General features: G+C 40.8%; 61 protein-coding genes, 1 pseudogene and 2 other annotated features (1 of these 64 running past the window's edge). Of the genes and pseudogenes, 16 read left to right on the top strand and 46 right to left on the bottom strand.

The genetic code is table 11. The features are described from left to right. The 4 genes from tatC to ACH8E3_RS06405 form a co-directional block, all read right to left on the bottom strand. Window positions 1–600: the 5' portion of a twin-arginine translocase subunit TatC gene (gene tatC / locus ACH8E3_RS06420; RefSeq protein WP_458631792.1), read on the bottom strand. Its footprint begins 174 nt before the window's first position; the window shows 600 of its 774 coding nt (coding positions 1–600); its start codon is at window positions 598–600; the stop codon falls past the left edge of the window. A 166-nt stretch (window positions 601–766) separates the two neighbouring features. After that, the gene (locus tag ACH8E3_RS06415; RefSeq protein ID WP_458631791.1) at window positions 767–994 is read right to left on the bottom strand and encodes a twin-arginine translocase TatA/TatE family subunit; all 228 of its coding nucleotides are present in this window, start codon (window positions 992–994) and stop codon (window positions 767–769) included. A gap of 162 nt (window positions 995–1,156) precedes the next feature. Then, window positions 1,157–1,642 carry a MogA/MoaB family molybdenum cofactor biosynthesis protein gene (locus ACH8E3_RS06410; RefSeq protein WP_458631790.1) on the bottom strand — a complete coding sequence of 162 codons (486 nt, stop codon included), beginning with the start codon at window positions 1,640–1,642 and terminating at the stop codon, window positions 1,157–1,159. Window positions 1,643–1,672: 30 nt separating this feature from the next. Then, entirely contained in the window at window positions 1,673–2,311 is a 639-nt protein-coding gene (locus ACH8E3_RS06405) for a 5-formyltetrahydrofolate cyclo-ligase (protein ID WP_458631789.1), read from the bottom strand. Between the two features lie 221 nt (window positions 2,312–2,532). Between ACH8E3_RS06405 and ACH8E3_RS06400 the strand changes: the two genes are divergently transcribed. Beyond that, the gene (locus ACH8E3_RS06400; RefSeq protein WP_458631788.1) at window positions 2,533–4,482 is read left to right on the top strand and encodes an ABC-F family ATP-binding cassette domain-containing protein; all 1,950 of its coding nucleotides are present in this window, start codon (window positions 2,533–2,535) and stop codon (window positions 4,480–4,482) included. Between the two features lie 494 nt (window positions 4,483–4,976). Here the strand turns inward: ACH8E3_RS06400 and ACH8E3_RS06395 are convergent, their stop codons facing one another. The 9 genes from ACH8E3_RS06395 to cls all read right to left on the bottom strand — a co-directional run bounded on the left by ACH8E3_RS06395 (window position 4,977) and on the right by cls (window position 13,928). Then, a complete protein-coding gene (locus ACH8E3_RS06395) occupies window positions 4,977–6,491 on the bottom strand; it encodes a 2-isopropylmalate synthase (RefSeq protein ID WP_458631787.1) in 1,515 nt (504 codons plus the stop codon). Between the two features lie 680 nt (window positions 6,492–7,171). Then, window positions 7,172–7,451: a binding site (T-box leader), on the bottom strand. Window positions 7,452–7,904: 453 nt separating this feature from the next. Beyond that, window positions 7,905–8,957 carry a tRNA (adenosine(37)-N6)-threonylcarbamoyltransferase complex transferase subunit TsaD gene (tsaD, locus tag ACH8E3_RS06390; protein WP_458631786.1) on the bottom strand — a complete coding sequence of 351 codons (1,053 nt, stop codon included), beginning with the start codon at window positions 8,955–8,957 and terminating at the stop codon, window positions 7,905–7,907. Between the two features lie 34 nt (window positions 8,958–8,991). After that, window positions 8,992–9,486 (bottom strand): ribosomal protein S18-alanine N-acetyltransferase, encoded by a 495-nt coding sequence (gene rimI, locus ACH8E3_RS06385; protein WP_458631785.1) that lies wholly within the window; start codon window positions 9,484–9,486, stop codon window positions 8,992–8,994. 16 nt (window positions 9,487–9,502) lie between these two features. Then, on the bottom strand, window positions 9,503–10,297 hold the full coding sequence (tsaB, locus tag ACH8E3_RS06380) for a tRNA (adenosine(37)-N6)-threonylcarbamoyltransferase complex dimerization subunit type 1 TsaB (protein ID WP_458631784.1): 795 nt from the start codon (window positions 10,295–10,297) through the stop codon (window positions 9,503–9,505). Window positions 10,298–10,299: 2 nt separating this feature from the next. Continuing rightward, on the bottom strand, window positions 10,300–10,758 hold the full coding sequence (gene tsaE, locus ACH8E3_RS06375) for a tRNA (adenosine(37)-N6)-threonylcarbamoyltransferase complex ATPase subunit type 1 TsaE (protein ID WP_458631865.1): 459 nt from the start codon (window positions 10,756–10,758) through the stop codon (window positions 10,300–10,302). Window positions 10,759–10,939: 181 nt separating this feature from the next. Continuing rightward, complete coding sequence (locus tag ACH8E3_RS06370) at window positions 10,940–11,131, bottom strand: H-type small acid-soluble spore protein (RefSeq protein WP_458631783.1); 192 nt, start codon at window positions 11,129–11,131, stop codon at window positions 10,940–10,942. After that, window positions 11,131–11,319 (bottom strand): hypothetical protein, encoded by a 189-nt coding sequence (locus ACH8E3_RS06365; protein ID WP_458631782.1) that lies wholly within the window; start codon window positions 11,317–11,319, stop codon window positions 11,131–11,133. Before ACH8E3_RS06365 ends, ACH8E3_RS06370 begins: the two co-directional genes overlap by 1 nt. Before the next feature lie 194 nt (window positions 11,320–11,513). Next, the gene (locus tag ACH8E3_RS06360; RefSeq protein ID WP_458631864.1) at window positions 11,514–12,344 is read right to left on the bottom strand and encodes a YitT family protein; all 831 of its coding nucleotides are present in this window, start codon (window positions 12,342–12,344) and stop codon (window positions 11,514–11,516) included. Between the two features lie 153 nt (window positions 12,345–12,497). Continuing rightward, window positions 12,498–13,928, bottom strand: coding sequence for a cardiolipin synthase (cls, locus tag ACH8E3_RS06355; RefSeq protein WP_458631781.1), 1,431 nt, complete (start codon window positions 13,926–13,928; stop codon window positions 12,498–12,500). 177 nt (window positions 13,929–14,105) lie between these two features. On the opposite strand from cls, the gene ACH8E3_RS06350 reads away from it, so the two are divergent. Both ACH8E3_RS06350 and ACH8E3_RS06345 read left to right on the top strand, forming a co-directional pair. Next, window positions 14,106–15,104: a M23 family metallopeptidase gene (locus ACH8E3_RS06350; RefSeq protein WP_458631780.1), complete on the top strand. Its 999-nt coding sequence runs from the start codon at window positions 14,106–14,108 to the stop codon at window positions 15,102–15,104. A gap of 102 nt (window positions 15,105–15,206) precedes the next feature. Continuing rightward, window positions 15,207–15,626: a bactofilin family protein gene (locus ACH8E3_RS06345; protein ID WP_458631779.1), complete on the top strand. Its 420-nt coding sequence runs from the start codon at window positions 15,207–15,209 to the stop codon at window positions 15,624–15,626. A gap of 71 nt (window positions 15,627–15,697) precedes the next feature. Here the strand turns inward: ACH8E3_RS06345 and ACH8E3_RS06340 are convergent, their stop codons facing one another. The 9 genes from ACH8E3_RS06340 to ACH8E3_RS06300 form a co-directional block, all read right to left on the bottom strand. Continuing rightward, the gene (locus ACH8E3_RS06340; protein ID WP_458631778.1) at window positions 15,698–16,489 is read right to left on the bottom strand and encodes an ABC transporter permease; all 792 of its coding nucleotides are present in this window, start codon (window positions 16,487–16,489) and stop codon (window positions 15,698–15,700) included. Next, complete coding sequence (locus tag ACH8E3_RS06335) at window positions 16,473–17,384, bottom strand: ABC transporter ATP-binding protein (RefSeq protein WP_458631777.1); 912 nt, start codon at window positions 17,382–17,384, stop codon at window positions 16,473–16,475. The genes ACH8E3_RS06340 and ACH8E3_RS06335 overlap by 17 nt, the downstream gene beginning before the upstream one ends. A gap of 100 nt (window positions 17,385–17,484) precedes the next feature. After that, window positions 17,485–18,435: an LCP family glycopolymer transferase gene (locus tag ACH8E3_RS06330; RefSeq protein ID WP_458631776.1), complete on the bottom strand. Its 951-nt coding sequence runs from the start codon at window positions 18,433–18,435 to the stop codon at window positions 17,485–17,487. Continuing rightward, a complete protein-coding gene (locus ACH8E3_RS06325) occupies window positions 18,432–19,805 on the bottom strand; it encodes a sugar phosphate nucleotidyltransferase (protein WP_458631775.1) in 1,374 nt (457 codons plus the stop codon). The genes ACH8E3_RS06330 and ACH8E3_RS06325 overlap by 4 nt, the downstream gene beginning before the upstream one ends. Before the next feature lie 73 nt (window positions 19,806–19,878). After that, window positions 19,879–21,036: a DUF1972 domain-containing protein gene (locus ACH8E3_RS06320; protein ID WP_458631774.1), complete on the bottom strand. Its 1,158-nt coding sequence runs from the start codon at window positions 21,034–21,036 to the stop codon at window positions 19,879–19,881. A gap of 40 nt (window positions 21,037–21,076) precedes the next feature. Further along, a complete protein-coding gene (locus tag ACH8E3_RS06315; protein ID WP_458631773.1) occupies window positions 21,077–22,180 on the bottom strand; it encodes a glycosyltransferase family 4 protein in 1,104 nt (367 codons plus the stop codon). A gap of 24 nt (window positions 22,181–22,204) precedes the next feature. Beyond that, window positions 22,205–22,864: a sugar transferase gene (locus ACH8E3_RS06310; protein ID WP_458631863.1), complete on the bottom strand. Its 660-nt coding sequence runs from the start codon at window positions 22,862–22,864 to the stop codon at window positions 22,205–22,207. A gap of 88 nt (window positions 22,865–22,952) precedes the next feature. Next, window positions 22,953–23,717 carry a tyrosine-protein phosphatase gene (locus ACH8E3_RS06305; RefSeq protein ID WP_458631772.1) on the bottom strand — a complete coding sequence of 255 codons (765 nt, stop codon included), beginning with the start codon at window positions 23,715–23,717 and terminating at the stop codon, window positions 22,953–22,955. A 109-nt stretch (window positions 23,718–23,826) separates the two neighbouring features. Further along, the gene (locus ACH8E3_RS06300) at window positions 23,827–24,243 is read right to left on the bottom strand and encodes a hypothetical protein (protein WP_458631771.1); all 417 of its coding nucleotides are present in this window, start codon (window positions 24,241–24,243) and stop codon (window positions 23,827–23,829) included. Between the two features lie 217 nt (window positions 24,244–24,460). Here ACH8E3_RS06300 and ACH8E3_RS06295 point away from each other — a divergent pair, with 217 nt between their 5' ends. Beyond that, window positions 24,461–24,829, top strand: coding sequence for a helix-turn-helix domain-containing protein (locus tag ACH8E3_RS06295; RefSeq protein WP_458631770.1), 369 nt, complete (start codon window positions 24,461–24,463; stop codon window positions 24,827–24,829). A gap of 28 nt (window positions 24,830–24,857) precedes the next feature. Here the strand turns inward: ACH8E3_RS06295 and ACH8E3_RS06290 are convergent, their stop codons facing one another. From ACH8E3_RS06290 to ACH8E3_RS06280, 3 genes are all read right to left on the bottom strand, one after another. After that, window positions 24,858–24,998, bottom strand: coding sequence for a hypothetical protein (locus tag ACH8E3_RS06290; RefSeq protein WP_458631769.1), 141 nt, complete (start codon window positions 24,996–24,998; stop codon window positions 24,858–24,860). A 188-nt stretch (window positions 24,999–25,186) separates the two neighbouring features. Further along, a complete protein-coding gene (locus ACH8E3_RS06285) occupies window positions 25,187–27,535 on the bottom strand; it encodes a YhgE/Pip family protein (RefSeq protein ID WP_458631768.1) in 2,349 nt (782 codons plus the stop codon). A 163-nt stretch (window positions 27,536–27,698) separates the two neighbouring features. After that, window positions 27,699–28,280 (bottom strand): TetR/AcrR family transcriptional regulator, encoded by a 582-nt coding sequence (locus tag ACH8E3_RS06280; RefSeq protein ID WP_458631767.1) that lies wholly within the window; start codon window positions 28,278–28,280, stop codon window positions 27,699–27,701. 207 nt (window positions 28,281–28,487) lie between these two features. Here ACH8E3_RS06280 and ACH8E3_RS06275 point away from each other — a divergent pair, with 207 nt between their 5' ends. Continuing rightward, entirely contained in the window at window positions 28,488–29,663 is a 1,176-nt protein-coding gene (locus ACH8E3_RS06275; RefSeq protein WP_458631766.1) for an MGDG synthase family glycosyltransferase, read from the top strand. Here the strand turns inward: ACH8E3_RS06275 and ACH8E3_RS06270 are convergent. The 5 genes from ACH8E3_RS06270 to ACH8E3_RS06250 all read right to left on the bottom strand — a co-directional run bounded on the left by ACH8E3_RS06270 (window position 29,654) and on the right by ACH8E3_RS06250 (window position 34,651). Beyond that, complete coding sequence (locus tag ACH8E3_RS06270; protein ID WP_458631765.1) at window positions 29,654–30,466, bottom strand: cell wall hydrolase; 813 nt, start codon at window positions 30,464–30,466, stop codon at window positions 29,654–29,656. The genes ACH8E3_RS06275 and ACH8E3_RS06270 overlap by 10 nt on opposite strands. A 352-nt stretch (window positions 30,467–30,818) precedes the next feature. Further along, window positions 30,819–32,228 carry a deoxyguanosinetriphosphate triphosphohydrolase family protein gene (locus tag ACH8E3_RS06265; RefSeq protein ID WP_458631764.1) on the bottom strand — a complete coding sequence of 470 codons (1,410 nt, stop codon included), beginning with the start codon at window positions 32,226–32,228 and terminating at the stop codon, window positions 30,819–30,821. 46 nt (window positions 32,229–32,274) lie between these two features. Next, on the bottom strand, window positions 32,275–32,562 hold the full coding sequence (locus tag ACH8E3_RS06260; RefSeq protein ID WP_458631763.1) for a hypothetical protein: 288 nt from the start codon (window positions 32,560–32,562) through the stop codon (window positions 32,275–32,277). Window positions 32,563–33,000: 438 nt separating this feature from the next. Further along, complete coding sequence (locus ACH8E3_RS06255) at window positions 33,001–34,152, bottom strand: transglutaminase domain-containing protein (protein ID WP_458631762.1); 1,152 nt, start codon at window positions 34,150–34,152, stop codon at window positions 33,001–33,003. Between the two features lie 46 nt (window positions 34,153–34,198). Continuing rightward, window positions 34,199–34,651, bottom strand: coding sequence for a hypothetical protein (locus ACH8E3_RS06250; RefSeq protein WP_458631761.1), 453 nt, complete (start codon window positions 34,649–34,651; stop codon window positions 34,199–34,201). A gap of 206 nt (window positions 34,652–34,857) precedes the next feature. Here ACH8E3_RS06250 and ACH8E3_RS06245 point away from each other — a divergent pair, with 206 nt between their 5' ends. Further along, entirely contained in the window at window positions 34,858–36,042 is a 1,185-nt protein-coding gene (locus tag ACH8E3_RS06245; RefSeq protein ID WP_458631760.1) for an MFS transporter, read from the top strand. A 397-nt stretch (window positions 36,043–36,439) separates the two neighbouring features. Then, window positions 36,440–36,799, top strand: coding sequence for a DNA primase (locus tag ACH8E3_RS06240; RefSeq protein WP_458631759.1), 360 nt, complete (start codon window positions 36,440–36,442; stop codon window positions 36,797–36,799). 46 nt (window positions 36,800–36,845) lie between these two features. Here ACH8E3_RS06240 and ACH8E3_RS06235 read toward each other — a convergent pair whose 3' ends face one another. Together ACH8E3_RS06235 and cyoE are read right to left on the bottom strand one after the other, a co-directional pair. Next, entirely contained in the window at window positions 36,846–37,463 is a 618-nt protein-coding gene (locus ACH8E3_RS06235; RefSeq protein WP_458631758.1) for an SCO family protein, read from the bottom strand. Window positions 37,464–37,532: 69 nt separating this feature from the next. Further along, on the bottom strand, window positions 37,533–38,468 hold the full coding sequence (gene cyoE, locus ACH8E3_RS06230; RefSeq protein ID WP_458631757.1) for a heme o synthase: 936 nt from the start codon (window positions 38,466–38,468) through the stop codon (window positions 37,533–37,535). A gap of 212 nt (window positions 38,469–38,680) precedes the next feature. Between cyoE and ACH8E3_RS06225 the strand changes: the two genes are divergently transcribed. Beyond that, window positions 38,681–39,670, top strand: a complete 990-nt coding sequence (locus tag ACH8E3_RS06225; RefSeq protein ID WP_458631756.1) for a metal-dependent hydrolase — start codon at window positions 38,681–38,683, stop codon at window positions 39,668–39,670. Between the two features lie 161 nt (window positions 39,671–39,831). Here ACH8E3_RS06225 and ACH8E3_RS06220 read toward each other — a convergent pair whose 3' ends face one another. Continuing rightward, window positions 39,832–40,059, bottom strand: a complete 228-nt coding sequence (locus ACH8E3_RS06220) for a small, acid-soluble spore protein, alpha/beta type (RefSeq protein WP_458631755.1) — start codon at window positions 40,057–40,059, stop codon at window positions 39,832–39,834. A 117-nt stretch (window positions 40,060–40,176) separates the two neighbouring features. Between ACH8E3_RS06220 and ACH8E3_RS06215 the strand changes: the two genes are divergently transcribed. Beyond that, window positions 40,177–40,356 (top strand): hypothetical protein, encoded by a 180-nt coding sequence (locus tag ACH8E3_RS06215; RefSeq protein ID WP_458631754.1) that lies wholly within the window; start codon window positions 40,177–40,179, stop codon window positions 40,354–40,356. 2 nt (window positions 40,357–40,358) lie between these two features. Here the strand turns inward: ACH8E3_RS06215 and trpS are convergent, their stop codons facing one another. Then, complete coding sequence (gene trpS, locus ACH8E3_RS06210) at window positions 40,359–41,348, bottom strand: tryptophan--tRNA ligase (protein WP_458631753.1); 990 nt, start codon at window positions 41,346–41,348, stop codon at window positions 40,359–40,361. 57 nt (window positions 41,349–41,405) lie between these two features. Then, window positions 41,406–41,656 (bottom strand) — a binding site (T-box leader). 134 nt (window positions 41,657–41,790) lie between these two features. Here trpS and ACH8E3_RS06205 point away from each other — a divergent pair. The 4 genes from ACH8E3_RS06205 to ACH8E3_RS06190 all read left to right on the top strand — a co-directional run bounded on the left by ACH8E3_RS06205 (window position 41,791) and on the right by ACH8E3_RS06190 (window position 44,789). Then, complete coding sequence (locus ACH8E3_RS06205) at window positions 41,791–42,780, top strand: aldose epimerase family protein (protein WP_458631752.1); 990 nt, start codon at window positions 41,791–41,793, stop codon at window positions 42,778–42,780. 88 nt (window positions 42,781–42,868) lie between these two features. Continuing rightward, a complete protein-coding gene (locus tag ACH8E3_RS06200; RefSeq protein ID WP_458631751.1) occupies window positions 42,869–43,111 on the top strand; it encodes a small, acid-soluble spore protein, alpha/beta type in 243 nt (80 codons plus the stop codon). A gap of 179 nt (window positions 43,112–43,290) precedes the next feature. Continuing rightward, a complete protein-coding gene (locus tag ACH8E3_RS06195) occupies window positions 43,291–43,689 on the top strand; it encodes a GntR family transcriptional regulator (protein ID WP_458631750.1) in 399 nt (132 codons plus the stop codon). Beyond that, window positions 43,689–44,789 (top strand): DUF1648 domain-containing protein, encoded by a 1,101-nt coding sequence (locus tag ACH8E3_RS06190; RefSeq protein ID WP_458631749.1) that lies wholly within the window; start codon window positions 43,689–43,691, stop codon window positions 44,787–44,789. Before ACH8E3_RS06195 ends, ACH8E3_RS06190 begins: the two co-directional genes overlap by 1 nt. A gap of 76 nt (window positions 44,790–44,865) precedes the next feature. On the opposite strand, the gene ACH8E3_RS06185 is transcribed toward ACH8E3_RS06190, so the two are convergent. Beyond that, a complete protein-coding gene (locus tag ACH8E3_RS06185; RefSeq protein ID WP_458631748.1) occupies window positions 44,866–45,609 on the bottom strand; it encodes an IclR family transcriptional regulator in 744 nt (247 codons plus the stop codon). A 168-nt stretch (window positions 45,610–45,777) separates the two neighbouring features. Between ACH8E3_RS06185 and ACH8E3_RS06180 the strand changes: the two genes are divergently transcribed. Continuing rightward, window positions 45,778–46,788: an alpha/beta hydrolase gene (locus ACH8E3_RS06180; protein ID WP_458631747.1), complete on the top strand. Its 1,011-nt coding sequence runs from the start codon at window positions 45,778–45,780 to the stop codon at window positions 46,786–46,788. A gap of 111 nt (window positions 46,789–46,899) precedes the next feature. On the opposite strand, the gene folE is transcribed toward ACH8E3_RS06180, so the two are convergent. The 6 genes and pseudogenes from folE to ACH8E3_RS06150 form a co-directional block, all read right to left on the bottom strand. Continuing rightward, a complete protein-coding gene (folE, locus tag ACH8E3_RS06175; protein WP_458631746.1) occupies window positions 46,900–47,493 on the bottom strand; it encodes a GTP cyclohydrolase I FolE in 594 nt (197 codons plus the stop codon). Between the two features lie 42 nt (window positions 47,494–47,535). Beyond that, a complete protein-coding gene (locus tag ACH8E3_RS06170; RefSeq protein ID WP_458631745.1) occupies window positions 47,536–47,772 on the bottom strand; it encodes a YneF family protein in 237 nt (78 codons plus the stop codon). Window positions 47,773–47,864: 92 nt separating this feature from the next. Further along, window positions 47,865–48,896 (bottom strand): HD-GYP domain-containing protein, encoded by a 1,032-nt coding sequence (locus ACH8E3_RS06165; protein ID WP_458631744.1) that lies wholly within the window; start codon window positions 48,894–48,896, stop codon window positions 47,865–47,867. A gap of 211 nt (window positions 48,897–49,107) precedes the next feature. Next, window positions 49,108–50,283 (bottom strand): annotated as a pseudogene (gene queG / locus ACH8E3_RS06160) (tRNA epoxyqueuosine(34) reductase QueG); the annotation flags it as partial. Window positions 50,284–50,312: 29 nt separating this feature from the next. Then, window positions 50,313–50,903: a signal peptidase I gene (lepB, locus tag ACH8E3_RS06155; RefSeq protein ID WP_458631743.1), complete on the bottom strand. Its 591-nt coding sequence runs from the start codon at window positions 50,901–50,903 to the stop codon at window positions 50,313–50,315. 188 nt (window positions 50,904–51,091) lie between these two features. Beyond that, window positions 51,092–51,517 carry a GNAT family N-acetyltransferase gene (locus ACH8E3_RS06150; RefSeq protein ID WP_458631742.1) on the bottom strand — a complete coding sequence of 142 codons (426 nt, stop codon included), beginning with the start codon at window positions 51,515–51,517 and terminating at the stop codon, window positions 51,092–51,094. Window positions 51,518–52,005: 488 nt separating this feature from the next. Between ACH8E3_RS06150 and ACH8E3_RS06145 the strand changes: the two genes are divergently transcribed. Further along, the gene (locus ACH8E3_RS06145) at window positions 52,006–52,617 is read left to right on the top strand and encodes a superoxide dismutase (protein WP_458631741.1); all 612 of its coding nucleotides are present in this window, start codon (window positions 52,006–52,008) and stop codon (window positions 52,615–52,617) included. 83 nt (window positions 52,618–52,700) lie between these two features. On the opposite strand, the gene mutY is transcribed toward ACH8E3_RS06145, so the two are convergent. The 4 genes from mutY to ACH8E3_RS06125 form a co-directional block, all read right to left on the bottom strand. Beyond that, window positions 52,701–53,858, bottom strand: a complete 1,158-nt coding sequence (mutY, locus tag ACH8E3_RS06140) for an A/G-specific adenine glycosylase (RefSeq protein WP_458631740.1) — start codon at window positions 53,856–53,858, stop codon at window positions 52,701–52,703. A gap of 61 nt (window positions 53,859–53,919) precedes the next feature. Continuing rightward, a complete protein-coding gene (gene acpS, locus ACH8E3_RS06135) occupies window positions 53,920–54,318 on the bottom strand; it encodes a holo-ACP synthase (RefSeq protein WP_458631739.1) in 399 nt (132 codons plus the stop codon). 118 nt (window positions 54,319–54,436) lie between these two features. Next, window positions 54,437–55,246 (bottom strand): ammonia-dependent NAD(+) synthetase, encoded by an 810-nt coding sequence (gene nadE, locus ACH8E3_RS06130; protein ID WP_458631738.1) that lies wholly within the window; start codon window positions 55,244–55,246, stop codon window positions 54,437–54,439. A gap of 110 nt (window positions 55,247–55,356) precedes the next feature. Continuing rightward, entirely contained in the window at window positions 55,357–55,791 is a 435-nt protein-coding gene (locus ACH8E3_RS06125) for a BrxA/BrxB family bacilliredoxin (RefSeq protein ID WP_458631737.1), read from the bottom strand. Window positions 55,792–55,999: 208 nt separating this feature from the next. Between ACH8E3_RS06125 and ACH8E3_RS06120 the strand changes: the two genes are divergently transcribed. Beyond that, the gene (locus tag ACH8E3_RS06120; RefSeq protein ID WP_458631736.1) at window positions 56,000–57,262 is read left to right on the top strand and encodes a BaiN/RdsA family NAD(P)/FAD-dependent oxidoreductase; all 1,263 of its coding nucleotides are present in this window, start codon (window positions 56,000–56,002) and stop codon (window positions 57,260–57,262) included. A gap of 99 nt (window positions 57,263–57,361) precedes the next feature. Here the strand turns inward: ACH8E3_RS06120 and ACH8E3_RS06115 are convergent. Continuing rightward, window positions 57,362–57,671, bottom strand: a 310-nt coding sequence (locus tag ACH8E3_RS06115; RefSeq protein ID WP_458631735.1) for a hypothetical protein, incomplete at its 5' end; no start/stop codon positions are given.

Genomic DNA, 57,671 nt, shown 5'->3' with positions numbered 1-57,671 from the left:
TACAAGGACAAAGTAAGCGACTTTGCGCATTTTTCGTAACCGTAGCGGATTGAGAATTCTGATCTTGGTAAGGAACATGATGATAATAGGTAACTCAAATAACAACGCAAGAGGAATAACTAGTGAGAATAAGAAACTGAAATATTGGGTGATTCCGTACGTTTCTTGAAGTCCCATGCTTGCAGTCACAGCTCTACTAAATGATAAGGCCATCGGAAATACAATATAGTACGCGAAGCTAAGTCCGATTAAGAATAGAATACATACAAAAGGTACATATCGAAGTGAAGCCTTTCGCTCTTCTTCCCTAAGTCCTGGACTTACAAAAGCCCATAATTGATACACGATAGCTGGTATAGAAAGAACTAAGGAAATCCCCATCGCTATCTTCATATAGATACCAATACCATCCCAGAAGGAGAATGCGTTGAGCACATAATTCTTCGCATGATCTGCGTTCACTAAATAATGATAGATTGGATTGGCAAGAAACAGACCTATGACTAGACCTGCTAGGAAAATAATTAGTACGTAAATGATTCTCTTACGCAATTCACCCAAATGATCGAATATGGACATCTCATTACTTACTTCGGACATACTTGCCACCTCTAATCTTCATACGTTTTTGGACACAACAAGAAACGGCTAATCCGCACCTAAGTGAAGGGCGGTATCCGTCTATACAAGGAGTATAAGGATAAAGTATGCTACTCACGCTATACTTTATCCTTAATAAGTAAGTGCCAGATTAGCCTTTACTGCGTTATTCTGGTAAACGTCTGTTATCCTTCTCCTTAGCTACTACATCTACTTGTTGCACATCAGGTGCAGCATTAGGCTTGTTCTGTTCTTCCATCAACCCATTCGCTCCCGCCTTGAACTCACGGAATGTCCGTCCAACCGCACGGCCTAATTCTGGTAACTTATTCGGTCCAAAGAGCAATAGCGCTAATATCACTAGAAGAACAATGCCTGGTGTTCCAATTCCCATATCATTTGCCTCCTCCATATTGATCTATATCACTTAAGAGCTGGATGAACACGCCTGTCTCTATCCAACAAGATAAGGTCATTTCTAATAAACTAATTATACCATAACATAAATCACATCACACGATGATTTTAGAAGGATTTGATGAGATAAGGCTAGATTCTACTGGCGATATTGTCCTGTCACCATTAAGAGCGCTTCAGGTAGCTGATCCATAAGCGAGGCTAAGCATTCATGCACACCTCTTGGTGTACCTGGAAGATTAACGATAAGTGTACGACCTCTTATACCACAAATCCCGCGAAATAACATGGCTGAGCGATCCCGCCCCATCCAAGCACTCCGCATCGCTTCTGACATACCAGGCACTTCACGCTCAATGACTAGACTCGTGGCCTCCGGCGTAACGTCTCGAATCGCAAGCTCCGTTCCCCCAATGGTTAATATGAGATCTGACTTGAAATAATCCGTAAGTTCAATAAGTGAGGCCATGATTTCATCTTGTTCATCGGGGACGATTCTGTATTCTACAATCTCGCCACCCAATTCCTCTTCAACCAACTCCCGAATGACTTGTGCACTCGTATCTTCACGCTCACCCCTAGCCCCTTTATCGCTGGCTGTTAAGATTGCTGTCTTCCACAACATATGATCTCCCCACCTATCTATTGATATGAGTCACATACCCTCGCTATCTTCCTTAGAACAATCCATAACACCCTTCTCTGAGACTAGCAGATTCAGTCGTGTGTCATGCTCGCCCATAGGCACCTTGTCCACAATCTGCATATGAAATCCAAGTCCGATCATCACTGGCGGATTATTGGATTCGAACCATGGTTGTAATCGCTCATAGAGCCTGTCATAGTAACCACTTCCGTAACCCAATCTTCCCCCATTTCTATCAAATGCTAGTCCGGGGAGTACAATAACCTCTGGAACGAATGGATCGCTTAAGGCTGACGTATGTATAAGATTTGGTTCCTGTATCCCATAAGCACCGAAAGATAACTCATTCCAATCTTTGAGAGGACACAACTGCATAGAATAATCATTTGGATTACATTTCGGTACGAGCACTTGAATGCCGTTATTCCAACCCCACTCAACCAATGACCTCGTATTCAATTCTGAACGAAAAGGAATATATACTGCGAAGTTCTTGATCTGCATCGTACGGAATATATCTGTCAAGAATCCAATAGCCCTTCCAGACCACTGTTGACGCTGGTCCTCGGGTATGGTATTGCGAGCTCGTATTAATTGTGTGCGCATCTCTTTTTTGTGATTAAATATTGAATCATTCGTACCACTCATTCCTATACAACTGCCTTCTATATACATTCTTTAAATATCATTATATGGCCATGATTATCGCATGTTTCTTGACAATTTGTTACTTGTATTTGTCATATAGTGTATCACTATTGCCATCAATTCGCCAAGAATATACCGATCTCCTTCTCATAAGTCGCGTATTGCCTTGAATTCATGTAAAATAGCCGTTATATAAGGATATAGATGGAGGTTTCTAGCACATGTTACTTCAAGCTTCTGGTATAAAAAAATTGTACGGCGTCCATCCCGTTCTTGATGGCATTAATCTACAGGTTCTGGAGAAAGAACGCATCGGACTTGTCGGTGTCAATGGTGCGGGTAAATCCACACTTCTGCAGATTTTAGCTGGGGAGATCTCCCATGATGGAGGGCAAATCTTCAAAGCTAAGGAAACAACGATTGGATACCTTGCTCAGAATAGCGGTCTTCAATCAGATGGAACGCTTTGGGACGAAATGCTGAGTGTATTTACACCCTTAATTGAAGCAGAGCAAGAATTGCGTTCGATGGAGATCATGATTGCCGATCCGGATGCTATGGACAACCCTAAGAAATATCAGGACCTATTAGAACGGTATGCCTTTCGTTCCGATTGGTTCAAAGACCAAGGTGGATATGAAATGGAGACGAAGATCCGTAGCGTACTCCATGGTATGGGATTTGGGGATTTCGCACCAAATACACCTATTCATACACTTAGTGGCGGACAGAAGACCCGTCTTGCATTAGCACGCATTCTATTGCTAGCCCCAGATCTACTTATGCTCGATGAACCTACGAACCATTTGGATATTGCGACATTAACCTGGTTAGAAGATTACTTGCGCGCCTATTCCGGATCAATCTTAGTCGTCTCTCATGACCGTTATTTCTTAGATCGTCTGGTCAACACCATTGTAGAAATTGAGCGTCATCAATCTAAGCGTTACACCGGGAATTATAGTCGTTATATAGAGATCAAGGCGGCAGAGTACGAAGCCGAATTGAAACAATACGATAAACAACAAGGCGAAATTGCACGTATGGAAGAGTTCGTTCAACGTAACTTAGTACGTGCTTCTACAACCAAGCGAGCTCAAAGCCGTCGTAAGTCGCTTGATAAGATGGATCGTCTTGATCGACCGCAAGGTGATCTGAAGAAAGCTTCCTTTTCATTCGGAATAGAATACCCATCTGGCAAAGAGGTGTTGCAGGTGCGGGAGATATCTGTCGCCTTCGACCCGTTGAATCCTTTATTTCAGCATGCATCCTTTGATATGCGTCGAGGCGAGACCGTTGCGCTTATCGGACCTAACGGAATTGGTAAATCCACGTTGTTCAAATGTATGCTCGATACACTTACGCCTAATGCCGGTCAGATTCATTGGGGCACCAAAGTGAAGATTGGTTATTATGATCAGGAGCAGACGAACCTGAACTTTAAGAACACTGTCTTAGAAGAGTTGTGGAGCGAATACCCACATATGGAAGAGTCACGAATTCGAACGGTGCTTGGCAACTTTCTTTTCAGTGGAGAAGATGTTCTTAAGAAAGTCTCCGCACTTAGTGGTGGCGAGAAAGCTCGTGTAGCCCTGGCTAAACTTATGCTTCTAGAAGCCAATATGCTTATCCTCGATGAGCCTACGAACCATTTGGATCTAGTCAGTAGAGAAGTGCTTGAATCTGCCTTAATGGACTTCGAGGGTACCCTTCTATTTATTTCACATGACCGTTATTTCTTGAATAAAATGGCTGAACGGATTGTTGAGCTGTCATCTCATGGAACGGAGCAGTACCTTGGTAATTATGATGACTATATAGACAAGAAACAAGAACTCGCAGAAATACAACAAGAAGCAATGGAGTTAGCCGCCAAAACGTCATCACGTATGGACACAGCGTTGGATTCTACCGACAAGCCAGGAGCCTCTTCATTTGAAGCAGATAAATTAGCCAAACGTGAAGAGCGTAACCGTCAGCGCAGATTAGTTACACTAGAAGAGGAGATTCACACGTTAGAAGAAGACATCGAATCCCTTGAGGCCAAGATGGCTCTTCCTGAAATATTCCAAGACTATATAGCTTTACAAGAACATCAAGAGATGGTCAATACAAAGAAGAATTCTCTTGAGATTATTTATAGCGAATGGGAGCAACTTGCGGTAGATTAAGATTCCATACGATCATGACCAAATTGACCCGTTATGCAATGATAAATATAATAAAAAAAATAATTTAAAATCATAAAATTAGTTATGCACAATGTTATCCACTGAAATCCTGCATAACTCTCACTTTAAAATAGCCATTAGGGCTATTTTTTTAGGTTTTATGGGGATTTTAATAGAATTGGTCTTCTTATCCACTGAGTTATACACACTATCCACAATTTCAATGAAAAAAGTATCCACTGTTTCAAGATTCACTCAAAGCTATATATATTCCTAAATGGCTCCGTTTACACACAATTCTACTTGGATATGTGGATAACTTTGTCCACATCTTGACAAGAACATCTATCCTCCTACGAAAGCCCTTGATCGCTGAGAGTATCCTATACTAAACATTTATTAAACAAGAATGACGAACAGTCAAGCTTAGAATTTCCCCGCTTCACTATTCGTCATTCATACCTATTTGGTCTAACGATTATTCAGTTGGGTACTCACTTAAGTGCACTATTACAAGCAGCCACATAAGCAAGTCCAGCAGCCATCACGATATCTTGATGAATAGATGTGCCACGATACGTCTGTCCTTCCCACTTCACCGTTATAGCAGCTTCAGCATGTGCCTCTTCTCCTGTACTTAGAGAATGTAGTTCCAACTCTCCAAAAGTTATATCTGCTTCTATTCCTTGACCGATTGCAGAGATTAATGCTTCTAGCGGTCCCTTACCAACAGCCGTGTGCGTGGATTCTCGATCCTCATGTAGATGGCGTAGTGTGACCGTTGCGATACGTTCCTCTGCGCTACCCGCCTGTACCTGAACTTCTCCCAATTCAAGGTTCTGTATCCTTTGTCCTGTTGTTTGGCTGACCATCTTCAATAACATATCATCCGTAACGACCTTCAAGCGGTCTGCTGTTTCTTTAAAAACATCGTAAAGCACTTCCATCTCATCTTCATTCAACGTCATCCCGTACCGTGCTATACGATCCTTCAGTGCATGACGACCCGAGTGTTTGCCTAGAATGATCATATCTCGTGAAATACCTAGTGATTCAGGATTCATAATCTCATAGGTGCTTAGATCCTTCAGTAGTCCATCTTGATGAATACCCGACTCATGCTGAAAGGCATTACGACCCACAATAGGCTTGTTATATGAGATTGGAAAATGCATAGCATTACTAACCGCCCTTGATGCACCATATATCTTTTCCATCGAGATCCCGGTTGAGTAGTTCAACGAGTCCTTTCTAACTTCCAAAGCCATAACCAGTTCCTCGAGTGCACAATTACCAGTTCGCTCACCCACCCCATTGATAGTTACTTCAATCTGTGATGCACCATTCTGAATGGCAGCCAGACTATTGGCTACCGCAAGTCCAAGGTCATTATGGCAGTGAGCGCTATATAAGACGTCCGATCCACCTCTTGCACCTTCACGAACTCTACGAAACATATCCCCATACTCCTGCGGAAGTGCGTATCCTACGGTGTCGGGAAGGTTAATCATTGTCGCCCCTTCTTCGATTACAGCTTCTACCATCTCAATAAGGTCTGCTATGCCAGTACGAGCAGCATCCATCGCAGTGAATTCAACGTGGTCACTGAATTGTCTCGCATAGGCAGTCATCTCCCGAGCCTTCGCTACCGCTTCCTTACGACTTATACGTAATTGATGCTTCAAGTGGATATCCGACGATGATAGAAAGAGATGAATTCGACGTCGTGCAGCATCCCGTGTTGCCCTTACGGCAGCATCAATATCTCCTTTCACAGCTCTGGCGAACCCACAAATCTCAACTTGCTGGAACGCTCGGGATATCGCTTCTACCGCAGCAAATTCTCCTGGACTAGAGATGGGAAATCCCGGCTCTAACACATCTACTCCAAGCTCTACAATTTTGGCTGCAAGCTGTATTTTCTGGTCAGGATGTAGACTCGCCCCTGGTGCCTGTTCCCCATCACGTAACGTTGTATCGAATATCATAATCTTTGGTGCTGTTGTCATTGAAAAAACCTCCTAAGATTTATTGAAAAGCTATACTACTGAGCTATTACTTCGTTTCAAAAACTAGCTTCGAAAGCATACGCTTAATTTTTTTTGAAGTCATGCTCCTTGGCCAGTGCGTTTATGGGTCACATCTGACATCTTGTTCTGCCAACGACTTTAACTGCAGAACGTACAGCTAATTACTGTCAAACCCTCACTTTACGCCGTTTCCCCATTTTTAAGTGGAGGTTTTGCATCTATTTCTCTCGATCTCATCTTTACGCGTGAAACAACTGCATTTTTTGCATCTACTGACAAACGGGGACTTATATTTCCATTGATATGGGATATCTCGGAACTTAGTGGGGTAGGGATGGGATCACCCATGTTAGTTGCAAATTTGTCCTCTAAAATCACCACTGTTTCTCTTTCCCCACTTTAGCTGCTCAAACGACATCTAATTTCTCAAAAAAACTAACTTTCCGTGATTTTTGCAGTTTTAACTGTCATCCATGCACTTATTTCTCGCAAGCCAGCCTATTCTACTAATTTAAGTGTCATTTAGGTTCTTATCCCGTTACCGCGATCTTCCTCCTTCCGCAATTCACTTGGATACATCTAGAGGTCTCCCCAAAAAACTTAACCGTCCTATCTTCTATCATGCTGATATAACACAAAAAGCCTGCCATCTCTAATAAATAAGAGACGACAGGCTTTCACCTTCCGCGGTACCACTCTTGTTGGCGCATCGACATCATCTATGTCTTAGCACCCCACTTTGTTCTTTATGTTCGGTTGCTTCACCTTACATAAAGAGATCCATATAACGTTGGATAACCGAATCCATGTACACTTCTTATCGAAGTTCCAAGGATTAGACTCCCGGGCGAGATTCAAAGGGGCCTGTCACTGTGTCGCACCACTTCCACAGCTCTCTGAAGACATTATCCTTTTACTACTCCCGTTCATTGTCTGTTTCTATGCAATTCGTCCATAAATGTATACAAAAAAGCCCGTCATCTCTATATCAAGAGACGACAGGCTGTTCACCCTTCGCGGTACCACTCTTGTTGTCCTTCCTACCCACATGTAACATAGGATAATCGGAAGAACCACTCAAACGCCTGACAGCCATGACTTATCTTACTTAGAAATGGACTGTTAAGCTTGCCCTCTCACGGAGGCTAACGTAACGATGTACTTCCCCGGCGTGCACTACCGAGACTATGACGAATCGATACCCGTCATGTTCCATCGTTCCGCTCCCAAGCGAGTTCAGGCTCCTTCGACTGCGTCGCACCAACCCGCAGCTCTCTTCGTATTTCCCGGATTACCTTACTACTCTTGTTCATCGCGTTTACCATAATCTAAAATTTTTATAAGTATATCCATTTCATATTATTAAGTCAATGGGCTCTTTACCTATTCCCTTTAATCTACGTTATTGTTACCCCACTCTTCTAGCGATAGTTGGGGATCTGCTTTCATTTCAAGTGGTGTGAAATATTGCTGGCGCCATTTGATATACGCTGCTGCACCAATCATGGCTGCGTTATCTGTACAATATCCAAATGGTGGAATGCATAGATCGATTCCTTCCTCCACACATCTTCCACTTAGTTCCGTGCGTAACCCCTGGTTGGCAGCCACTCCACCGCATAATAACAATTGCTTCACATCGTAAGCTTTCACAGCAAGAATGGCCTTGGTAACTAACACATCTATAACCGACTCTTGAAATCCTTTGGCAATAGCAGCCGTAATCGGTGGGTCACCACGCATCTTGCGCTGATTGACCACATTTAATACGGCAGACTTCAACCCACTGAAACTAAAATCATATGAGCCAGATTCCAACCATGCACGCGGTAGTACTATTGATTCTTCAGACGCTATAGCCATACGGTCTACATAAGGACCCCCAGGATATGGAAAACCAAGAGCTCTTGCTACTTTATCGTAGGCCTCACCGACGGCATCATCTCTCGTTCTTCCGATCACTTTGAAACTTCCCTCTTCAGCTATATATACAAGTTCAGTATGCCCACCGGATACAACCAATGCCATGCAAGGATATTGAATATCTTGGACTAAGCGATTGGCATAGATATGTCCTGCAATATGATGTGTACCAATCAATGGTTTGGATAACGCGACGGAGAGACTCTTCGCGGCTACAACGCCTACTAATAGCGCACCTACAAGTCCCGGCCCTTGGGTTACGGCAATCGCTGATAGATCCGTCATAGGAATTCCAGCTGTTGCAACAGCTTCTTCAATCATAAGCGTAATACTCTCCACATGCTTTCTTGAAGCCACTTCTGGCACAACACCACCAAAAGCTTTATGTGTCTCAATCTGACTAAATATGATATTAGATAATACCTCAGATCCATCCTTCACAACGGCTACAGCCGTTTCATCACAGCTTGTCTCAATTGCTAATATATAACATGGGGTGTCGCTCTTCTCTTCTATACTCATGGATCTATACGCTTCCTTCCCTACTTCCGTACTCCTACTGCTGTGGTAAGTCTGCCCACATAATCATCGCATCTTCGAGATTATCTGAGTAATAACCTTTACGAACACCCACCGATTTAAATCCCTTCTTCTCGTATAAACGTCGAGCAATGTCATTGGACACCCTCACTTCTAGCGTCATACGCTCCATACCTTGATGCATAGCTGACTTCATTAATTCATCCAGTATACTCTCGCCTAATCCGCAACCTCGGTATGCTTCTAGGATCGCTACATTCGTGATATGGGCTTCATCTACAATCGTCCACATGCCCGCATAACCAATGGGATGTCCGTGTTTCTCCATAACGATATAATATGCAAAAAGATTGTTCATCAATTCATTACGAAATGCCGTTTCGCTCCAAGGTAATGTGAATGCATCATGCTCAATGATCATGACATCGGGAATATCTTCTAGACTCATCTTGCGAAAAGAGATTTCCTCTTGGACTACTGACTTATTATTATCATTATTATTCTGCTCCATCGTTCATCGACTCCCTTCACGGCTTCCGAAGGAGATTGACTTCGGCTTCCGTAAGTTGGGTATAGTTCGGAACCAATGTGTGGATATTATCCACTTCACCCTTAGAAAACCTTTGTTCCCCTAACATACCAATATAACGTGCCTCTAGATCATATGGAATAATATGAAGCCCCTCGCCAAGAATATCTTCTAGACGTTCTGCAGCTTCCCTATGAAGTTGAACATCTCCAACGAACCAGACATGACGTGGTTTCTCATGAGCCATTGAAGACTGTAGTCGATTCACTAGCTCATCAATCCATGTCTCCATCAGACGGATCGCATCCGGTTCAAGTCGGCTCGGCCTGCTTCCATCGGAAGAAGAGAATAAGGCTGTGAATACTTGACCACGTCTCGCATCCATTAGCGGAATCACCCATTCGGGATGATTCCGATTCTCCTGAACATCATGAGTATCTATTCCATGAGAATACCCACCATAAGCTAATGCATGTAAGCTGGATATGCCAACAATAGGTGTCTTAAGGGCCCATGCTAATGTTTTGGCTGCGGTGACAGCAATTCGTGTACCCGTATAAGAGCCCGGCCCTATGCCAACTGCTATGCCTTCCACCTCTGACGTTAATGTCCCTGATGCTTTTAGAACTTCGTCCACAATACTCAATACACGGATAGAATGATTTCGTTCGCCTAACTCGCTAATCTCATGCTTCACTTCTTTTCCAACCATCACTGCTGCCGTTAATGATGTTGTAGATGTATCCAATGCCAGTATTCGCATATGTAATTCTGGTGTATGTACGATATTCATGCTTACAAGACTCCATTCTTATTCAAGTTACGGCACCATTCTTCATAGGGTTGTCCATACCCTCGAATCGTGAATTCACGAGTTCCAGATACCATCGTCTCTATGGATAAATGCAAATGTTGTGCAGGCAATAAATCGCTAATAATATGAGACCATTCTACTAAGCTCACGCCATGACCATAGAAATATTCATCTAGTCCAAGCTCATCCGCTTCTTCCATAGATAGTCGATACACATCCATATGATAAAAAGGTACTCTACCTTCATATTCCTTAATAATTGTAAACGTAGGACTATTCACTATCCCTTTCACGCCTAGATGCTTAGCAAATAGTTGTGAGAATGCCGTTTTCCCTGCTCCTAAATCGCCATCTAGTCCAATCACTGTACCTGGTATCGCAACGTCAGCCAGCCAAGCGGCAAGTCTTTCTGTATCTTCTAAATCATCCGACGTATACATATATTGCTCTACTTCATTAACTCCCACGTTGAACCCACCTTTACGTTCATTTCCAACATCACATGACCTTTATTATATCGGTCTATGCTAGGAGCCGCAAGAATTGTCGTTCCTAAATAACAAAAGAACTCGAAACTGCTATAATACGCATTTCGAGTCCTGTTATTATTCTATACTTATTTCATGATGATGATGTTTCTTCACACAGACGATCTACGCTCACCGTATGCGTGTTGGTCGGACGTGCCCCTACCTGAACGGTTGCCATGCCATTTGCTTCATCTACATGTTCAATCCAGACGGGATCACCATCTAAATGAACAGCAATGGTATCTTTATCATGGTATATATCTACCGCTCTGCTTATATCCATCAGGATTGCTCCTTCTCATTATTATAGTCTAAGACGTTAGAACCCTCTGTTTCTGTTGAACCTTCAGATAAAATCAATTCCTCTAATGGAATGTCACCTACATACCCATTATTAATTGTGACTTGTCCACCTCCTAGTCCCTCATTTTGCATCCGATCAATCTCTTGTAAATAGGCTTCTTCGTTCACAACTTATCATTCCTTCCTGTTGATATGACATGTGATGGTTCGTATTTCATCCTACTCAATATACCCTGCATGATGAGCTGTCATTCATTTCACGTTATACCTGCGCAATCCAACACAAAAAAACGGTTATACCACCCAGCTTAGGAGTAGCACAACCGTTTTTTCGTACGATATTGATTGAAAACATATTGGATTTAATGGATGTCATTCTTCTTGAATCGTCCACCTTTGACATCATGAATGTTCCCAATGGCGACAAATGCATTGTTATCCCAATCCGATACAATTGATAATAATTTCGCTTCTTCAAGTCGAGTAATGACTACGAAGATCACCTTCTTACTATCTCCAGTATAGGCACCTTCACCTTCAAGATAAGTTACACCACGTCCGAGACGATGATTCAGAGCATCACCGATATCTTTATATTTATCACTAATAATCCATATTGATTTCGATTGATTCATACCTTCATTGGTTACATCAATTAATTTGAATGCTATATAGTATGCAATTAGAGAATACATCGCATGATCCCATCCAAAGAAGAAACCAGCACTGCTCAGAATAAATACATTAATAAACATAACGACTTCGCCAACAGAGAACGGAGACTTCTTACTTAATAGTATCGCTATAATCTCCGTACCATCCAATGATCCACCTGCTCGAATAACAAGTCCTACACCGAATCCAAGAATAACACCACCAAATACGGAACTAAGAAATGGATCATCGGTAAAGGGTTGGATTGGATGTAATAAGTACGTTCCAATGGACATCACGATAATAGAGAATAACGTGGAGAGTGCGAACGTCTTTCCGATTTGTTTGTATCCTAGAAATAGGAATGGAACGTTGAGTAAAGTTAGAAAAATACCTAGTGGTAACTTAGTGAAATACGAAAGAATAATGGATATCCCTGTAATTCCACCGTCAATAATATCATTCGGAACTAGAAATATTTCAAGTGCTACGGATACTAACCCTGCTCCTATAAGCATCATAATGATTCGTAATAACATTCTTCTTGTTGATGGCTTAGTGTTAGGTAGACTAACTTCAGCTATTGGAATATTGTTGTTAAGGACATCTTCCTGCGTTATCACACATTCCCCCCTGTCATCCATATCCTTCATCACAGATTTTATTTCTAATATTATATCACAGTCTTTTTCTTATAATAAGGGGGATAGCAATCTGCATAAAATTTCTAATCCTTTTTGCCAACGAGACCTTAAGCTAAATTCATGTGGGATAATTTCTGAACACACTTCAAGATCATTTAAGAAGTCTTTCTCAACACGATCTATAGACTCTTGATCAAATAACACTGCTGCCAATTCGAAATTACAGAAAAAACTTCGCATATCCATATTTGCTGTTCCTATTGTAGTTATTAAATGATCAATGATCATCGTTTTGGCATGCATAAATCCTTTGTGGTACTGATACACACGTACACCCGCATCTAATAAGTCTCCCACATGCGAGAGAGATGCCATATGGACCCATTTAGAATCGGGTATGTATGGAATGATAATACGCACATCCACTCCACTAAGCGCGGCAGTCTTAAGTCCCTGACTAATGCCACGATCTGGAACAAAATAAGGCGACGTGATCCAGATCCGTTCGCTTGCTACCGTAATTGCTCCAAAACACAATTCCTGTAGAGCATCTCTCACCTGATCTGGGCCACTGCTAAGAAGCTGAATTTGCTGCGTGCCACAGCATTCATGCACGGGAAACATGCTAGCATCTTTTACACGTTCACCGGAAGCCAGCATCCAATCATGAAGAAATATCGTCTGCAGATCATATACAACATCACCTTCAAGTTCCAAGTGAGTATCTCGCCAATGTCCTATTTCTGGATATAGACCTAAATAGTCATCTCCCACATTCAAACCACCTGAGAATCCTTTTAGACCATCGACAATGACAATTTTACGATGATTCCGATAATTAATTCTTCGTCTTAACATAGAAATACCGAAGGGTAGGAAAAAGTGAAATTCGATACCTGTATTTTTAAATTTCCGAATAAATGAGCTTTTCAAATGATAACTTCCTATACCATCACACATCACACGTACTTTGACCCCTTCACGTGCCTTTCGGACCATTACTTCTTGAAATTCAGTTCCAATCATATCTGCTCTAAAAATATAAAATTCTACATGTATATGGTCCTTCGCTACTTCCATAGCTGCAAGCATAGCTTGATAAGCGGCTTTGCCATCCGTAAGAACTCTACTGTCATTGCAAGATGTTATCGATCCACCTGGAAGATGAGTCAGTAATTGAAACAATCGCTTTTGATGTCTGAATTGGTTGTTCTTCAATACTTCTACATCATGATTAGCATGATCTTCCTTCTTCGATTGTAAAGGTTCCTCTTGTTTGATCTTAAATTCTGTTGTGTGCTCATGTGTAAGTCTAATGTAGTCTCTACCCACAAAGTAATAGATTACAAATCCAACGATAGGGCAACAGAACATAATAAATATCCATGAGAGCGCTTTGGTTGTATTACGAAACTCCAATAGTAGAATGACTGCGATTTGAACAATAAAGATAGATAATGCAACAACCAACCATATCATACAGCGTCCCCTTTTCTTCTTTTTCTTCTTGAAAAATATTGTACTAGTGATCCGCTATCTAGACATCTATTTCTAATATTCTCTCAACAAAGTAGACATGTTTAGAGAATACACAGAATAAATAGTATATAAGCGAATTTATCCATTTCTGAATCAACGAATAGAAAGGAGTTGCTTATGAAACGCTTAAAGACGAAACAACCCTTGACTCTATTGGTCCTTCGAGATGCACAACATAGTGTTAAGCAGATGCATGTATCGAAGCCTTTATTAATTATCGTGCCTACTGTTGCTATTCTATCCATTACCGGACTCATTATTTCCTTACAAGTTCATTCTTCCCAGATCATTTCGAGGATGGAGAACGAATTGCAATTGCAGCATATCTCTAATCAGCAGATGGAGATCACGGTCAGTGATCGAGAAGAAGCTCTCTCGAAATTACAGAATGAAATTATGCAATTATCTACAGATGCTTCGGATATGAAAGCGAAGATGAAGCGTGTAAGTGAACTAGAGCAGGAGTTGCAACAATTTATTTATAAGAATGATACGACGAGTATGACACCACGACGTGTTGATGCTAAAGGTAGCCCAACCATGACTATCCATGATTCACCTTTACATGTCGGTGGCGAGTTTATTGCTGTACACACAAACGAGACCCTCGATCTCTCGCAAGAAACGAAAGATGACTACAAGGAAATACGCGAACTCATTCAATCGATGGAGAGCCATATTCCAAGTATTCTTGAGAAGGCCCAAGCGACACAAGATACGTTGGCAGGTATTCCAGATATGTGGCCAACCACTTCTCACGTAATATCTTCAAGCTTCGGTTATCGAAAAGATCCATTTACCGGTAAAGCAGCGTATCATGCAGGTATCGATATTTCGGGTAACACTGGGGATCCCGTCTATGCTGCTGGGACAGGTAAAGTTCTACAAGCTGAACGTCTCGGTGGACGAGGACTATATATTCAGATTGAACATCCCAATGGATTAAGAACTTCTTACATGCATTTAAGTAAAATTGAAGTGTCTGTCGGTGATGTCATTTCTAAAGGCGATGTTATCGGAAAAGTTGGCAGTACAGGTCGAAGTTCAGGAGCTCATCTCCATTTCCAAGTTGAAAAGAAAGATCAAACAGTCAATCCCCTACCCTTCATTGAATAAGTGTTGCTCTTCAAAAACTAAGTTTATGCTTTCGAAGCCAGTTTTTGAAACGTAGTTGAATCAGGATGTAATGCTCTTCAAAAACTTTTAGGAGGTCATACCATGGTGAGATCAAAAAGGAAGGAAAAGGAATCCCTCGCAACAGACACGCTTATTGGACAAGGATCGGAGATGACTGGCAAGCTAAAGTGTGAGGCTAATCTGCGCATTGAAGGGAAATTTAATGGCGAAATTGAAAGTACTCAAGACGTAACGGTTGGAGAATCTGCGGAAGCACGTTCGAATATATACGCTAGAGAAGTCATCATTGCTGGGAAAGTATACGGAGACATTTCAGCAACTGGCAAGCTGACAATTACACCTACGGGACAAATGTTCGGTGATGTCTCTTCATCTTCTCTCATCATTATGGAGGGTGGCGCTTTAAGTGGCAAAAGCACCATGAGTCCTACCGTAGATAATCCTTTGTTGGACAAGTCGAAGGTTGGTTCACCCCGTGTGTTACACACCGAGGTTGGCTGATGCCAACAAAGCCCTGCAGGTTAGAGTTACCTCCACGCTGCAGGGCTTTGTTGATCACAATGTATAGAACATTATGTAGCAACATCACGTTTCTTAAATACGTACCATGATAGGAATATGAATATAGCACAATAACAAGCCAGAATTACAATCGAGAAGGTCAACGTTGAGCCTGCTGGTCCTTGCGAGCTATGAATGTATCCTTTTAAATCCATATGCGTAAATAGTACGTACTTCATCCATTCATATCGATCGGGACTTAGAATAGTCAGAAAGATATCTTTAGTGAATAAGATAAACAATGACATCGCAATAGCAAACGTGCTAGACCGAAATAGTGTGGATATCATAAACGCAATCATCATAATGATGAGAAGCTGGATATAACTACTTCCAAGAGTTAAGAATGTATACGAGCCATTACTCCAATCACTAATGAACATTCCTGAACTGCCCTCATAGTTAAACCATATATTCGACGAAAGGAAGGTAAGCCCGAACAGTACCAACGTACTTAATAGACTGAACATGATCACAGAAGTGAATTTGGACAATAGTATTTTAGAGCGACTCCATGGTCTGATTAGCAGTAATTTAATCGTTCCACCAGAGAACTCGCTTGCTACAGAATCTGCTGAAATGACTACCACAAATATAATATTCAGGAAAAAGGTTATCGTCATCGTTAACATCGTCACTTCCCATACGTTGGGTAGTTCACTGGATTGAGATGAATAGAAAATAATAGGCATAACTATACTGAATATTGCCAGAATACTAAGCATGATCCAAGTACGAAGTCGACGATAAATCTTGATGTTCTCATTTAATATCAGATTATAAAAGTTAGACAATATGTTCACTTCCCGTCATTTCCAAAAATTGATCTTCTAACGTACGCGTAACCTCGCGAATTCCGTATACTTTAATCCCCGCTTGAACAAGACGTGCATTTATATCTGCGACTTCTTCACGTGATATTTTCAAGATCAAGTGACTGTTTTCTACGCGATTCACACCTAATAGTTCTGCTGCACGTTGGGGTTGATCTACTTCAAAGGATGTCTCTGTTGCTGATACAGCCACCCCATCGATATTCTTCAACTGACGAACATCAATTAGCTGGCCATTCTGAATAATAGCTACGCTATCACACATCAGTTCCATCTCAGATAATAAATGACTGGATACAAATACTGTTGTTCCTTCTAGTCTACATAGTTCTCTTAGATAGTCTCTTAATTCTCTAATCCCTTGCGGATCTAATCCATTCGTTGGCTCATCCAGAATAAGAAGCTTCGGATGATGAAGTATAGCCTGAGCTACCCCTAATCTTTGTCTCATACCAAGGGAGTATGTTTTTACTTTGTCATGAATTCGCTTATCTAACCCAACAATTTGGATAACCTCGTCAATCCGTTGCTTCGTGACGCCAGGCATCATCCGAGCGAACTGGCGCAAATTCTGATATCCACTTAGATATTTATACATTTCCGGATTTTCAACAATAGCCCCCACATGAGCAATAGCTGCTTCGTAATCATCCTTAATGCTGTGTCCATCTATCGTGATGTCACCCTTGGTCATCGATATCAAACCAACCATCATACGAATGGTCGTCGTTTTGCCCGCACCATTCGGACCTAGAAATCCAAATATCTGTCCGGGCACAATAGCCAGATTGAGGTTATCTATGATGACCTTAGATGATATAACCTTCGATACATCTATCAATCTCACAACCGGTTCTTGCTCCATCTTGATCACCCCTTAATCGTAACGAGAACATCATTAAACGATTGATCTCTACACATAAGTATAGCATATTGCTTGAATGATTTTCCTTTTTAAGGATTCGTTATCTGTCTAAATGCTCCTCAATTAAGTTATGGACACGTTCTTTCTCCGCTGCTTGAATGATGTAGTAATAGATACCATTTATTCTTTTGCCTTGACCCTTCAACTCTAGCGTCTCAATCTTGTCTAGGTCGGCTCGGTAATCTGTCATGAATTTCTTCATTTCGTCAAAAGTAATATCTGTCTTCACATTGTTACCAACTTGCTTAAGCATGGACTGGACGCGAACGATATTCATGATTTGTAAGGCATTCTTCATCGTCTGCTTCAGTACCTCGCGTTGCCTATGGTTACGTCCTAAATCCCCACGTGGATCATCATATCGCATCCGCGAATAAGCAAGTGCCTCCGCACCGCTTAATTGTAAGAGTCCTTTCGAGAAATTATGACCTTCATATTGAAAAGCGAACGGATTATCCACCTTAACTCCACCCAGTAAATCTACAATCTGACTGAATCCTTCCATATTCACCTTGATATAATAATCCATTGGGATCGTTAAGAGGTTCTCCACCGTCTGAATGGACATGTTCACGCCACCAAATGCATACGCATGATTAATCTTATCTACCTTGCCACGTCCAATAATCTCTGTACGAGTATCCCTAGGAATATTAAACATCAAAATCGATCTTTTCGCAGGATTCACACTGAGTACAATCATCGTATCCGACCGACCCACATCATATTCCCGTTCATCCACACCTAAGACTAACACCGTATAAGACTCTCTCTCATCCAGTCTTACGGGTTCTTGTTCATGATCTTCTGGCGTTGGGTTACTGGGGTTTATTATCACCACAGGTTTCTTGGCAATCTCGGAACGCACTCTAGGTTCATAGATGGCTTCAGCTGTCGATTTCACTGATCCGTACAGATACATCCCATAGCCAACTGTCGTCATTACCACTAAGAATATGACTACCCATGTTACTCTCATCCAACGTTTCATAAGGAGTACCTCTGTATCTCAGACCATACCATACTTAAGCGAATGACATCTTCTTCTACTAGTTCACTACCTAGTTGTATTTCGATAATCTCTAAATCGTGAATGGCTCTTACACTATGGCGACTATTCGCTGGAATTTCAAGAACATCACCACACTTGATCATTCGATGCTGTTCATTCAAGACGAACTCACCCTCACCTGAGATTACCGTCCATAGTTCTTTTCTTTTCCGATGATATTGATAGCTTAGATGATGACCCGCCCGAATACATATTCGCATGGTAAGCACTTCTAGCAATTCTGCGTTCTTAGAATGATCAAGAACTTGATAATGTCCCCATCTACGTTCTTCATACATTGGACGGTCACTCATTCCCTTCAATATATCTTTGATTCTCGGACTTGCTTCTTTATCACTTACCAGAATGCCATCAGGACTTGTCGCTACAACGATATTGGATAGTCCTATAATGGTTACTGGAATATTAAGTTCATTAATCAGGTGTGTATTTATTGAATCCGTAGATACAACGCCTTTGCCAAGAACAGGAGAACTCATCTCTTCGGTCAATGTGTTCCACGTTCCAAGATCTTTCCAGCTTCCTTCATAAGGCGATACGACTAATCGAGTAGCTCTCTCGACAACTTGATAATCGAAACTAATCTTTGGTAGTTTATTGTATTGTTTGAGCACTTCTTCATAATGTAAAGGTATATTCATGGTGATCAAGAGGTTGATTAGATATTCTAACTTGAATGCAAATACCCCACAGTTCCACAATGCCGACTCCTGTATCATAGCTATCGCTTCTTCTTGACATGGTTTCTCTTGGAATTGTCTAACGGCCAAATAATCAACGGAACAGCTATCGATATCACGAGATTCAGGGATAATATAACCATACTTCTCAGAAGGATACGTGGGCCTCACTCCAATAAGGGCTATATCTGCTTGCGATCGGTCTAGGATCGAATCGAGCTCTTGAATTTTATGAAAGAAATCTATCTCAACATATGGATCTACCGGAAGGACAACAACGGTATCCTGAAGACGAATACCTTTCATTGAATATAAATACGTGGCTGCTAAAACAATGGCTGGGAATGTATCTCTGCGCTCAGGTTCTACAATTAGTTTCGCTTGATTGCCTAATTGGTTCTGCAAGATTTCTACCTGTGTCTTACTTGTTGCGATATGCGTATCTTGAACGAGTCCGTTAATCTCAAGCTGTCTCCATACCCTCTGTACCATAGACTCCCTAGATCCATCTGACTTCTCCAGCATTCTTAGAAATTGCTTCGAACGTGAGTCATTCGATAGTGGCCATAAGCGCTTTCCAGACCCACCAGATAATAGAATTAGTTGCACGTACGGTTCACCTTCTTTTATTAGACTCTTGGGATTGTTAACTCCTTCAGACTATATATTCATCAGAACCATGTCACATGACGATCGTATGCCCTGGCTTCTCACGAGGCATATAATTAGCAGATTCTTGTTGAATAAGATTCAAATACGAATGAGCCACTGCATCCCATTGATATCTATCTCTTATTCTCAATTGCATACGAAGTGATTGATCTGGCATATCCAACGATTTCGTCAATATGTCAGATAAGAATTCGGTTCTAAACAATACACCCTCATTTCCAAGAACTTCTGAGCTGAATGGCCCGTCTATGGCGAATATCCTTTTGCAGGATTGCATAGCTTCTAATAATGCAGGATTCGTACCTCCCACTGAATTGCCATGTACATAGCCGAAGGCATTCTCTCGAAGAATGGATAATTCTTTATGGTCATAGTTAGCAGGAAGAACCATCACCCCATATTCATCGTTACATGCCATCAACTTCAAACTGTATTCGTGATCATCTTGGTAACCAATCAGGACATGCTTGTATCCACGTAGATATAGTTCTGAATGCTGGAACGCTTCTAAGATGTCTAATGGTAAATTATCAGGCTCAAATCTCGTGATTTGAAGAAAATACTTATCTTCTACTAGATTATATTTCTCTAGTACATTTCTCTTCTCATCGTCAGTAATCGATATTCGTTCGGGAGCTCCGTACGGAATAAACTCCGTTCTTTTCATAAAGACTTTCTTATAATATTGTTGAATTGAAATGGAGTCGGAGACAAGTGATTTACAGGTTCTGCTAATGATAAAAGAAGATAGAAAGTAAAAGGCCTTAAATGGAAATGACCATTTGGCTCGTCTCCATTCAAGACCATCGGTATTAATGGACATCGGAATCCTTGTGAATAGCGTAAGCAAGATTCCAAATACATTGGCGTTGTTGAACCATAAAATATAATCGAAACTTTTCTTGTGTTTCATTAGGTATAATCCCGTCTGAATAGAGGATACAAAGGTATCCATACGCTTCGACTTACTACCCTTTATGTAGATTAGCTTACGTCCATGTATGGCTTCCATTCTCTGATCTACACGATGCTCTCGACAGAACACATAACAATCCATCTGATCTCTAACGAATCTTTGACTGATTTCATCAATCGCCGTCTCGAATCCGCCATAATTGGCTGGTAGCCCACGGGTTCCACAGAATGCAACTCTTAATTGTTTACTCATATTCCACCTCACAACCCCTATTCTTCTTTCTCTCCTACCCTTATTGGTAGACTTCAGCCAGAGCTTGAACATAAGCATCCGCAGAAGACTTCCAGGTCCACTTCTTCACTTGCTCCAACCCTTTAAGTCGAAGACTCTCTTGTAATTCCATATTTGTAAGAAGGACTTCCATCTGTGCAGCAATTTCCTCGGCGTTATTAGGGTCAACAAGTATTCCCGCCTCTCCAATAACTTCGGGTATGGCTGTTGTGTTAGACGACACGACAGGGATGCCACTTGCCATAGCCTCTATCGGTGGAATCCCGAATCCTTCTGCGAAGGAAGGATAGACAAAGATTCTGGCTGCCCGATATAGATGAGGTAGCACCACATCATCTACCGAATCGATGATCAGTACATCCTTTTCTAGACCTAGTTCTTTCATTCTTTCGAAGAATTGTGTGAAGCCAAAGTCCGGTTGTCCAACAATCACAAGACAACCTGCATCATCACTTAATTTTTGCTTCAATATCATATACGCATCTAATAGCTGCAGGTGATTTTTTCTCGGTTCAATTCTACCGACCGTTAATATATAGTCCTTAACACCATACTTTTCATATACTAAATCTATCGATAACGCTTTATTGTCTGAGGAGAACCTGCTGATATCTACCCCATTGGGAACAACTTTTACTTTGTGCTCAGGAATTCCGTATAATTCTATGATTTTAGATTTCGAATATTCCGACACCGTATGAATTTGTTTTGCCCTTTTGGCAGAATATCTTACTAGAATCTTGTTCCTTAGCACTTCTCTATTGGTGAAGTACTGTGGATGGGTCTCAAATAGAACATCATGTATCGTGACAATCACATCACACGGCAACATAATCGGTGAGATATAGGTCGTGTGATATAGGTCAATTTGATGTTCTTTTACCAGTGGACTTGTCTGATACGTCAAACGCTTGATCTTAGATGTTGACTTGAAGTCTATATATTGAGGGTCATTTCCATACGGATAGCCTGCAGACCAGAATCCAAAGAAACAGTAATCATGATCACATTCTTGTTTCATAACTTCATGATATAAATTCAATAAATACGTTCTGCTTCCTTGAAACTTCCCTGCCAATATATGAGCATCTACCCCAATTCTCATGGTCAATCTCCTTTTGATCTAACTTTAGAATGCATTCTTACTCCCAAGTAACATTCTGATCGTCTTGAGAATGATGATGAGATCATATGTAATGCTTCTTCGATCTATATATCGAATATCCAACTCAACCATCCTCTCAAATCCGACACTATTCCTACCGCTCACCTGCCATAGTCCCGTACAACCGGGTGTTACGAGAAGCCTCTGCTTATCGTGTGCTGTGTAGTCTAGCACCTCTCTAACAAGTGGAGGTCTAGGTCCAACCATACTCATCTCACCTCGGAGTACATTCCATAATTGGGGGAATTCATCTATACTTGTTCTTCGAATGATTCTTCCTATTCTGGTTACACGTGGGTCATTCTTCATTTTAAACATGGCACCTGACACTTCATTACGATGTAGCAGTTCATCTAGTAAATCTTCTGCATTCGAGACCATGGTTCGAAATTTAAACATTTGAAATTCCTTCTCATTCTTACCGACACGAATCTGATGAAAGAATATCGGGCCTTTGGGATCCTCTAATTTAATTAGTAACGCAACCAATACGAACATAGGCGCGAGCAGGAACATGCCAAGAAGAGCCCCCATAACATCCATGATTCTCTTCATCCATAAATACATTCTTACAGATCGATTGTGATCGAGCATGAGATAAGGATAAGCTAATGGTTTCTCCATAAATACGTCAACTTCATTTCTTTGTGATGTTGGAATCATGTATACCCCCCTAAAAGCAATAGCCTTTTTCTTTATACTCGGTTGTTATTTATTGAAGCCGCCATAATCCCCTTCGTTTAACCACTTGAGGTTCCATTGGTATGATTGGGCGGTTCTCTAACACGTCGCGTGCATTTCGTTGCAATACGCTCACCCTATCAACACCACATAAGTCGGCAATGCTAGCGTAAGCCTCCTGTAACATGTATCTCCTTCGGATCGTATCATGAGCATCAGAAGCTACGAAGTGTATCTGATTCTTCTTACATAATTGGAAGCACCATTTCTGAATCCTTCTACCAAAATGTCCAACGAGTGATTGGGCGGTAATTTGAAATAATACCCCCTGTTGTAACAATTCATCCCTTATGCGATCAGTGTTAACAATGGTATAGTTTCTTTCTGGGTGTGCCACAATGGGTATAAGCCCATTCTTCTTCAATTCATGGATTACAACATGTACATGGTGAGGTATGATTCTAGTGGGAAATTCCAATAAAATATACTGGCTGTTTGCGAGTGTGCATAGTTGGCCTTTATATAATTCATCCATCCATGACGGATGAACATGTACTTCTTGGCCTGGCTCTACGTGAAGTGGAATCTGATGTTGACGCAACACATTATTAAATTTATCTACAGCGTTATGTATCTTGTAAGCAGGTGTGTTATATCTTCCATTAAGATGATGGGGGGTTGCTATCACGGTCGTCATTCCATTTGCCACAGCGGATCTAGCTAATTCAATCGCTTGTTGCACTAGTTGTGGTCCATCATCTATACCAGGTAGTATGTGGCAATGTATATCAATCATTGTTCTTCATCCTCAAGATTCTAATCACCTTAATTCCCACTGAAATGTTAATGCACTTCGTAATCATGTATAATAAATTGTAGACAAGTGTAATGGATCTCAGATGTTGTTAGATCCATAGACGCACTGTTCTTCTATGCAATAGCGATTTACCTTTAGGATTAGAAATCTTGAAATAATCTAGATGAAGCAACATTTTCTTCATGACACTTGTATAGTGTGTGTTGATCCCTTTCAAGTTATTGATTAGGCTGACACGATATTGGAATCGTTGCTCATACATCCCTTTATGTTGGAGTTGTCCGGTTAGCATGACCTTCGATTGCGTATTCTGTATATCGAATCCATACATGATATTTGGGAGTAACGGTAGATCCAAATCACTTAAGAAACATATGCTGTTCTCACCTAATTCCATTAAGAATATTGGACGGCTTTTACTGTATACTTTATTTCCGTTCACTTCCTTGATGTATATGTTGGCATGAAGAGATAGATTGGCCCAATCCTGTATTTGGGAAGTCATAATTTCATTCCTTTTTTATAAAAGAGTTGTATTTCTGATTAAAAATAAGGTAATTAGGTTATATAGATAAAGATACGTTTTGTATCTACGTAACCAAATCTACGATACATTTTGTATCGTGTCAAGTGCTTATTTTTATGATCACTCTTTATTTTCCATAACAACACACAACATATCGCACGACAAATATACTTACATTGCAACTGGAGGTTAATTTATGAATCAGGACAATCGTATTGCAGCGTTACGAGAGGCTCGAGGTTGGACCCAAGATGAGCTCTCCCGTGTGGTCGGGATTACAAGAGCGTCACTTTCTCACTATGAGAAAAGTCGGCGCAAACCAGATTTCGAAATGTTAACAAAACTAGCTGATATATTCGAAGTTTCTATTGATTATTTGATTGGGAGAACTAGTAATCCTAACCTAGTTATGGAGGAAGATGTACGTGAATTTGTAGACGATCTGGAGCTTTCCGATGATAAGCTATTAGAGCGATTTAATCTTACCATCGATGGACGCAGCCTTTCGGAGGAAGAAGCACAACGATTCATTGCGTTTATTCGTGCGGAACGAACCATGAAATAAATATAGTTCCATTTAATAGCTATAGCTATTATTCTACCTGTGTATACTCATTCCATCGATCTGGATGGATGTTACATTGTTCCATAATCTTTAGAATGTCTACATTCCGTTTCTTATCGATCTCTACATTTGCATATGTATCCGTTTGCATTTCCTTCTCACCAGTCATCGATGCCAACCTCGTTTACTATATAATTTAATATCTGCATTTCATATTATATATTAGGCTTTATTTATATGTTGTCGTCTTGTAGCTTCGTTTCATATTCATTTGCTTCTATTTTTGTCGAAAAAAAGTGGTGCAGTTCCACGCCATTTACAGGACTTGGAACTGCACCACTTTTCATTCAAACTATATTATGCGGTAATACTTTGTTCTTTATTAACATGTACCTGATCTGATTTACGCATGAAGAATAAGAATGTTGCCAGTAAGAATATGCCCGCAAAGATACCCAACACCCCAATTTGTGACCATATCATACCAAAGTCTCCTGTTGAGATAACAGCTTTATACCCTTGAACACTGTAAGTCATAGGGAACCATGGATTTAATACTTTTAACCAACTTGGTATAAGTTCTACTGGGAACGTTCCTGCACTTGTTGTAAGTTGAAGAATCAGAATAACAATAATTGCGAAACGCCCTGGTTGATCCAACCATGTCACAAATGCTTGTGCTAAGCACATGAACGAAATACTGGTAATAAAGCTAAATAAGTAGAACATAGGTACACTTTGTACTTCCAGACCTAGACCATACAACACTAATGTTGCAGCAAAGAGTGCTTGGAATATACCAATACTAAAAAAAGTAAGTGTCCGGCTAACAAATCTATTCAAACCTGTTGCATTAGGTACACTAGACTCTCTCAATGGAATAACAATCGTTGTAATCAATGCACCTACGAACAACCCTAAGGATAGGAAGTATGGTGCGAATCCAGTACCATAATTAGGCACTTCATTTACTTTCTCTTCTTGAACAGTAACCGGTGAAGCAAACATACTATACGTTTCATCCGTTCCCTTCACTTCCCCTGCCTTACCAGCAGCTTCGTTCAGTTTGGATGAAAGCTCATGTGAACCATCCTTCATTTTGACGAGACCATCTTCTAATTGAACTGCACCCTCGCTAAGTTTCTTAGATCCATCGGCAAGCGTAACAACACCACCATCTAATTGACTCATACCACCAACTAGCTTCTTAGATCCAGTAGCTATCTTCGCTGCGCCACCTGCTAGTTGCTGACTGCCAGATACAGCATCACCCATCTTCGATCCGAATAATTTCAACCCATTAACGAGCTGCGTCTGTCCTGCATCTAATTGATTCACACCTTCTTGAAGCTTTTGCTGCCCTAGATGTAATTGTGTGCTTCCTTGAAGTAATTGTTGTGCGCCTTGATTCAATTCGCCTGCTCCTGTTTGCAATTGTATGGAACCTGCATGAAGCTTCGTAGCACCTTGCGCTAGTTGTGTCTGTCCTTCGTTCAATTGTGTCGCACCAACAACTAATTGTTGCTGTCCTTTATGAAGCTTATTACTTCCATCTGCCACAGCTTGACTCGCCGCAATTAATTTCTGTACATCTGCATTCTGAGCAAGTTGAGGATTGGTAGCGACTAACTGTTTCAATCCTTGTGCAACACTAGTTGCGCCAGTAGCTACTTGTTCGCTACCTTTAACTGCATCTTGTAGTCCTTGTTCCAATTTAGAACTTCCAGCTGCTGCACTCGTAAGTCCATCTTTCAATTGAGATGAACCTTCCACAGAGGATTGAAGTCCGGCTTCCAATTGAGAAGTACCCTCTACAGAAGATTGTAAGCCAGCCATAAGCTTGGCACTTCCTTGTTCAGAAGTTGCAATTCCTGTCTTTAATTGGGTAGTCCCTTGTTGAACTTGTACAGCACCAGTCTCCAGTTGCTTCTGTGCCGTTTGAAGCTGTGTAAGTCCAGATACCAAGGAGGATGATCCATCATATAATTGTGATGCACCTTGCCCAAGGTCTCCGACACCTTTGGAGATCGGCTTAATTCCATCTTGTAGCTTCAATGTCCCATCTACCATTTTGCCCAAGTTAGTGACAAGCAAGTTCGCACCATCATCTAACATCCCAGCACCCTCTGATAGGACACCAGCACCCTCACCAGCATCTTTGAACCCAGTAGACACTGTCTTAATCTGATCAAATAGTGTCTTGGTATACACTTCAGTCACCTTTGCAGATACCTGTGTTCTAATACGTTCTACCGCTGTACCACCAATCTGCGATGCCAAGAAATTGTATCCCTCGTTAGGTTGGAATATAATCTCGGCAGGCTGTGGATGTTCATTAAGTAATGTGGTGGCTTTGGATGAGAAGTCCTCTGGAATGAGGATCGTCATATAATAGTTATTATGTTGCATACCCTCTTGCGCTTCTTGCAATGTAACAAACTCCCACTTGAATCCATCCGTTTCCTTCAGTTCCTTGACTAAATCTTCACCCACATGAAGTGATTTACCTTCATAGTCCGAACCTTGATCTGTATTCACTACCGCCACAGGTAGATCAACCATTTTGCCATAGGGATCCCAGAAAGCACCCAAGAACATCCCACTATACATCACAGGTATAAATAGAATCGCTATCATAGTGATCAATACCTTCTTATTTCTAGCGACAGCACCCATATCTTTGAAAAAAACACTCATTGATTTCATATTACAATCCACTCCTCCAAGGTATAGGTACATTATGACCAGAATCCTCATTCAGTCATAACACGACCAATAAAAACTTCTCTCCGAAATGGCGATGTGCTCTTTCACATTCATCGCTCTCAAAGGAAGTTATATTATATATATATATGTCGTTCTTCCACACTTAATGACGTTGTACTAATCCATCCGATAATAATAAACGGAAGTAATGCTTAATTTCTTCTTTACTTATTGGGTCATGATATTTACTGACTTCCGTTGATAAGGTAACATATAATTTCTTTATAATGATTGCTACAATCTTGGGATCACAAGGTTTGATTTCTCCACGATTCAGACCATTCTGAATTCCACGTTCCAAATACTCTAAGATCACACACTCCACTTTATCCAGCGCTTCTAACACTTGTGGTGTTCCGAAGTCTCTTAACTCATGCGACAATTTAATGAACAACTCATGTTCTCTGCGAAATTCAAGTAAACTGTCAACGACTCTATACAGAGTATCCAAAAATGCACTGTCATCACTAATCTCTCGATCTGCAATTTTCTTCATCTCCATAATGACTCCATATAGAATTTCATCGAATAATTCTTCTTTATTCGTAAAGAAGGTGTATATGGTTCCTTTACCAACGTTGGCAATTTTAGCTACTTGTTCCATCGTTGTCGCCTTGTACCCAAAAGTTGCAAAGGATTGGGCCGCAGCAGTAAGCACTTGCTTACGACGATCCATCACAGCCATTTCATCACTCCTTTCTGACACAAATTGATGTGTGTTTCTGACCGTTTTCCATTTGTGGTCATTAAGTCAATTTAATATAACACTTGTTTTCTAACATTTCAACTAGAATTTTATACACGTACAATCCACCCTATAATAAATACAGAACTAGTTATAATCGCATGAATTGTGTATATTATACTGAATAAGAAGGGAGTGGCTGAACGCATGGAAAAGAAACGAGTACTTCTGTTCTCAGAAGGATTTGGAACAGGACATACACAGGCCGCTCATGCCCTAGCTAGTGGTATGAAGAAACTTTACCCTAATCTACAGTGCAAAGTCATAGAACTCGGGAATTTTCTGAATCCTACGATTGGACCTTGGATACTATCCACCTATCGCAAAACCGTTAGCACATCACCAGCCATTATCGGCTTACTATATAGAAATCGATATGATAAATCGTTAACCCGACTCACCCAGCTTGCCCTGCATCGTATATTCTATACACATACGGCACAAGTGATCTTGCAATTGCAACCAGATGTTATTATTTGTACGCATCCCTTACCTAACAGCGTCATTTCAAGATTGAAACAACAAGGAATGGATATTCCTCTGATCACACTGATCACAGATTATGATGTACATGGCACATGGATTAGCCCGGAAGTAAATTACTATTTAGCATCCTCACCTGGAGTATATAATCTACTGCTTGAACGTGGGGTAACACCTTGTAGAATTCAAACAACGGGTATACCTGTACATCCTGATTTCTGGGTCAGAGGTAATAAGGAGCAATTACGTGAGGAATTCCATCTTGCACAAATGCCCACCGTGCTTGTAATGGGAGGCGGATGGGGTCTTACCCTAAAGCAAGATTTGTTACAACAATTCGTATTATGGGCAGATCAAATTCAGCTGATTGTGTGTCTAGGCAGTAATGTCAAGCTGATTGATAAGCTGAAATCTAACCCAGCATTTCACCATACTAACATCCATATCATGGGATACACTCGTGAAATTTCTAAATTGATGGACGTTTCTGATTTACTGATTACCAAGCCAGGGGGAATGACTTGTACAGAAGGACTCGCCAAAGGAATCCCTATGCTGTTCTTTCAAGCTATTCCAGGACAAGAAGAACAGAATAGCCAATTCTTCGTTAATCACGGGTTAGCTGAGACCATCCATTCCCCTGATGTCATCGATACGTGGTTCTCTAGATTGACGAAACAATATAAAGACCAAAAGGCAGACCAACCACAAGTCAAACCTATTGAATCCTATTACCAACCTCAATACTGTGCACAAAAGGTAATAGACATTATAAATAGACAAACACACTCGTCTGAAAGTTCATCAAAAACCTCTGCGTTAACTGAATCTTACTTATAGAAGGAATGATTTCCAATGGTTTTACTAAACGTGCGTGTATGGTGTACGGTTAAATCTTGCGCTAATGTTAATGACAAGAAATAATACGTATCTTCACTAACTTCTTTGCGTCCATTCAAGGCTTCATTCACAGCATAAATAACATCCGTAGATGGCTTGACACGATCAAACCGGCCATTGCGAACTGGACTGAATTGATATTTCTGATAAATCACCTTATGAATTGTATTTGGAAAATTAGCTGACCGTAGCCGATTTAAGACAACATTAGCAACTGCTATTTTGCCTTCGTACGGTTCACCTTCTGCTTCTGCCATCACGATTTTTCGTAGCGTCTGCAGTTCTTTATCGGTTACAGTGTATTGTAAAGTCGATTGATCCTTGTCAATCTGACTAAGCATTTGGGTCCGAGTAAAGAATAACTCCTTGGGGGGTGTGAGTTGATGGTTAACTTCAATTACCGGTTCAACGAGTACTGCCGGTTCTTGCGCTTCTACCACTTGAACAACTTCAGTAATATTAGTTGCCGTGTTCTGTGATGGATCCTTCATTGTATTGTGCACGATGTTTAAAGTCTCTTGTTTCGTTGTCAGCAGACTGTAAAACGATTCCTTGCGTTCGATCGTGTACGTTAGCAATGGTGTAAATTTATGTTCTTCTTTCCCTTTAACTATATCCTGATTGTATAAATCCCCCTGAATCTCCGCTTGTTCTTCTTGTATCATAAAGCTAATTGCAGAGAAACACACTAGTATCACACCAATGAGTAATGCAATCCAGCGATGATGTCTAATCATATTCATATAAACCTCCTAAAATTCCGGCACTGCCCTAAATATGTAACCGAAAATATAGGTTTTATTAACCATTCTAGCAATTTTCGAAACATGTTCATTTACATTGGACATCAATCTAGTACATCCTATTTTGGAATATATTAATTTTTCTTATCTTTGTGATTATACTCATTCTCGATATAATGTACAAGCTTTATAATTCAAATAAACAGGTCAATAGACCTATGCACATGAAATAATCTACGCTATCTATTCTTCAGTCAATAGAATCAGAACCTAATCATATCAAGTGTTTGAGAGATTTATATAGGTTCTGATTCTTCCTGTTTCAAATGAGTATTTTGATCTATATATTTTTCTAATCTAAATCATAAATAGAACCCACTTTCAGTCCATAAAGCTCATTATATATCTTTTCTGCAAAGGAATCTGTCATGCCTGCAATATAATCAATGACCATGTGCTCCCAAGTCCAAATGGGGTTATCTTTCAATTGATCTCGTTCATAGCGCTGCAACCAATCGGATGGAATAATCGATTTCGACATTTCTGGATCTTGAAAAGCATCCCATAATCGTTGGATAATCCATTCACTTCTTTTCTGCAGACGTTGAACCCGTAAATCTTTAATCATAGTTACCCACGCGAAGCTCTTTAGAACACTGACGGTGCGCAACATATCTTCGTTCTCTATACCCTCTTTTATAAAAGTAACTTTTTTCCAATCCTCCTCACAGAGAACTCCCAAATTACTTACGAACAGACTAACCCAATAAGCCTTCACTTCACGTCTCGCACGAGAATAATCATGCTCACAGATTTGCATCTTATCTTTCCATACTTGTAAGAAGGAGGAGAGTACTTCTTCTACTTTCGGCTGAATCTGTTCTTGCTTCCAACCGTTCCAGAAGGCGTCCTCAAGTGTCATAATTTTCTCTACAATTAATTTAATCGTATTGGGATCGAACAAGAAATGCTCATGTACTTCTATTTTGCCTGCCTTAATCCCATCCTCCAGATCATGTGCCGAATACGCAATGTCATCACACAAATCCATTAATTGAGCTTCCAATGTCAACTTACCATCTGGAATTCCCCAACTTCTGCGAATCTGTGAAATATACGCCCACTCATGCTTATATAACCCTTTCTTGAGGACAGTTCCTGGAAATGGATATTTATTAATACCTAGCAATACAGCGTCTGATAAATTAAGCCCATCCACGTTCTCCCTTTTCTCCAGGAACATAATTAATCTGAAGTTATGTGCGTTGCCTTCGAAATGTTCATACTTCGTTTTCAGACCACTTTTAATTTTCATTAATTGTTCTGCTGAGCAGTATCTTCCTTTGGTTGAAATCCTTACCTTCTCTTCAATAAAACGTTCAAGGATGTCATCGAGCACCTCTTCGCCTTTATGTCCAAATGGTGGATGGCCGAAGTCGTGGGCAATCGATGCGCATTCCACTACCTCTGGGTCAATGACAAGTCCAGGATTACCCGCCATTTCAAGCGTAACTTCGGGATAAGAACGCACAAGACTTTTTGATGCTTCACGTGCAATCTGTGCGACTTCAAGTGAATGTGTCAATCGTGTGCGATAATAGTCACCCGTTCCCGCTCCGAACACTTGGGATTTCCCTTGAAGACGGCGAAAAGTAGGTGAATGAATGAGTCTTGAATAATCTCGTTCATACGTAGCACGAGAGGCGTCTAACTTGGTCTGTTCCGGATATTGTCGATGTTCTCTCTTTTCTTTAAGTGTCATAGTGAATCCCTCCATACTCCGTATTCCTGTTGTTTAATACTTCTTGTTATTTCTTTTTACGTCTAGTTAATGATATCCCTCCAAAGCCACTAATGATAGCAACATAGAATCCAAGGTCGTACCACCAGCCACTATTGTATATTTCGTAGATACGAATCTCATCCTTGAAGAATCCAATTATTAATGAAATAGGTGCCAACCAGCCGTGCCAGACTCCCCAGAAGAATCCCGCAGGATGATCAATGGTGGCCTTCCCATCCCCAGGAACACATCCTGTCAATGAGATTATAGTAAGTATCGCTAGCCCCATAAGTAGTATGACCTTCTTCTTCACTTTAGTCGCCTCCTAAATAAATAGTAATTGAATTTATCGTTCGTTCCAATAAGTTAGCCTTGCTTATATTTCCATTGTTATAGCGAGGGTGTCACAGTTAGTTGCAAATTTGTCCTCTAAATCCAGCACTATTCCCCTTTCTCCTACTTTAAATGCTCAAATGACATTTAATTCCCCGAAAAACCTACTTTTCCGCGATTCCTCCGAGTTTAACTGTCATCTAGACACTTATTCCCACAAGCTAACCTATTTTTCTAAATTAAGTATCGTTTGGGCACTTATTCTGTTCCTATGATCTTCCTTCCTCCGGAATTCATGCGGAATACATCTTTCGATTTCCGTGAAGAATTACACTCTCTACTATGAAAGAAAAGGCAAACCTCCCATCATAGGAAATTCGCCTTGTGCTTCAAGAAGTTATATTAATTTGATGTCATACTATAGAACTTGATCCTTAATATGCGTCTCCGCAAATTTCGGTGGATTAAACCAATTGCCTGTCTGTGCCCATGTAGGGTCAAGCGGAATCCACTTATTCTCGGTGCTTAGATAAACTTCATTCCATGCATGAGGACCGTATCCTCCTTGACCATTATACCCTAGTCCAGTCACGACTTTGACATCAAGTCCCTGGGATTTCGCCATCACTGCATACAATCTGGCATAGTCTATACATACACCAAGCAACGTGTCATACGTATCCCGAGGTGTCTGCTCATGCCATACACCTCTTTGTTCATAGTCATCTACTTTAGCATAATCATACGCAACACGTGATCCAACCCAATCATACAACAAGCGTGCCTTTTCTTCATCCGTCTTCGCTGTGCCAACAATCTGAGCAGCCGCTTCTTCGATATCTTCCGGAATAGAGCGGTCAATGATATCATACTTGCGTTGCAGAATACCGTTTAGCTCTTGCTCCACAGCCTTAGTGAAGACTGGCAGTTTCTCTTTCACTAAATTACCCGATAATGGCTCGATAATCATTCGAGCTGCATCTTGATATACTGCCGACCCCTCAATATGAACACTAAATTGACTTGATGGAAATACCGTGACGTAAATAAATAGGGCGGCGATAAGCATAATGCAACGTAATACCCCCATCACAGCTCCAATTCCCATACCAGTCAGCCTACTGATCGAATTTGCCGACTGACCCCTTTTGGAGGAGAACAGAGAGATACCCTTCCCGAATAACAACCTGATAAGCATACTGAATAAGAATCGAATGATAGAATAATTGATTATAAAGAGCACAGCGAACCGCATTAAGGAGAAATCCGCTATAGATGTAATGATCGTGTAGTATGTCTGCTCCCATCCACTCAAATCTGTGTGGGGTAACGTAGCACTATACTTTAATAGCCGTTCTTGTACCCAAGGCGACATCCATAAAGTGAATGGAACGGAAATCGCTAGTCCAAGGAACGTAAGCCCCACATCACGAAGTAACGTAAACAATCTACCTGCTGAATTCGAAGCCCCCCTACGCCAACCTTGAACGATCGATAGAGCCAGAACACAGACAACGATGACTGTAACGATATTGAAATCTTGCAAACTCTGAATCCATCTGTAGAACACGTCATTAATCTCCCCTTCACTTATACACAGGGACGGTCGGTATATCTTACTTCTTGGTGGTTGATGCGTTCGTTCGTGCCGTTTCAATGAACGTTATGATTGAATCGTTCACTTTCCACTCTCCCACGGATACCCCTTTGACGGTCACCTGCACCGTTTCAGTTCCAATCTCACCCTTCATAGTCATGTTAGGTGTAGTAATCTTATACGACCCATCTGTATTCTCTGAATATTTCGCTTCTTTCGCTTCTTCTAACATCATATCCATCGCTTCACTCTTAAGATTATTAACGGTCTCATCTTTCACTGTTGTTACAACTTCCCCAATCTTCTCGATAGAGATACCACTGTAAATGAGCAGTCCTGCGACAATCACTATAGCAAGTAACCATTTCACCATCGATTTCATGAGTTTGAGCACCATAAATAATACCACAAGAGCGATAACAATAACGAGCCAATTATCCTTCAAGAAGTCACTCCATAATTGTACGTCCATCCTTTAACAACACTCCCATCCATATATCTCACGATCAACCACTGTGTCAGTAGTCGATTATTTCCTAATTATACATGATTCCCAGATATACTGTCAGCCTAACCCTACTTGTACAAAATAATACGTTAAGCTGTTCTGATTCAATCCTCTCCAACGTACAAGTAGTATAGACAACAATTATCGCTTACGTAGAAAGGGGTCTTCATGTGAAAACGGCCTTATGGCTCTATATTTTTCTTTTTCTAGCCTTTTTCGATCTGCATGCTCAATACCCCATTCTCACACCATTTGCAGTATCCCTCGGTGCTACTCCTGTCTTCATTGGATGGGTCGTCGGTATTTATGCACTGACACACCTTCCGGGAAATATCATTGCGGGCAAGGTGATTGATCGTCATGGGAGCCGCCCTTACATTATATTCAGTCTGATATCTGCCGGGATTATTCTTCTACTACAAGCATATATCCAATTCCCTTTTCAGTTACTTATCTTGCGTGCTATAAGTGGATTCGTATTAGCCTTTCTGTCCCCTGCTTGTCTAGCCCTTCTAGCTTCCTTATCAAAAGATCCTGTTACTCAAGGGAAGTATATGTCCGGACATGGCGTCATTCATACGTTGGCATCCATTCTATCACCAGCAGCAGGTGCACTTATTGTTGCTAATCTAGGCTATTCTATAACATTTCTCAGCCTTGGCTGGCTACTTATCGCAACAGGTGCTTTCGCTATGTTCAGCGTACCCAAATCCCTTGGTGTATCTAAGGATGCTAGTGGCAGATCTAGAGATTCCATACCCTTTGGTCCTTTCACACAACCTGTCGTATCCAGCATCTCTTTACGTTATTACACACTTCCATTCGTCGCATCATGTGCTCAAGGTATTCTATTCTTTGAAATCCCTCTGCGGAACACCGATATATCTGGCGTGATGTCGACAGGCATTCTATTCTCTGTCGTTAGTCTTGGCGCACTTACAACCCTCTGTCTACTCTTTCTGAATCGATATTCACCTATGAAAAGGGTCGTGTCGGGTATCTTTCTGATGGCATGTTGCTTCTTCACGCTAGCTGCATTTCCTCAAATCCCAATAGTAGTCATTCTATTTATCATGGGTTCATCCAAAGGGATCATCTTCCCAGCTATGGCTTCCCTATTCATCAAGCTTAGTGGTGGTAGCCATTTAGGTCGAGTGTTCGCCTACCAATCGATCGCTATGTCTTTGGGCTCATTTGTTGGACCTGTCACTTCTGGGCAGTTACGTGATCAATTCTCTCCTTACTTCATCGCGTTCCTTATACTCATGATTGGATTAATGATCATTCCCATTTCTCGTCAGCCTGCAAATACGCTATACACGAACAGTACACATACCCATCCTGATGCGATATAGGCCATCACACAAACCATTACAATTGCCCCACATACAATACAGTGAGTCAAATAACTACTAACCAGAAGGAAGGGTGAATGATTATGGGTCATTGTTGTCCTAATCAACAGATTCAACCTATTGCAACTGCACCATGTGTTATGGGTAAATCTACAGGTATGATTTTAGTTCTTTATATTTTATTGGTTATTATCGTATGTGCATTCCCAATATTCTGCTAATCCATTGAACTCCACTTCACAACTAGGCTCTCATTTAAAAATGAGGGCCTTTCCCTTGTTACACTTCATTTGCAAATGTCAGACTAAACAAGATAGACTATAAGCAAACGTATGAAGATTTTCAACATTTCCCGGGGAATTGTGATATTCTCTCGACTATTTATGAGGTGATGATCATGGCTATCTATTTAATTGTCGAAGGCAAGAATGATCGAACCAAGTTACAACGCCTTCTTTTGCCAGAAATTAATATTCTATGCACTTTCGGTACATTAAACGCCACTAAACTTGAAGATCTGCGAGCACAAGTCATGAATGATAAAGTTATATTATTCATGGACAACGATAAGTCCGGCACAAGAATTCGTTCTGTATTACGAGATGCCTTTCCTGATGCCCTACATCTCTATACACGTCGTGGATATGCGGGTGTAGAAGGTACACCTGACGAATATCTCGTTGCACAATTGGAGAAAGCTTCACTTCATGAATATGTTATATATAGTGCACAACAAAAAGACTTCTCGCCTGAATGAACCCTATAATGGGTAGGCGAGAAGTCTGTCATTTTGTCATGAATAATTATTTTTTAGCAAGATCCTTAAGGTCATTAACTAATAATTCTACAGATACATCATCCGGATCATTCGCATTGTACAAATGACGAACTTGGTTATCACGATCCACAAGTGCAATTAAGTTAGCATGAGAATAGTTACCTTCGCTATCCCCTAGGATCATTATTTTGAACGATTTCTCTGCTAAATCCCACACTGTATACTTATCTCCCCTAAGGAAGTACCAACCATCATAATCGGCCTTGAAGCGATCACCGAATTTCTTGATTTCTTCCACCGTATCTACTTCGGGATCAAAGGATATGGAGACGAACTCAATATCTTTGTTGAACAGACCTTCTTCCTTCAGCTTGTCTTGCACTTGTGAGAGCAAGAATGTCGTCACAGGACATACATCAGGGCAACTGGTGAAAAAGAAGTAAAATAGTCGAACCTTACCTTTGGTATCATCAAGAGTCACTGTTGTCTTATCTACATTCTCAAACGAGAAATCCTCTACAGTAGAGATCACTGGCCATTTGTCTTTGCCTAACCCTAGTGACGATACCAATAAATAACCTGCGAGAATGATCAATATCCCAATCAAAGCCCATGTCCATTTGTAACGCTTAATCATTTGCATTCTTAACTCTCCCCCCAAATAATCATACAGCCATCGTTAGACTCACCTAATATTGTGGTGTTCTCATCTCTAGAATGTCGTATTGAGTACGAGAGCGATAAGACTTACCGTTAAATAATTGATTGAAAATAAGAATACTTTCTTCGCCCACACTTCATCATCTTTCGCTCTGAACCCTTGCACAGTCAAGTATAACCATATGAGGGACAATGCCAACGAGATGCTCATGTAATAAATTCCTGCATATCCATACACATACATTAGGATAGGCACTGGAATTAAAGCGATAAGATATGGAATCATTTGGTATTTTGTTCTTGTAATGCCTTTCACTACGGGAAGTAGTGGATAACCTGCCGCACGGTATTCTTCTACACGGCGTATACCTAATGCCCAGAAATGGGGAGGTTGCCACAAGAATAACATGGCAAATAAGAGCCATGCTCCCATATCTACCGTACCTGTCACAGCAACATAACCAATTACAGGGGGCATAGCGCCGGATATTGCACCAACGGATGTACTCCATGTTGAGGAACGTTTAAGCCATAGTGTATAGATTACTACATAAACAAACACACCAACCAATCCGAAAATACCTGCCAGTATACCTGAAAATACAAATAATACGATCTGACCGACGACCCCTAGAATGATCGCGTACCATAACACAACGGCTGGCTTTAACCTGCCTGTTGGTAGAGAGCGTTCACGAGTACGCTCCATCTTCAGATCAAGCTCTCTATCAAAATAATTGTTGAACACACAAGCAGATGCCATGACAAGGATTGTCCCAAGTAGGGTCATGATCATCTTCCCATATTGCAAATCCCAGTGAGAAGCTAACCAATATCCAGCAAAGGCAGCTATTACATTGGATCGAATGATCCCTGGTTTGGTTATATTAATAAAGTCTCTCCAAGTTCCTGATTCATGTGGTGGTGTCTCACTAACAGAAATCACTGTTGAATCTGAAGGAGCTTGGTAACTCATGTGATTATCCACGTGCTAAGTTCCTCCTCTATTTCCATCTTATTCTGTCTTCAATTGTCATACGCTATAAAGTTTATCATATTAACAGTGAAAAGTATCATGCAAACTGCTCCAATCGAATTCTCAATTTCGACAATTTGATGACTTTTAGAAATATTGATTTATGGTTAATGGTTTAGAAGTACAAAATTGAGTTATAGTAAGAACACAAAGGAGAGTTGTTTATGGACACAGGTACACATCTAGTCATGGGATTCACTCTGGCGGGCTTAGCTCATATTGATCCCGTCGTTAATACGAACCCTTCGCTTGCCATAGCTGTTACTTTAGGCACTGTGCTAGCATCGCAGGCCCCTGATATCGATAGCGTATTACGCTTGAAGAACAACGCTGTATATATTCGCAATCACAGGGGAATCACCCACTCAATACCCTTCTTAGCCATTTGGACTGTACTCATAACGACTGTCATATCCGTATTTTTCCGTGATATCAGCATTCTACATCTAGCCTTATGGACAGGTGTAGCAGTATGCGTGCATGTATTTAGTGACCTATTTAATACGTATGGCACACAAGCATTTCGACCATTTACGGAGAAATGGATCTCTTGGAATATCATTCACATTTTTGATCCATTTATATTCGGATCTCACTTAGTTGCCATTCTCTTATGGGTGCTAGGAATGGTTGATCCCGCTCCATTATTTACCGTTCTATATGCCTCAACCATTGGTTATTATATTTGGAGAACCCTCCATCATTATCGCAAGACAGTCCACGTAGCTCAAATGGATCCGAAATATCAAGAAGGAGATACCTATTATCTCATTCCTACGATATCCCTTCATCAATGGAACGTTGTTAAATTGCAACCCATCGGAAGCTACGATATTGGAACATTGAATCGAAACACGCTTAACTGGACCTTCGAAGATGTTACATCCTCAACACATGAGGCCGTCGAACACTCTAAGCAACATCCTAATGTAAAGTCCTTTCTGTATTTCACATCGTTCGCTATTGCAGACGTTCAGCATGTTAACAACGGCTATATCGTACGATGGACAGATGTAAGGTATCGTCATCGGACGCAATATCCCTTTGTATCCATCGTTATTATGGACAAACAATTCAAACCCATTGATTCCTATATCGGTTGGTTGAGCGACGAGAAGATGAATGCAAGGATTCCCATACATTATTCTACTTGACAAGAACCATTGTAGTGAGCTTAATATACAGGTAGACCTTCATGGCGATCAGCGACTGGTGATCGCCATGAAGCGTTATTATGCCTATTATTTTTAATTCACAAAAAACCTAGAGCAATTGCTCTAGGCTTTAAGCTTATAACCATATATCAAGTGATGAATTACATGTTTCCATTTTTCCCGGAAAGGGATTGTTCTGCGATCTGGACTAGTCGCTTGGTAATGTATCCTCCGAGCGAACCCATCTCTCGTGATGTGTAATTCCCGTAATAACCATCTGCTGGAATGCTAACACCTAGCTCTTGAGCAGCCTCCATTTTAAGTTGTTGAATCGCATTTCTGGCTTGTGGGACAACTAGATTGTTTGAGTTCGATCTTCCTTGTGCCATCATATAATCTCCTTTCACTTCTGTTTCTGTAATGAAGTGCAAGCTTGCAAGCTTAGTATGGCTTAGGAGATGAACATTATTCTTATTTTCGCTAATAAATCACTGGAGGTTTTTAACATGAGTAAAGGTCTTTCATTATGGTTCGCAATTTCATCCATCCTCATCCTTGCCGTAGCCGCAATTGCTATTAGCCATTCTGTCTGGATTGCCTTGGCTTTGAGCGTATTGGGTATCTGTAATATTGGCTATGGATTTGTGGTCAAGTCCAAACGAAATAAGTCCTCTATCCCCCACTAAACCTATTTATGTGAAGTTAGGAATCCCATACGTTGTTTCACATCATCGAGCGTCTGGCTTGCAAGTTCGCTGGCATTCTTAGCTCCCTGAGCTAAGATGTCTTGAATTTCGCCAGACTCACGAATTTCGTAATAGCGTTTCTGTAATGGTTCTAGCGTGCTAACAATGACTTCAGCCAAATCCTTCTTAAATCCTCCATACATTTGACCTTCATATTTCATCCGAATATCATCAAGGCTTAATTCCGAACACTGTGAATATATGCTCATCAGATTACTGATCTCTGGTTTTGTTGATTCATCATATCTCACTTCAGCACCAGAATCTGTTGTTGCTCTGCTAATTTTCTTGCGAATCACATCTGGTGGATCCAATAATGCAATGAAGCTCGCTGCAACAACACTACTCTTGCTCATCTTTTTACTAGCATCATCCAAAGACATGACCCTTGCACCAACTTGTGGAATATAAGGTTCAGGTATTGTAAAACATTCGCCATAACGATGATTGAATCGTCCTGCCAGATCGCGCGTGAGCTCCAAATGCTGCTTCTGATCTTCACCTACGGGAACTAGATCTGCATTATAGACAAGTATATCTGCAGCCATCAGTGACGGATATACGAATAGCCCAGCACCAATCGATTCCTTCCCCTGGGACTTATCCTTGAATTGAGTCATTCGCTCTAACTCACCCATGGATGTTAATGTTGTTAATATCCAGCCTAGTTCGGCATGTTGAGGCACGGCCGATTGTAAGAACACATTGGACTTGGCAGGATCAATACCAGCCGCAATGAACAGAGCCGCGTTAGCTTCCGAAAGATCTCGCAGTGTTGCCGGTTCTTGAGGTACCGTTATGGCATGTAGATCAGCTACCATGAAATAACATTGATGACTATCTTGTAATTTGACGAAATTCTTCATTGCACCGATGTAATTACCGAGTGTTAACCTTCCACTTGGTTGGATACCAGAAAGTACTCTTTTCATTTCAATCACTCCCCTATTTATCGTTTGAATTATTACAACAGAAATAGCCCATCATCCGCAAGGGACGTGAGACCGTGGTACCACCCTTATTTGTCGCAAAAGAAACTTGTCCATATAGAACAAGGATTCTGCAACCTCTAATATCCGTAACGTGGAATAATCGACTAGCCTATTTAGGAATCTAAGATCTCCGTTCAGCATAGCACTCAAAGGTCCATTCAACATATCAAGATCACTGGTTTGCATCAACCACCAGCTTTCTGAAAGATCATCTGATTACGTCTACTTATCCTTATCATCGCATTCATGATTTTATAGCTTACTTACATGCAATAATATGACGCATTGCACGTGATTGTCAAACTCATTTTTACTAAACGCACTGAAATCTGTTACGATGAATCTATATTCTCAAATTCACAACAGAAAAAGGAGCATATTAATGAATCAGATAACCAAAGGTACGTGGAATGCGTACGACACATATATCCTTCAGAACGACGATTTTCAAATCACCTTGCTCCCAGGTCTGGGCAATAATGTTATTGCCATCTGGGATAAACATGAGGAACGACATATTCTCAGAGAACCTAATGAACAAGATCTCGACTTCTATCTACTGAAACCTTATCACTTTGGTATTCCGTTGCTTATTCCACCAGGTAGAATTCGAAATGGCCAATTCCATTACGATGGTGTAGATTATCAATTCAATCGTAACACAGCAGGCGACAATCATATACACGGACTGCATAAGACACAGAGCTGGAATGTTATCGAAGTGGATGAGTTCGAAGGTGGTTGTTCCATCACGACAGAATTCCTCTCAGCAGATGATCCAAGTTGGAGTTCGCAATCGCCTACGCCTCTGAAGCTTCAGATTGTCTTCACACTGCAAGGAACACGGTTTACGCAACAATTAAAAATACACAATCAGGGGAAGAATGCCTTTCCGCTGGGTCTTGGTTATCACACATGGTTCCTTTTAAATGGAGAACCTCAGAATTGGACCTTGAAGGTTCCTGTAGAAGCGATCTATGAACTGGATGAGTCATTAATTCCATCAGGTGGACTTGTTCCATTAAATAATCTAGAAGGTCTGAATCGCGGATTGAATTTAGCAGGCACTAATCTAGATACGATATTAAGAATTGGTGATAAGAAGCCCGTTGAAGCGATTCTGACCCACACAGATGGTTATGGTATCAGATATGTAGCCGATGATCAGCATTTCAAGCATTGGGTTCTCTATACCAAAGGCGAAGCAGATGAATTCCTCTGTATTGAGCCGTACACTTGGTTACCTAATGCTCCAAATCTGTCACAATCAGATGATTTCACAGGATTAATTCGTTTAGAACCAGATCAATGTTTGGAGACAGAACTTTACATCGAAAGCATTCGTCGTCCTTCAAGCTTAGATATCAAATAATTACCACTACTCATTCACACAAGTTCCTGTATGTTTACCCATGTTTATATCCATAATAACCTCATTAAGTACAAAGGAGGTGACAAACATGGGTCAAGCAGGTCAACAATATCAAGGTCGCAGTAGTTCTAATAACCTAGTCGTGCCTCAAGCAACGGCTGCTTTGCAACAATTGAAGATGGAAGCAGCACAAGAGCTTGGTGTACAGATTCCTCAAGATGGTTACTATGGCAATTACACTTCCCGTGAGACTGGTTCTTTAGGTGGTTATATCACAAAACGCCTAGTCCAAATTGCTGAACAACAATTGTCAGGTCGTTCTAACTCGTAATCAGCTTCATTGAATAGCAATATATAGGACTCATCCCTGTGATCTATCTTTGGATCTAAGGGATGAGTCCTTTTGACTATCATTGTTTTACACATACGATACATAGATAACAATACATCTTTACCCAATGGTGTATATCTGTTATATTCATAATATAACAGATAGGAGGTTGTTAGTCCTTGATTATTAATTTAGATATGCAATCCGATGTGCCCATCTATACACAACTAATGAATCGGATCATTGAGGGGATCGCCTGCGGTGATCTACAACCGGGAGAATCACTACCTTCTGTCCGTGGTCTAGCTTCTGATATTGGTGTCAACTTACACACGGTGAACAAAGCTTACACGTTGCTCAAGCAAGAAGGATTCATTCAGATTCATAGGCAAAAGGGAGTCGTCATTCAACCAGATGGGATGCCAGCAATGGACCCTGAGAATCTTTTGAGGCAGTACAATCAACTTAAGCCGATTCTAGCAGATGCGATATGCCGAGGCATGACCAAAGATCAAATTCTACATATCACAGATCAGATATATAGCGAAATATCTAAACCAAGAAAGGAGAATGACTAATGGATTGGTTATCCACTCTTATTCTACTTCTCATGTTCCTACCCATCTCTATTGCTATTATCTTCATGCCCTACTTCACTCGAAATACCGTGAGTTTCGGGATATCCGTTAGTGAAGAAATGTATCACAGCAAGCCATTACGCAAGTTACGTAAGAAGTATGCCTGTAGTAGCGCCATTCTCTACACACTAATTCTTATCATCGGTCTGATTAGCGTCTTAGTTAGCAAATCGTTTACACTCGAATTGATTATCGCATGCTCTGCGGGAATACTCGTTGTAGGTTCAATTCTACTTCACCTGGCATTTCATTTTAAGATGAAAAAATTCAAGTTAGAACATCCAATGGCAGATGCACCTAACAAGACAATACTTTCTATTGATACAGGATTTAGACAGCAGAAGCTTATCTTCTCTAACACATGGTTCCTCCTGCATCTCGGAATTACGATAAGTAGCGCTGTACTGGCTTGGACATATTATCATCAGTTCCCAGATACATTAGCCATGCAATTCGACCTACAAGGAAATGTCACAAGAAGTGTGGATAAGTCCTATATCGCCGTATTGGGTCTAAATATGATGCAGTTCATCATGACACTACTATTCATCTTCATTAATTGGACTATTCACAATAGCAAACAACAGCTCAATATAAGTAATCCCCAAGAATCGTTACGACAAAATGTGATCTTTCGTCGCGCATGGTCGCTATACATGATCATCACAGGTCTACTGATCGTATTAATGTTCTCTTTCATTCAATTGAATATGCTATTTGAACTAAATTCCCAAATGGTTGGATTGGTTACTATTCTGATCACAACTGTTATGGTATTAGGTGCTCTCGTATTGTCATTTAGCTTGGGCCAAGGAGGTAGCCGTTTAGGTAGATCAACTTCATATTCTAATGCCCAACCGATAAACGATGATAAGTATTGGAAGCTCGGTAGCTTCTATTACAACCCACAAGATCCCTCCGTATGGATTGAGAAAAGAACAGGGATTGGATGGACAGTCAACTTCGCCAGACCGATAGGCTGGTTATTTCTTATAGCAATCCCTGCTGTCATCATCACTATTTCTCTATTACTGAACTAAGTTTCTCCCATGTATAAATACTAATAAAGAGGCAGGACCCCACACCATCTGTATGGCGTAAGGTCCTGCCTCTTTATTATGAGAACATCAATCCCATATCGCGAGCTGCTTCTACAACGACAGAAGCATATCCATCTAGTGTATCCAGAGACAAACGATTCACTGGACCTGATACAGATAATGCTGCGGCGATACATCCATCTCTTCTAAAGATGGGAACGGCGATAGCTGCTGCTCCAGGTTCTCTTTCTTCAAAGCTTGTAGCATAACCACACGCTTGGATTTCATGTAACTGCTTCATATAACTATTAAGATTTACAAATGAAGACCATTCACCATCTTTCAATAGAACAGCCTGTTCCTCCGCTGTAGCAAATGCCACAAGCACTTTACTTGATGCACCCACATATAACGGTAATCTTGCGCCTACATTGGCTACTCGTCGAATCGCCTGGTTACTCTGCACAGCTTGTATCCGAAGCCTTTCGTTTCCTTCACGTAGATAAAGACTAACCGTTTCGCCTAATCGATCTCTCAATTTCTCCATCGCTGGCAATAACAATATGGCCGGATCGTCATTGTGCGATAAATGTGTAGATAATTCCCACACCCGCATACCCAGTCGATACTTATCTGTGGATTTATCTCTTGTAACAAATCCCTTCTCCTCGAGTGTAGAAAGCAATCGATGAACTGTACTCTTATGAAGACTGATTTGTCCTGCAATTTCCGTCAGTCCTAGGTTATCATTCTTTGTGAAACACAATAATATATCAAGTGCCCGATCAACAGATCGGACCGTCAATTTGCGATTTTCCAAAATGAATCACCCTTTCTTTTGGTTTCATCACGTGAAACATGGTTACATAATTATATGTAATATCATCATCAAAGTCTATATATTACAATCAGCTAACAATTGTAGGAAGTAGATTGACTTTAATTCCGTCGGGGCATAGGATAAATAAGATAACAGGGGAGGCCATATATGAACACACTATCTAATACGAATGGCCTAGGCTCTCAGTCTATTCATAAGCCCAACACATTAACTTCAAGACGTTTCATCCGCCTAAAACATATCATCGTTGCATTGATTATATCGACAATATTCTTCCTTATCTTTTGTTTCGTTGCATTACATGCTTATATTGCATGGGTGTTATCCAATCCAACAGTTGCACCATTATACTCTAATCCGCTTCAAGCTAAATCTATGAAATATGAGAATGTCACCTTCCCAGCACTCGATGATAGTCGTAAGATGCAAGGTTGGTATATTCCTTCTTCAGGATCAAAGAGGACGATTATATTCAGCCATGGCTATGGCGCAAATCGTGAAGAATCTTGGGTCCCTATGTATGATCTGGCTCATTATGCGCATAGTCTTAATTATAATGTATTGATGTTCGATTATGGATTCGCAGCGGAATATAACAAAGATGTTGCAACAGGTGGCAAGATCGAAACGCAACAATTACTAGGCGCGGTAAAGTTCGCCAAAGAACATGACGCAGAACAACTTATCGTATGGGGATTCTCTATGGGCGCTGGAACAGCCTTACAGACAGGTCTCCTAACAAAGGATATTGATGCTATGATTCTTGATAGCACTTTCCTCTTAGAGCCAGACACACTCTATCATAATATTAAGAATCAGATTAATTTACCAAGACATCCCTCATTGGAAATATTACAAACCTTGTTCCCATTAGTAAATGGTACCCGCTTGAATCAGATTCCTTACCAACAAGTGAAGAATAAGGATTATGCTTATCCCATTCTGTTCATACATGGAACGAAGGATGTGAAGGCACCGTATGAAATTGCTGAATCCTTCGCCTCCAATCAGACCAATCCGCTATCTGATGTATGGATTGTTGAGAATAGCCACCATGAACTTATTTACCGCGAACATTCTCGTGAATATTTAAACCGTGTCTCATCCTTTCTTGGAAGATTAAGAATATCCTTAAATAAGACCATTCTAGAGGATTAACCTCTTCTAAGACTTTATAACGAAATATGAGTAACCAAAAGGACACTATCTTAGCGATAGTGTCCTTTTGGTTACTCATATTATTTCATTGTATAAATACAATGAGGATGCTCAGTCTTTGATCAATGATAGAAACTCCGCACGTGATGCGGCGTCTTCACGGAACACACCCCTTACAGCAGATGTTATCGTCTTACTACCAGGCTTCTTCACACCACGAGCACACATGCATAAATGTTCACCTTCGACAACAACCATGACACCGTTAGGTTGCAACACCTCATCCATGATATCTGCAATTTGAGATGTAATTCGCTCCTGTACTTGCAAACGACGAGTTAATGCATCTACCAATCGAGCAAACTTACTTAATCCAGCAATTTTACCACTTGGGATATATCCGATATGAACTTTCCCAAAGAATGGAGCCATATGATGTTCACATTGACTGTAGTATACGATATCTTTTACAATAACAAGTTCTTCATGATTCTCATCAAATGTCACACCTAGCACATCTCGAGGATCGACTTCATAGCCCGAATAAATCTCCTCATACATGCGAGTAACCCTTGCTGGTGTCTCTATCAATCCTTCGCGTTTCGTGTCCTCACCGATCAGATCTAATATCTTCTCCATGTGATACTCTATTTGCTCACGATTCTTGCTTACATTTGTATTTGAATAGTCCTTTATTCCAGCCACAATATCTCTTCCTCTCTCGACCGCAACATCCAGTTAGAAAGATTACTTACCTTTGCGGTTTTGACCCTTCTTCGGAATGGCCGGCTGATTTCTCATCATTTGTTGTGCCTTTTGCATCTGTTTACCATTCAGATTATAACCCATCTGCTTGGCCATCTTTTGAATCATTTCGGGATTACTTTGCATCTTCTCCATCTGTTTGCGCAAGTAAAATACACCGATGAAGAACCCACCAATTAATCCTACGATTAAAGTAATAATAGGAATTGCAATATCCATTCTTAGCCACCTCGACATTTACAATTAATAATGTTGCTTGAATTCATACGAACATATCATAGCATGTCCGTTAATGGCTAGCAAATATATTTCTATGCCAGTACCACCTCAATAAAGACGGTGGTCTCCTGAGCTAAATCTAGTTCCTTAATATCTAGTTCGTTACCAACGCCATTTATAATCCGTACAACAGGGCGACCCGGAAGCCCTCTATGTTGACGAACAACTACACCAGTCTCTTTGGTAGATAATCGTACAGATGTACCGTTAGGATAAACGGAGACGGTTCTCGTGAACTGAATTAACACTTCTCTATCTAATTCCTGTTCCGACATCGCCATCATTTCTTCACACGCATCGTGAGGAAGTAACCCCTTATTGCCATTTAATTTACTTATCAAATGATCATACATATTCGCTACGGCAACAATTCTAGCATAAATATGAATATCGTCACCTGACAATCCACGTGGTATGCCTAATCCATCTACCCTTTCATGATGCTGTAACGCCACATGGGCTATCTTCAAATTGAAATCGCGCTTGTGCTTAATCTTCTCGAACCCACGCCATGTATGATGTTCTCTAATATTTGGCGATATCTCTTTCTCGCTTGATAATCCACTTTTACCTAGATCATGCAACAAAGCTCCTACAGCTAATTCTTTGGCCTGAAGGAAATTCAGCCCCATATTAATACCCATGACTGTAGATAATAAACAGACATTCATGGCGTGTACGTATTGTGCGTTATCCAGCGTACGAATATCTGTTAATTCAATTAGTAATTCTTTATGATTAATGACATCCGTTAACAGCATATCAATACTTGTTCCAATTCTTTGTGCATCCAATTCTTTGCCTGATCGTACAGATTCAAATGTATCATTCAGTCCGTGAATCAGGTTTTGCTTAGTCGCTTCTTGAAGTACGTCTTCAACATCCACATCATCAAACAGCGGGTCTTGAATATACAGCATCGTTACACCAATTCGATTCAATGTGTTTACCATATATACTGTAAGTTGAACACCTGCTGATAATAGTACAGTTCCATTTCCAGAATATACAGATTTACCGAGGAACTGCCCTGCTTCTATCTCACTTATGTTTACATATCTCATGATTGTTCCTCCATTTAAACCATTATCTTCTTATATTATGCCCATGTAACTATTCCTACATAAGGATTATCGGTATAGAGGGTTGATATTTGTAGCTTAAATACCGCACTTCTCGTAGAAGTACGGTATTCTTGCAAGGCTATGGGTACGCAATCCTCCCATGACATTAATCCTCGGAGTGCAATTCTTTATTCATTTCTATATGAGCCGATTGGATCTTATTCTTGGCTTCTGTCATCATCCGCAACACTGGCTCCTCTTGTTCCGCAGCCAATCCCCTTAGCAGACTATTGAAGGCATCTTCGCCCCCTATTCGTCCCAACGCCCAGGCAGCCGTCCCTCTCATTTCATAACGAGGGTCCTTCAACAACACTTGTTCTAATCTAGGAATAGCAGATTGATCTTTGAAATTACCTAGCGCGATAATAGCATTACGCTGCATAGGCTTCTTTCCTCTCCAAGCCGCCGCGCTCTCACCAAATCTTTCTTTGAACTCCCGATTACTAAGGTCAAGTATGGGAAGAAGAAGAGGCTTGGCAATCTCAGGATCAGGTAACAACTGCTTATGATGTTCCCAGTTCTTGCCGCGATTCTTGGGACATACAATCTGACATGTATCACAACCATACAGACGATTCCCAATCTTCAGCATTTGTTGTTCTTCCAACAGACCTTTGGTCTGTGTTAAGAACGATATACAACGCTGTGAATTGAGCTGTCCAGGTCCGACTAGCGCCCCTGTAGGACATGCATCAATACATTTGGTACATTCCCCACAATCCTCCGTTACGGGCACGTCGGGAGGAAAGGGGATATTGGTAACCATCTCCCCTAAGTATATCCACGAGCCCCATTTAGGTGAAATAATAAGGCAGTTCTTACCGCTAAATCCAATGCCTGCTCGCTGAGCAACCGCACGATCAACAAGTGCTCCTGTATCTACCATGCTCTCAATAACCGCTTCTGGCACGCGCTCCCTAATGAAGTTATCTAGCTTCTCCATTGCTTCACGCAATACATAATGGTAGTCTCTTCCCCACGCAGATCTTGCTAATATACCTCGATATGCACCTGGCTCTGACTTTGGAGGATTCATCATTTTGGAAGGATAGGCAACGGATATTGCAATCAGTGAGGCAGGCTGTGAAGATGCTAAACTAGGGGTTACCCTCTTATCCAAATCAGGTTCTTCGAAGCCTGACTCATAACCTTTGGTACGATGTTCCTGTAGGATTGCCTTTAGTGATACAAAAGGGTCCGCAGTAGCAAAACCAATATCATCAATACCTAAGCTAGGAGCAGCTAACTGAATCTCTTTCTTAAGTTGCTCCCAAAAGGACGGCGTAGGAGCATATGGTGAGTGAGTCTGTGCATGTTCAATCGTCATCTTCCTAACGCCTCCTTATCTACTATGAATTATAATCCTCCGATTTTAAGTGGCGGCCAAAATATGAATTCTGCCCTTCCCACGATTAAATCTGATGATACGCTCCCGAAATAACGACTATCCTTACTCTCTCCCAGATGTCTATTATCGCCCATTACGAAGTATTGATCCTCTGCTAAGTGAACAGCCTCGAAATCTGCATCTTCGATCACTATATCAATATATGCTTCTTGTTGTAGTTGACCATTTACGTATAGTTGATGTTCCTTAACCTCAACCACATCACCAGGAATGCCAACGACACGCTTCACTAAGAAGTCCTTCTTACTATCATCCAGACTTGGATCACGCAACACCACGATGTCACCCATTTTAGGTGTAGAGAACGTATATATTATTTTGTTAATGAATAAGCGTTCCTTTTCTTCCAAAGTGGGTTGCATAGATTGTCCTTTTACCATCGATAAATTAAATACAAATACATTCAGCAAAGACATAACGACAAAGACAACTACAATCGTCTTCAACCAGTCCCATAACTCCGCCTTCCAACCGGGTTTATGTGCTTTATCTAACGAGATATCGGCATTATGATGATCTATGGATTCATTGTTATTCATATCGCACCTCTTCTAAATAAATAATTGCATGTTTTAACTTCCTACTTAGTGTATCTTATATGTTCTTATATTTTCAAATCCGCATACAATAGAAAAGCATATCTGCTCCGTCTTATGTGACGGTTGCACGATATGCTTTATATAGTGAGAAGAATCAAATTGTTATATGTAACGATAATATTAATATTTCACACATGTGACACGATGCTAAGCTTCTGGAATGCCTCCATAATCTTATTTGCTCCATAACCCATTGTTTCAAACAATGGCATAGCGAAACGATTCTGTTCATCTCCAGCGATTAGAATACGACTTACCTTACGCTGTTTGAAGCGTTGCTCCATAGCTGTAACTAGAGCTTTACCAATGCCTCTGCGTCGATAATCTGGATGAATAGCAATTCTGAAATAACATCCGTGATTATTCTCAATTGTACCAATCAAAGTACCTACAATCTCTCCGTCTTCCTCTGCCACCATGATGAGATCTGAATCCCATTGAAGTTGCCTTGAGAACGGTTGAATCGTACTTTCGAAACACTCCTCTGATAATGAAACCTGAAGAAGTTCAGTTACTGGCGTACAGTCATTTAACTGAAAGGAACGAACATGCATAGTATAAATCTCCCTTTTCGTTAGCATAATCCGATCATTCACATAAAAGCTAATGTTAAAACTTTTACATTCATCTCGAATTTAGTATTTATAATACGTAAGCTAAAATTGACATTGCTAGTCCATTAAACCACAAATATCTTCAAAATACACTCATTTTCTTATGAAAGCGCTTAATATCTACGATTTATTATATTTATCTCGTGATTTCACACAATTATATTAAATGATGTATCATTCTTCTCACAATGGGTTAACATATATTATATTTTGTGGAACAAAAAAGTTCAAGGCGACTTTACAAACATATATGTTGATTTAATCTGTTAAATACGGTTTAATAATATATACAAATAAAATTTGCAACAGCCTTTTTGTGCATTGACTTATTTCATCTCGATATTTACATATGTTGTATAGAGGATACTCTCAAGTATCCTTTGTTCATAGATTTTGATTATTAAACATTACATTGGAGGTAATTTACCATGACATTTCAACTACCAGCTCTTCCTTATTCAAACGATGCGTTAGAACCGCACATCGATGCACAAACAATGGAAATTCACCACGACCGTCACCATAATGCTTATGTTACTAATTTGAATGCAGCGCTTGAGAAAGCTCCTGAACTTCAGAATAAAACGATTGAAGAATTGCTTACAGGCCTAGGAAGCGTACCTGAAGAGATTCGCGCGGCTGTTCGTAATAATGGTGGTGGACATGCGAACCACAGCATGTTCTGGGAAACTATTGGTCCTAAGGGTGGCGGTAATCCATCTGGCGAATTAGCACAAGCAATCGATAGTGATCTTGGTGGTCTTGATAAATTTAAAGAAGATTTTGCTAAAGCAGCTACAACTCGTTTTGGTAGTGGCTGGGCATGGTTGGTTGTTGGCAAAGACGGCAAACTAGCTGTGACAAGCACACCGAACCAAGATAACCCGCTTAGCGAAGGCTTAACTCCTATTCTTGGTCTTGATGTATGGGAGCACGCTTACTACTTGAAATATCAGAACAAACGTCCTGATTATATTGCTTCTTTCTGGAACGTAGTGAACTGGGATGCGGTTAGCAAACTTTTTGCTGCTGCGAAGTAATTCCATACTCTACTAATATTCAAACAACCCGCCTTCCTTATGGATGGCGGGTTGTTTGGCATTGTATAGGGTAGCGTTGAAACTTATCGTCCATCGCTTTCAAAGAAATGATTGATGATCTTCAGGAACGCATTAGGAAAAGCATATAATGCCATCTCTTGTTCATTAATATAACGGTACTCCGTTGCGGGGTCTCCTATTTCTAATGAATCGACAGCGTACGTTTCATTGCTCTCTGCTACAAGCAATGATGCTAACTCTTCACAATGGTACACTTGTAGATTCCAGCGAATATGGCTGAATATATGCTCAATATCCATGAAGTGTTCCATCGGTATAGCTGGTATTTGTTCTTCTAGTAACGCTTTATCTAATATATCCTGTGCATACGAATCTGTAAGTCTTTCCTTCTGTGTTATGGGCGATAAGAAATGCGGAAGCTCCCACATTCGCGCTAGTAGTCCACTCTCTGGTCGCTGTCTAATCAGTATACGTCCGGCATGAATGCCCTTTCCTTCAATCAATCCAACGATTCGCTGTTCTGGGCGAGGGGGTTTACTCTTGGACTTGATCGGTAGCTCAAGCTCTTTACCGGCAATTCTAGCATCGCAGTGCTCCATAACTGGACAGGTTAAGCAGTATGGTGACTTGGGTGTACATACTAACGCTCCAAGTTCCATCAGAGCTTGATTGAAGTGAGAAGCTTGCCCCTCCGGGATTAAATCTACGACCAATCTTTCCATTAGAGTACGTGTACTGCCTTTCATAATATCTTCCTCAATTAAGAAATATCTGGATAGCACTCGCATGACGTTACCATCCACGGCAGGTTCTGGCTGATTATATGCAATGCTGAGAATGGCTCCTGACGTATATGGACCGACGCCCTTTAGCGCAAGCACACTCTCCTTATCACTTGGCACTTGGCCTCCATGTAAATCTAATACTTGTTGGGCGGCGTACTGCAAATTTCGCGCACGAGAGTAGTAACCTAACCCTTCCCAACACTTCAACACATCTTGCTCCGGTGCATTGGCTAGATCTGCAATCGTGGGGAACCTCTCAATAAATCGATTGAAATACGGAATAACGGTATCTACACGTGTTTGTTGAAGCATAATTTCAGATATCCAAATATAATAAGGGTTACTATGGCGACGCCACGGTAAATCCCGTCGATTCTCAAGATACCATTCCAGCAGATGCTCACTGAAATAGCGTTGTTGTTCAACATTAAACATACTACTTCTCCTTATCTTCCTGCTATTTCAACGTAGCTTTCCAGACCTTACATACACTAAGCTAGGATAGCTCCTCTACAACTGCAAACGCAGAAGCAAGTTCCCTCTGATGTGTAATACTCAAATGGATAGCATAATCTTTCAGCTCTATGGGTAAGTCCAATCTCTTCCATGCTTCCTTACTTAAATGAACCATTGGTTTTCCTAAGGCATCCGGAAGCACCTCGATATCCTTAAAATGAATAATCGCACCTATGCCACAGCCAAATGCTTTGACTATCGCTTCCTTGGCCGCAAATCTTCCTGCTGTAAATTCTGCTATTTTCTTGCCACGACGTTGGGCTATTTGATACTCTTGCAATGTTAATACACGTTCTATAAAGGCTTGTCCATTTCTCCCAGTCAATATCCTCTCAATTCGCGTAATCTCAAGCACATCATGGCCAATGCCGTATATCACTACATCACACACCTTCCGCGCATATCCTCTGATAACAACTTTATTATAACTCATATAACGTAAATAGAGTGCACATCTGTCTCCAGCGCACACTCCATCCTATCTTCATTAAGTACCCTTATATTCCAGGTATAGCATTACGTTTATGTGCTGTTCTTACGTATATCTTCTCCAACTTCTCTTGGGATTCTGGCGAAATCTCTTTCCCCTCTAGATAATCACTATTCTCCTCGTAGGTAAGTCCGAGTTCAGCTTCATCTGTCTGACCATCCCATAGCCCAGCAGTAGGGACTTTATCAATGATAGGTTGTGGCACACCAATGAAGGAAGCTATCTTGCGTATTTGGCGTTTGTTCAGTGAACTAAGCGGTGTAATATCTACTGCACCATCTCCCCACTTCGTATAGAACCCAGTAATCGATTCCGATGCATGGTCCGTCCCTACAACAATTAAGTTCAATTCAAAGGATAACGCATACTGCATCACCATACGAGACCTAGCTTTGACATTACCTTTGCCCTGGTGTGTCATATGACGATGGATGCCAAGGGACTTCAATCCCTGTTCTACTTCTAACGCCACTTCTGTTACGGTGTCTTCAATATTCGTCTCTATCGTATGCTTAAGTTCGAATGCCTTGGCAACATCGTAACTGTGATCAATATCTTCTTGTGTTCCATATGGTTGAAATACACCAAGTGTCATGTAATCTTGACCCGTCTCAATGGACAGTTCATCTGTTGCCATTTTGCATAAGCCAGCAGCAACTGCACTATCAAGCCCACCACTAATCGCAATTAACAATCCAGTAGAGCTTGCCTTTTTAACATAATCCTTCAGGAAGTCTACTCGCATTCTAACTTCAGTCTCTTCATTTATAGTAGGTTTCACACCCAACTCAGCAATAATCTGTTCTTGTAAACTCATGACATACACACTCCTATTCTTAAGGATAATAAACTCATGATGATATTCAAAACCCCGGAGTTGCAAAAATACTACAACTTCGGGGTTCATCATTCACATGTGTAGAGCAGTTACTTACACAAACGGTCAAAAGCATCTGTTAATTCAGCTGCAATATCTTGTGCAGATCTATCTTCAATTTGCTGACGTTCTATGAAATGAACAAGTTCTCCATCTTTCATAAGCGCTATGGATGGGGATGATGGTGCATATGGCGCGAAATACTCTCGTACTTTAGCTGTTGCTTCTTTCTCTTGCCCAGCAAACACCGTATACAATTGATCAGGCACAACACTATGTTCCAAGGCCATAGCTACACCAGGACGACACTGTCCAGCAGCACAACCACACACTGAATTGATAACGATTAAAGCTGTTCCTTGAGCATTAGGTATATGACTCTCTACTTCTTCAGGAGTCAAGAGTTCCTTAATTCCTAGACTTGTTAATTCATTCCTCATCGGTTGAATCATATCTTGCATATATCGATCAAAAGACATAGCCATTCTTATTCACTCCTCAATAATTAGTTAAAATTGAAATCATTACTATGATTATACCTATTGTGTTTGTTTGAAAGCAAGTTGTAACGGTGAATAGATCTTCCATTATTTCTTCAACTTGGTTGTTGTAGGCTCTCTCTTTTTGTTATGATTCATATAGAATCAATTATCCTATGGATAAAAGGGGTTTACTGCAAAAGGAGATTACGTGATGAAGTACGATGTTATTGTTGTTGGCGGAGGTTCTGCTGGACTTATGGCTTGTGTAGCAGCAGCTAGACATGGGGCTAGCGTCTTACTGCTTGATAAAGGAAATACGTTAGGTCGTAAGCTAGGCATTTCCGGAGGTGGTCGTTGCAACGTTACGAACGCCAAAGAGACAGAAGAGCTTATTGCACATATTCCAGGTAATGGTCGCTTTTTATATAGTGCATTTGGTCATTTTAACAATCAGGATATTATGAAATTCTTTGAGGATCTAGGTATCGCGCTAAAAGAAGAAGATCACGGGAGAATGTTCCCGATAACAGATAAAGCTTCAAGTGTTGTCAACACCTTACTTGGTGAAATAAGAGAACTCGGTGTCAAGATTAGTACGCATAGTCCTGTCGCAGAAGTACTATATGAGCATGGACACACTTCTGGTGTGAGACTTGTATCCGGTGAGAAGATGAGATCGAAGCGTGTCATTCTTGCCACAGGTGGCAAATCGGTTCCTCAGACGGGTTCAACGGGAGATGGTTATCCTTGGGCTGAAGCTGCAGGGCATACCATTACAGAGTTATATGCCACTGAAGTCCCTATCATCTCACAAGAGAAATGGATTCAATCACGTGAGCTTCAAGGGCTGTCCTTACGTGATGTGGAACTATCTGTCTGGAACCCCAAAGGTAAACAAGTGATTCATCATCGAGGTGATTTCATATTCACTCATTTCGGATTATCTGGTCCGATTGCGCTTCGCTGTAGTCAATTTATTCGCCAGGTTCAAAAGAAATTTAACGTTAAGCAAGTAGAGATGTCTGCGGATCTCTTTCCTGATTACTCCATAGCACAGCTCGATCAACTTCTCAGGGATCGCCTCGAATCTGATCCTAAGAAAGCTTTGAAGAACGTACTCAAGGGCAGTCTCACTGAACGGATGATTCCAATCCTTCTCTCGAAGGCTGAACTGGATGGAGATATTACTTACGCACATTTACCAAAGAACCAATGGCTAGAATTTATAAACTTACTCAAAAGATTCAGCTTCCATGTCATTGGAACGAAATCGATTGAAGAGGCTTTCGTTACCGGAGGTGGCGTACACTTGAAAGAAGTAAACCCCAAAACGATGGAATCAAAATTGATGCCTGGATTATTTTTTTGTGGAGAGATTCTAGATATTCATGGGTATACAGGTGGATATAACATCACTGCTGCATTCTCTACAGGTTATACTGCGGGCATGCATGCAGCACAATCTCATTCGTAATTTATAAGACTTCACTTTTTCGCCATCATTATAAAGAGCGTGCCCCATAACCAAGTAATATGGTTGTGAGTGCACGCCCTTTTTTTCTTCAACTTGTAGTTATTTAGCGTTTAATTCTCTCATTTCTGTCGATGTACTTAAAAGTTGATTCACCAGTTCTTGAGCACGCTTAGCCTTCTTAGCATGTTCTTCCATCGTGTAGCTTGTCTCCTCCGTACTCGCCAAAGTCTCTTCAGAGACAGCAGAGATGCTTGATATCGCCTCGTTGATCTTCTTATTTCCATTCAATATTTCAATAATATTATAATTCACCTCAGAAATCTTACCCTTCACACTTTGTATCCCTTGATTAATGGAGGGAGCGTCAAGAAGTTTGTGTAAATGAAAATATACCTCTCTTGTAAAAGTT

The organism is Paenibacillus sp. CMAA1364 (assembly GCF_054373195.1).
This window is presented reverse-complemented; position numbering and strand designations above follow the sequence as displayed.

Excerpts from the sequence above, each read along its gene's own strand:
- ACH8E3_RS06415 (WP_458631791.1), bottom strand. The coding sequence starts at position 994 with ATGGGAATTGGAACACCAGGCATTGTTCTTCTAGTGATATTAGCGCTA.
- ACH8E3_RS06170 (WP_458631745.1), bottom strand. The coding sequence starts at position 47,772 with ATGGATATTGCAATTCCTATTATTACTTTAATCGTAGGATTAATTGGT.
- nadE (WP_458631738.1), bottom strand. The coding sequence starts at position 55,246 with ATGAGTTTACAAGAACAGATTATTGCTGAGTTGGGTGTGAAACCTACT.
- ACH8E3_RS06410 (WP_458631790.1), bottom strand. The coding sequence starts at position 1,642 with ATGTTGTGGAAGACAGCAATCTTAACAGCCAGCGATAAAGGGGCTAGG.
- ACH8E3_RS06360 (WP_458631864.1), bottom strand. The coding sequence starts at position 12,344 with ATGTTATTACGAATCATTATGATGCTTATAGGAGCAGGGTTAGTATCC.
- ACH8E3_RS06395 (WP_458631787.1), bottom strand. The coding sequence starts at position 6,491 with ATGACAACAGCACCAAAGATTATGATATTCGATACAACGTTACGTGAT.
- ACH8E3_RS06290 (WP_458631769.1), bottom strand. The coding sequence starts at position 24,998 with ATGACTGGTGAGAAGGAAATGCAAACGGATACATATGCAAATGTAGAG.
- ACH8E3_RS06220 (WP_458631755.1), bottom strand. The coding sequence starts at position 40,059 with ATGGCACAAGGAAGATCGAACTCAAACAATCTAGTTGTCCCACAAGCC.
- ACH8E3_RS06305 (WP_458631772.1), bottom strand. The coding sequence starts at position 23,717 with ATGATTGATATACATTGCCACATACTACCTGGTATAGATGATGGACCA.
- ACH8E3_RS06165 (WP_458631744.1), bottom strand. The coding sequence starts at position 48,896 with ATGAGATATGTAAACATAAGTGAGATAGAAGCAGGGCAGTTCCTCGGT.
- trpS (WP_458631753.1), bottom strand. The coding sequence starts at position 41,348 with ATGAAAAGAGTACTTTCTGGTATCCAACCAAGTGGAAGGTTAACACTC.
- ACH8E3_RS06180 (WP_458631747.1), top strand. The coding sequence starts at position 45,778 with ATGAACACACTATCTAATACGAATGGCCTAGGCTCTCAGTCTATTCAT.
- ACH8E3_RS06200 (WP_458631751.1), top strand. The coding sequence starts at position 42,869 with ATGGGTCAAGCAGGTCAACAATATCAAGGTCGCAGTAGTTCTAATAAC.
- rimI (WP_458631785.1), bottom strand. The coding sequence starts at position 9,486 with ATGGAGCAGAATAATAATGATAATAATAAGTCAGTAGTCCAAGAGGAA.
- ACH8E3_RS06250 (WP_458631761.1), bottom strand. The coding sequence starts at position 34,651 with ATGGACGTACAATTATGGAGTGACTTCTTGAAGGATAATTGGCTCGTT.
- ACH8E3_RS06345 (WP_458631779.1), top strand. The coding sequence starts at position 15,207 with ATGGTGAGATCAAAAAGGAAGGAAAAGGAATCCCTCGCAACAGACACG.
- ACH8E3_RS06330 (WP_458631776.1), bottom strand. The coding sequence starts at position 18,435 with ATGAAACGTTGGATGAGAGTAACATGGGTAGTCATATTCTTAGTGGTA.
- ACH8E3_RS06240 (WP_458631759.1), top strand. The coding sequence starts at position 36,440 with ATGGCTATCTATTTAATTGTCGAAGGCAAGAATGATCGAACCAAGTTA.
- ACH8E3_RS06215 (WP_458631754.1), top strand. The coding sequence starts at position 40,177 with ATGAGTAAAGGTCTTTCATTATGGTTCGCAATTTCATCCATCCTCATC.
- tsaE (WP_458631865.1), bottom strand. The coding sequence starts at position 10,758 with ATGTATACGTCGGATGATTTAGAAGATACAGAAAGACTTGCCGCTTGG.
- ACH8E3_RS06225 (WP_458631756.1), top strand. The coding sequence starts at position 38,681 with ATGGACACAGGTACACATCTAGTCATGGGATTCACTCTGGCGGGCTTA.
- ACH8E3_RS06350 (WP_458631780.1), top strand. The coding sequence starts at position 14,106 with ATGAAACGCTTAAAGACGAAACAACCCTTGACTCTATTGGTCCTTCGA.
- ACH8E3_RS06405 (WP_458631789.1), bottom strand. The coding sequence starts at position 2,311 with ATGAGTGGTACGAATGATTCAATATTTAATCACAAAAAAGAGATGCGC.
- ACH8E3_RS06270 (WP_458631765.1), bottom strand. The coding sequence starts at position 30,466 with ATGAATATGATTAGACATCATCGCTGGATTGCATTACTCATTGGTGTG.
- ACH8E3_RS06120 (WP_458631736.1), top strand. The coding sequence starts at position 56,000 with ATGAAGTACGATGTTATTGTTGTTGGCGGAGGTTCTGCTGGACTTATG.
- ACH8E3_RS06300 (WP_458631771.1), bottom strand. The coding sequence starts at position 24,243 with ATGACTTCCCAAATACAGGATTGGGCCAATCTATCTCTTCATGCCAAC.
- ACH8E3_RS06275 (WP_458631766.1), top strand. The coding sequence starts at position 28,488 with ATGGAAAAGAAACGAGTACTTCTGTTCTCAGAAGGATTTGGAACAGGA.
- ACH8E3_RS06370 (WP_458631783.1), bottom strand. The coding sequence starts at position 11,131 with ATGGATATAAGCAGAGCGGTAGATATATACCATGATAAAGATACCATT.
- ACH8E3_RS06265 (WP_458631764.1), bottom strand. The coding sequence starts at position 32,228 with ATGACACTTAAAGAAAAGAGAGAACATCGACAATATCCGGAACAGACC.
- ACH8E3_RS06235 (WP_458631758.1), bottom strand. The coding sequence starts at position 37,463 with ATGCAAATGATTAAGCGTTACAAATGGACATGGGCTTTGATTGGGATA.
- ACH8E3_RS06320 (WP_458631774.1), bottom strand. The coding sequence starts at position 21,036 with ATGAGTAAACAATTAAGAGTTGCATTCTGTGGAACCCGTGGGCTACCA.
- ACH8E3_RS06335 (WP_458631777.1), bottom strand. The coding sequence starts at position 17,384 with ATGGAGCAAGAACCGGTTGTGAGATTGATAGATGTATCGAAGGTTATA.
- ACH8E3_RS06150 (WP_458631742.1), bottom strand. The coding sequence starts at position 51,517 with ATGCATGTTCGTTCCTTTCAGTTAAATGACTGTACGCCAGTAACTGAA.
- ACH8E3_RS06125 (WP_458631737.1), bottom strand. The coding sequence starts at position 55,791 with ATGGCTATGTCTTTTGATCGATATATGCAAGATATGATTCAACCGATG.
- ACH8E3_RS06315 (WP_458631773.1), bottom strand. The coding sequence starts at position 22,180 with ATGAGAATTGGGGTAGATGCTCATATATTGGCAGGGAAGTTTCAAGGA.
- ACH8E3_RS06295 (WP_458631770.1), top strand. The coding sequence starts at position 24,461 with ATGAATCAGGACAATCGTATTGCAGCGTTACGAGAGGCTCGAGGTTGG.
- ACH8E3_RS06205 (WP_458631752.1), top strand. The coding sequence starts at position 41,791 with ATGAATCAGATAACCAAAGGTACGTGGAATGCGTACGACACATATATC.
- mutY (WP_458631740.1), bottom strand. The coding sequence starts at position 53,858 with ATGTTTAATGTTGAACAACAACGCTATTTCAGTGAGCATCTGCTGGAA.
- ACH8E3_RS06145 (WP_458631741.1), top strand. The coding sequence starts at position 52,006 with ATGACATTTCAACTACCAGCTCTTCCTTATTCAAACGATGCGTTAGAA.
- ACH8E3_RS06285 (WP_458631768.1), bottom strand. The coding sequence starts at position 27,535 with ATGAAATCAATGAGTGTTTTTTTCAAAGATATGGGTGCTGTCGCTAGA.
- ACH8E3_RS06190 (WP_458631749.1), top strand. The coding sequence starts at position 43,689 with ATGGATTGGTTATCCACTCTTATTCTACTTCTCATGTTCCTACCCATC.
- lepB (WP_458631743.1), bottom strand. The coding sequence starts at position 50,903 with ATGAATAACAATGAATCCATAGATCATCATAATGCCGATATCTCGTTA.
- tsaD (WP_458631786.1), bottom strand. The coding sequence starts at position 8,957 with ATGAGTATAGAAGAGAAGAGCGACACCCCATGTTATATATTAGCAATT.
- ACH8E3_RS06400 (WP_458631788.1), top strand. The coding sequence starts at position 2,533 with ATGTTACTTCAAGCTTCTGGTATAAAAAAATTGTACGGCGTCCATCCC.
- ACH8E3_RS06280 (WP_458631767.1), bottom strand. The coding sequence starts at position 28,280 with ATGGCTGTGATGGATCGTCGTAAGCAAGTGCTTACTGCTGCGGCCCAA.
- ACH8E3_RS06310 (WP_458631863.1), bottom strand. The coding sequence starts at position 22,864 with ATGGAGAAACCATTAGCTTATCCTTATCTCATGCTCGATCACAATCGA.
- cls (WP_458631781.1), bottom strand. The coding sequence starts at position 13,928 with ATGATATGGTTGGTTGTTGCATTATCTATCTTTATTGTTCAAATCGCA.
- tsaB (WP_458631784.1), bottom strand. The coding sequence starts at position 10,297 with ATGAATATCGTACATACACCAGAATTACATATGCGAATACTGGCATTG.